The following is a 57,671-nucleotide window of genomic DNA, read 5'->3' on the forward strand; positions in this document are numbered from 1 at the left end:
CGTTTTAGTATCATGTTTGAAGAACGTGTAACCAAGTATTTTTAAAACCACATTTACACAGAATTATTTACACCCTCCCTACAGTTGAATAATGTGCTTATCCCTTAAAACTATAGCAATAAAAAAAGCGCTTCGGCGCTTTTTTTATTTCAACTTTTGCGTTTTCAACACTCAGGCATAAATGCCCTCAGTTTAGTCGCTTAAGCTTCAGGTGCTGGGCTGTATTGCTCAACTAAAGGCTTTAACTCACCTTTTTGGAACATGTCCAACATAATATCGCTACCACCAATCAACTCGCCGTTAATCCACAATTGTGGGAAAGTTGGCCAGTTGGCAATTTTTGGTAAAGTCGTACGAATATCCTGATTTTCTAAAATATTCACATAAGCAAAAGGACGACCAATTTGACTGAGTGCTTCTACTGCGCGCGCAGAAAAACCACATTGTGGAAATTGTGGTGTGCCTTTCATATAAAGAAGAACAGCATGTTTAGCAATTTGTTCACGAATTAATGCTTCGGTATCGCGTACTTGTTCAGTCATTGGTAAATCCTCAACTCATCTGTGTGGCATTATACCCAAAACCGAGCAAAACAGTACGTCTAAAGCAATAAATCCAACTTTATTTACAATTAGGCTTTTCATCTGTGGCAGATTTTGCTTATATAAGTTTTTTCCTCCAACCTAACAGATAAGAGTTAGTCATGAATAACATTACCCTTGCTCCTGTGCAAACTGATCAACCATCACACTTGATGCCTGTATTTGGCCGTCAGCCGATCAGCTTTGTTCGCGGTCGAGGTTCTTATCTTTATACTGAAGATGGCACAGAATATTTAGATGCCCTCACTGGTATTGCTGTATGTGGTTTAGGTCACGCGCATCCTGCTATTACAGAAGCTATTGCAGATCAGGCCGCAACTTTAATTCACACCAGTAACTTATTTGAAGTGCCTTGGCAAACTGCTGCTGCACAAAAATTGGCGCAAGTTGCTGGCATGGAAGAAGTGTTCTTTTCAAACAGTGGTGCAGAGTCTAACGAAGGTGCAATTAAAATTGCACGTAAATTCGGTCACATGCAAGGCGTTGCCAATCCTAAAATTATTGTTGCAGATCACTCTTTCCACGGTCGTACTTTGGCTACCCTGTCTGCAACTGGCAATAAAAAAGTTCAGGAAGGTTTTGCACCTTTGGTGGAAGGCTTTATTCGCGTACCTTTTGGTGATGTTGAAGCCATTGAAGAAGCTGCAATTCAGCATCCAGACATTGTGGCAATTTTGGTTGAACCGATTCAAGGCGAAGGTGGTGTTAATACAGCAACACAAGGCTTTAGCTACCTAGAAGACATCCGCCGTATTTGTAATCAGCACAATTGGTTGATGATGCTTGATGAAGTACAAACAGGTAATGGTCGCACAGGTAAATTCTTTGCCTACCAGCACACCAATATTGTGCCTGATGTATTGACTACAGCGAAAGGTTTGGGCAATGGCTTCCCAATTGGTGCAGTCATGACTCAAGGTCGTGGTGTGGGCGTTCTTACTGCTGGTAATCATGGCTCAACCTACAGTGGTACTGCGCTTGGTTCACGCGTGGTTTACACTGTGATTGACACCATTCAGAAAGAAAACTTGGTAGAAAATGCTGCACAAATGGGTGGCTATATTGTGACGCAATTGCGTCAACAACTTGCAGATCAAAATGTGACTGTGCGTGGCTTTGGTTTGATGATTGGTATTGAATTACCAAAACCATGTGCAGAATTGGTAGATATTGCCCGTGATGAGTACAAAATGATCATTAATGTCACTGCAGGTTCTGTGGTGCGCTTATTGCCAACATTAAATATTACTCAGGCTCAGGCAGATCAATTAATTGAGCGCTTGGTCAGCATGATTAAAAAATTCTTGGCATAAATTCTATGCCCTACCGAAAAAGCCGCAGTTGAAACTGCGGCTTTTTATTTATTATTTATAATTGTGTGAAACTCAAAATACTTAACCGTCATTGCCCCATCAAGATGCTTCTTGATACACACGCCCACCAGGTAATTGAGAAAAATACTGTTTTAATGCCTCTAGGCAACGATGTATTTTCATTGGAAGTTGCTCATGTTTAGAAATAATCGCATACAAGGTAAATGCAGGTAATTTCCACTCAGGCAAAACTTCAACCAAACCACCGTTCAATAATTCTTTTTGAATATCTAAATGTAAAATACGGGCTATACCATGCCCCTGCATACATAACGATTTAGACACCAAAACATTATTGGTCGATAACCGTGATCCCATTTCAATACTGACATTTTCATCACGGGTCACGTGCTGAAAACTTAAATGCTGAAAATTCTTCATAATCGTTAATGGAATTAGATCATGATTTTTTAAATCTTCAGGGCGTGAAATTGGTGCGGTCTGATTTAAATAACTTGGAGATGCCACTAAAACCTGATCTACATGTGCAATTGGAATCACATGCAAGTTTTGATCTTCAATTTTTGGGCTCATACGCAAGGCAATATCAATACGGTTATCAATTAAATCGATGTATTGATTGTCTGTTTCTAGATGGATAGATAAACCACGATGGGCTGACATCCAATGTGAAAGTGCAGGAATCACATGATTCGCGCCTAACTCAGGAGTGGTGGCAATTCGTAAATCACCGACCAGATCATCTCTTAATTCATTAATGCGGATTTTTCCGCGCTCAGCAGCAGCTAGCATTTCTTGACAGCTGTGGAAAAAAGCTTGTCCTGCTTCAGTCAAACTCAGTTTTCTAGTAGAACGATGCAGAAGTGTGACTTCCATTTCTTGTTCTAATGAACGGATTTGTTGACTGACGGCACTTGTGGTGATCCCTAGATCACGCGCTGCACCGCTAAACGAGCTTTTTTCAACAACACAAGCAAATACACCCATTGCTCGAAGTTGATCTAACATAAATTCCCTCTGAAATTATACAGGTGCTCTTATCTTTCGATAAAAGCAACCTATTGTATTATACGGTGAAATTTATGTTTTGTATTTGCAAAATTTAATTTATTGGTAAAACATTAGTCGGATTGATTGGCTTACCATCTAGGCGTACCTGAAACTCTAACATGGTACGTGTTGCACCCGAAGAGCCCATTTCTGCAATTTTTTGACCCGCTGTTACGTTTTGGCCACTATTCACGTTCATTTTACTGTTATGTGCATAAGCCGTGATATAACCATCAATGTGCTTGATTAAAATTAAATTACCATATTCTTTCAAGCCATCGGCTGCATACACCACTTGACCATCGGCAGCGGCATAAATTGGATCGCCTACATTGCCACCATAACGTGTACCCTTAACATTATTTGCTAAATTAAAATGCTCAATTACCGCACCTTGCGATGGTTTTACCCAACGCAGGCTACTACTGCGTACAGGAGTTGCTGGTGATGATGAGCTCGTAGTCGTTGTTGTGGACGAAATCACAGGTGCTGGAGTTGGCGTAGTTGGTAAAGTTACAGTCTGACGCTGAATTGGCGCAGCCTGCGTTACAGGGCGTGTGGTTGTGGTACGTGGTGCATTACCGCTTTTCAGGCGAATAGACTGCCCTACATAAATACGATACGGCGGTGCAATATCATTCATTTCTGCAATGCTGAGGTAGCTCAATCCATAACGTGCCGCAATACCACTTAAAGTATCACCCGAACGTACGGTATAAAAATTCGGTGCCGTTGCATAACGTGCAGAATTATTTACTTGAGGTTTAGAAGCACAGCCACTTAACAATACGGTAGAAACAACAGCAGTGGATAACACAAGGGTTTTCAACACGGCGGTTGGTGTGGCAAATAAACGATATTGAAACACCACGGGCATTCTCTTCCTCTCTACAAATTCTATATATGTTCCATTTCGCTAAGAGTAGCAAAAAAGTCCTTGAAATGAGGCTTAACAGCCACTTTTTCACAAAGTTATAACATTACTTTGTCAATTTTTTGGCAATTGACTGTGCAAGCTTTGTAAAACCTCATAATTGGTCGCATCCATTTGAATTGGTGTGACGCTAACATAGCCATTCGCCACAGCAAAAAAATCGGACTCGATCTCGGTTAAACCTTTTTTCGGTGCAGCAACCGCTTCCCCCGACAAACCAATCCAATATACCTGACGTCCACGCGGATCGACCTGACTGGTGATAGGCTTGGACTGGGTGCGTTGCCCTTGATAGGTGATTTTTGTGCCTTGCAGTACAGGTACATCTGGAATATTCACATTAAAAATATGGCGGGCTGGCAAACTTGGTAAACCTTGGGCAATAAAATCATGTACCCATTGTGCAGCTTGCATATAATCTTGCGGATGCTGATAAGAACGCACATTGTGCCCTGCCAGTGATACAGCAATGGCTGGTTGTTTCATCAAGCGACCTTCAAATGCAGCCCCAACAGTACCTGAATACAGCACATCATCACCAAGATTTGCACCACTATTAATACCACTAACCACCAGATCAAATTCAAAATCGAATAATCCATTCATGGACAAATATACACAATCTGCAGGTGTACCATTAACTGCCCAAACGTCTTCAGCAATTTGCACAGGTCTTAAAGGACGATCCAAAGTCAGTGCGCTTGAAAAACCACTACGTTCACTTTCAGGGGCTACAATGACAACACGACCCAGCGGTTTTAAGGCTTGCGCTAACGCTTGAATACCAGGTGCAAATACGCCATCATCATTGGCTATTAGAATATTCACAAAAAAATCTCAGATAAAACAACAATAAAGAATCAAATAAATTTAGGAAGCGCTACATCAAATTAAGTTCAAAATCACATTGCCCATGCTTCAGCAGATTCGGCACACAACATAAACTAAAATGACTGGTCAGCACATTTCATTGAAATATACACAAGATTATATATATTTAGCGACTAACATCCATCCAAAATATATGTGACTCTCATGATTTTAGCTTTGCCATTTCGTCGTTTATTGGGTTTAGGTTTTGCTGCTGTAATGACTCAAGCTGTTGTTGCCAGTGATCTAACTGCTGAAGAAGCCAATACCATTATTAAGGAAGATGTTGCTGCAGCACAAGTCATGACTGAAATGTGCCCTGCGCTGATTGGCAAAAATGCAAAATTAGACAGTAACATTCAAGCGCTGATTCAAACCTATTTACAAGATTATTCTGATAGCAGCATGACACTTGCAAAATTACAGGCCGATGCAGAATATCAATCTGTTTTAACCGAAGCACGTCAAGCCGCTAAAGACACCAGTGCCGATGAACAAAAAGTAGTATGTCTAGAAGCTTTAGAATTAGCAATTTAAATCAGATGATTTAAATTACGATTGAATCTTTTTCTAATAAGGCAAACTTTGAAAGTTTGCCTTATTTTTTATACTGCGCACATATAACTTACAATACATCCAGACTTTCCTGATTTCAAAGCAAAGCTCCACTTTTCTACATGATTGATGTTTGAATCACACAGCTTTAATACATTTTCACTCTTTCAATTACAAAATAAATGTTTAATCTTATAAACACTTAAATGAATCACATGATTCAGCTCAAACCATATTTAAGGTAATTTATATGCAATTTTCTGCTTCATTTTCTGGCTTTAAAAAATCACGTACAGTTCAAGTTTTGGGTGCAATTGCACTGAGTTTAGGTTTAAGCCAAGCAGCAATGGCACAAGAAGAAAATATTGAAGTCACACCATTACAACAGGTGACTCAGCAAGAATTAGCGGCTATTTATGTATTATCTGAAGTTTGCCCTGCATTGGTAACAGATAAAGCCAAGTTTAATCAAGGTTATGCGCAACTTGCACAAGAATATATGCCTAAAGAAAAAGACGCTGTTACAGCATTAAATAAACTCAGCAAGCAAAAAAGCTTTCAACCTATTTTAAAAGAAGCACGTGCCGATGCCAAAGCGGCTGGAACAGCCAAAAACAAAGCAATTTGCCAAGAATTGACAGCATATAGCCGATAATACAATTTGGTTACAATACTTTTATCAATAAGCCGATATCTCCCATAGAAGTCGGCTGAGCTTTGCCCTAAAATGCTAGCTCTTTGTGCATACATCAAGTATTGGAACCCCTTAGAATGACCCGAAAAAGCGCCCTTGCTGCATTATTACTATTACCAAGCTTTTCTTATGCAGCAACTGTCTTAGCCACACCACCAGAACTCAATAACAAATCATACGTTTTGATGGATTATGAGACGGGACAAATTTTAGCTTCAAAAAATGAAAACGAAAAACTCGCCCCTGCCTCTATGACTAAAATGATGACCAGTTTCATCATTGAACAAAAGTTATTAAAGGGTGAACTCACGGAAGATGAACAAGTCCGCATGAATGAATCTGCATGGTGTCGTGGTAGCAGCACAGAATCATGTATGTACGTTCCTTTAAATGGCACAGCCACTGTACTTGAAATGCTACGCGGTATTATTGTTCAATCAGGCAATGATGCCTCTAAAGCCATGGCTGAGCACATTGCAGGCAACGAAGGTACTTTCGTTCACATGATGAATGAAGAAGCCAAGCGTATTGGCATGAGCAACACCCAGTTTATGAACTCTACAGGTATGCCTGCAGAAGGTCACTTATCTACCGCAAAAGATATGGCGACTTTGGCACAGCACATCATCCACGACAGTTCAAAGTATTATCCAATCTATTCTGAAAAAGAATTTTCTTTTAATGGGATTAAACAAGGCAACCGTAATGCCCTGTTATATACAGACCCAAGTGTAGATGGTTTAAAAACAGGCCACACCAATGAAGCAGGTTATTGTTTAACAACATCGTCTAAACGTGGTCCAATGCGTTTAATTTCGGTGATTTTTGGTGCACCAACCATGCAAGCACGTGCAACACAAACACGTGAATTATTGGCTTGGGGTTATGCAAATTACGAAACTGTACGTGTTCAACCTGCCAACCAAGTCTTGGCAAAAGCCAAAGTTTGGTACGGTAAAAGTAAAGAAGCTCAAATTGGTTTACCAGAAAACTTTAACGTGACCATGCCTAAAGGCAAAGCCAACCAAATCAAAACACAATTGGTGGTTCAGCCTAAATTGACTGCTCCTTTGAAAAAAGGTCAAGTCATTGGTAAATATGTGGCAACTTTAGACGGTAAAGTGATTGCAGAAAAACCATTGGTTGCTTTGCAAGATATTGAACAAGCAGGCTTCTTTGCACGTATGTTAGACCATATCAAACAGTTCTTTAGTAATTTATTCTAAGATTTTCAGCTTAGACTAAAGCGAAGCACACATTGTCCGAATGTGTGCTTTTTTATTTTATACTGTGTTTAATCCTGAATTTATAAGCTATAGATGTGTCAATCATGAAAAAAAATATTCGTGCCTATTTAGACCACACTCCAAAAGTTGACGCAAGTTGTTATGTAGATGAATTATCTATTGTGATAGGTGATGTGCATCTGGCTGCCAATGTATCGGTTTGGCCTTTTGCCGTGATTCGTGGCGATGTCAATCATATCCGCATCGGCAAGAATTCCAATGTACAGGATCATGCCATGCTGCATGTTAGCCATAAAAAAGCCGATAAGCCTGAAGGTTCTCCGCTAATTATTGGCGAAGATGTCACCGTTGGACATGGTGTAACGTTACACGGCTGTACCATTGGTAATCGGGTGTTATTGGGCATCAATACGATTGTTTTAGATGATGTCGTTATTGAAGATGATGTGATGATTGGCGCAGGGTCTTTAGTGCCACCGCGTAAGCGTTTAGAAAGTGGTTATTTGTACATGGGTAGTCCTGTGCAAAAAGTTCGTCCTTTAACTGACAAGGAAAAAGAGTTTTTACCTTATTCTGCACGGCACTATGTGAAGGTTGCAGGGAATTATCAATAAAATACCTTAATTTAGATTGGATCGCCAGAAGTCAATTTTTAAGCATGATGATTCCAAAGTCGTCATGCTTCTGATATGCTTAAAATAATAATAATCAGTATTATAGTAATTTTAATAAAAGACATACTTAATAAAAAATATGAGCAAGTTTTTTAAAACACTATGAATTTATCTCACATATTTTGAATCTATTTTTTAGTAAGTATATTTTTATTCGCCGTACCACAATTCCAATAAGAATTTGAATTATGACTCGTCCTTTTGGCATTCAAGGCTCCACGACCTCACACGGTGGAATAGTTATTGCAACTCAGTACAGCATTACCCAAATGGGAATTGCCTTCTTAAGAGCTGGGGACGGCTTTATCTGTCCAAGATGTAAACTGTGGTCAACTCTAATAAAAAGTCAGGATCACGTCATTCTTGATGGGAAAGCAGTAGCTTACGTAGGGGATCACTTTACCTGTGGAGCAATTTTAACACCCAAACAAGCTCATGTCGTTGGAACACATCCAAAAACTGTTCCCTTCTCTCAGCAACAAAAAAACGATCAATATTCACCTACCCAAAATTTCCTAGAGCCATCCATTCGCATAGAAGAACATGGACTACAGTTCCAACTTATCAATAAAAAATTCAACCTACCCATAAGTGGATGCTTCTATCTATTAACAACAAATGATGGGCAAGAGTATAGCGGCTTTACAGATCATGATGGTTTTACTGAAACTCTGCGTACAGGGATTCAATCCGAACAAGTCAATCTACATATTTTTGACTTTTCAGAACCAATGAATGAATGGGTATGATGATATGGAAACCACAAAGTTAGCATCCGCTTATAGTCGTACCATTTCTGGAAAGTCTAATGCTTGGGTAGCATTTCCAAAGGAAAAGAACGTCTGTGAGTTTTCAGAACCATTATGTAATAACATTATAAAAGTACGCAATTATTACGTTACTCGACCTTACAACTTTATGATGAATTTAGATCAATGGGCGAGCATCACAAATAAAATAGAATTACTTACAGCTATCAGATTTGGAATGGAATGGGATACCAATAATTTTCCCGAAGGATATTTATCTGATCCAGCATTTCACACTCAAATGTATATAAAATTTCACAAGTATCTAATGAAAAATGTGATGCGAGAAGCCCCTAAAATTGTAGCTGAATTTCAAAAGGCTGTATTTAAAGCACGTTTTCTTATGACTTTTACCATTGATGAAGTAAAAGATATTCCTCATTTAAAAACTCACGATCAATTGCAGTCAGCTTTAATGAAAGCTAAAAACCTGCAAAATCAGATTGATAAAATTAATGTGATTGATGCAACTAGAGATATATTTTTAATCCAAAATAACAGAGGGCCGATTACAATTAATAGAAATATGTTTATTGATGTTTTTAAACAGAATTTTAACCCACACATGATTCAAATATTAAAATCTCAAGGTATATATTTAGGCGATCCAGACAATGTTATATATAAAAAAATTAATAATACCCCTTAGTGTATTATGTTGCATATTTTTAACTAGCTGTTCACTCACCTCTCAGACAGACAAAAATAGTGCAGCACTCAAAAATGCCAATCGTGGAATTGTAGGTACATTGTTATCTGATACCAAAGTGTACCAAGTCGCCTCCTCATCCGGACCATCTCCCTTAACGCAGCAGTTATTACTTTCAACACTTGAAAAAGTTGCTGTAATACGGGGCTATGAGCAAACCATTGGCAATGCTTATCATTTTGATACAGATCTAAATATTGCCCAAATCAATCAAATCTGCTGGATGGGGATTTTTCTGCAAAAGCATAGGCCATATTTACCAACCCAAATTGACAAACATGAAAGCTACCTCTGGATTAATGCTTATGTTAAACACTGGCAACATCAACTAAATACTACTTATGGTGATACATTGATTGAAAATGACTGTAGAAAATCAGAATAAATTTATAACGTCCAAGCTATTCTTGGTGAGATATTAATTATATTTTTGTTGATTTATCTCCGAGCATGCAGGTGCAATAACATCTTAAAGAAATCCCCTTTCAACATAGCCACATCCCCCTAAATTTTGTAGAATATGCGTTTTACCCCATGGTGCTTTTCAATGACCGCTTGGACTGCTCACGTTACTGTCGCCACCGTTATCGAAAAAAACGGAAAATTCCTGTTTGTTGAAGAACATACAGAGGGTGTGACACATAGCGTGTTTAATCAGCCTGCAGGGCATGTTGAAGCGGGTGAAAGCTTAATTGAAGCTGCAGTGCGTGAAACCATGGAGGAAACTGGGCATCAGGTCAAAATTAATGCCTTATTGGGTATTTATAGCTATACCCCGCCCATGTTTCCTGACCGTACCTATTACCGTTTCTGCTTTTTAGCCGAATCGCTGCAACATGATGCGCAAACTCAGCTCGATCCAGATATTATCGGTACTGTGTGGATGTCTGCAGACGAACTGGCTGAATCTGCACGTGCCCGTAGTCCACTGGTAATGAAAGCGGTTCAAGATGCGCTCAGTGGTCAGTCTTATCCTTTATCGCTCATTTACGAGCACCAAAATTCTCCCCTAATTTCAAGTTTGGATGCCTAATCCTATGCAACAACGTGTCATCGTCGGTATGTCAGGTGGTGTAGATTCATCTGTTTCTGCTGCACTTCTACTTCAACAAGGTTATCAGGTTGAAGGTCTTTTCATGAAAAACTGGGAAGAAGATGACGGCACCGAATATTGCACGGCAATGGAAGACCTTGCCGATGCCCAAGCAGTGTGCGACAAACTAGGCATTAAGTTACACACCGCTAACTTTGCTATGGAATATTGGGATCGTGTCTTTGAGCATTTTCTTGCCGAATATGCTGCAGGACGTACACCAAACCCAGATATCCTATGCAATAAAGAAATTAAATTCCGTGCCTTTTTAGATCACGCCATGAATTTGGGTGCAGATTTTATTGCCACTGGTCACTACGCTCGTCGTGGTGAAACGCAGTACAACTCTAAAGGCGAAGCCTACGCCCCACTATTACGTGGTTTAGATAAAAATAAAGATCAGACTTATTTTTTGCATGCGGTACATGGTCGTGAAATTAACAAAACCTTATTCCCAGTAGGTGAAATTGAAAAACCACAAGTCCGAAAAATTGCCGAAGAACTAGATTTAGTCACCGCCAAGAAAAAAGACTCGACTGGTATTTGTTTTATTGGTGAACGCCGCTTTAATGATTTCTTAAAACAATATTTACCTGCACAAGCTGGAAAAATTATTTTAGACAACGGCAAAGAGGTTGGTGAACATCACGGCTTAATGTACTATACGCTCGGTCAGCGTGGCGGGATTGGCATTGGCGGCTTAAAAGGTGTTGCTGAAGGCGCGTGGTTTGTGCTGCACAAAGATATTGAAAATAATCGCTTGGTGATTGGTCAAGGCCATGAACATCCACTTATGCAAAGCACCATTTTATGGAGCGAAGCTGTGGATTGGGTTGCTGGTGAACAGCAAATACCTGCAACAGGTTTCCGTTGTACTTGCCGTACCCGTTACCGTCAGGATGATCAAGATTGCGTGATCTTCAATGATGCTGATTTACCTGGTGGCGTACGTGTCGAGTTTGATGAACCACAGCGTGCCGTAACTCCTGGTCAAAGTGTCGTATTCTACTCGGGCGAAGTGTGTTTAGGTGGTGGCGTCATTCATCATACCAACGCACCAAAACCAGATTTTATTTAAGGATTGTTCCGGATGACAGAGTTACCGTTTCAACAGTCTCCAACTCTGAATGTTCGCCAAAATCGTGCTTTGGCGTTAGCGGGTGTGTTCCAAGCCACTCAGCTTACGCACATGACCGCACTAACAGGCAGACAAAGTATTGGCGATAGCGGTAACTTTTATTTTGAGCAATTGATTAAAGCCAGTTTAAACATCCGTCCAAGTCATAACAAAAGCTCACAAACACTGGATTTTTTTAATCATTTGGCCGATATTTCGCTGGGTTTAAAAACACTGGAAAGCAGTATCAACCAACCATTCAATACTGCGCCAAAATCGCGTTTACCTAAGTTATCGAATGCCAAATTGCCCATGTCTTATGCTATGGCATTGCTGCAATTGGAAAAGAAAGTCTATAGCAACCCTAAATACGTTGAAATCATTGAACAATCACAGCAAAAAATTTTAAAACAACTCTCATTTTTTGATAATAACTATTTGCATCCCAGTATTATTGCCAATTTAGCGCAAACCTATGTAGACACAGCAGGACAAATTAACCCGCGCATTATGGTACGTGGCAATGCAGAGGCATTTAAAGATTCTGCACATACCAATCGAATTCGTGCTTCGCTTTTTACAGGCTTACAAATGGCACACCTGTGGCGTCAACTTGGTGGCAGCTCATGGGGCATGATATTTAGCAAACGTAAATTATTACGTGATATTCAAGATCTGGCGCGTTTACAGTATCAGGTGGTTTAAACCATGCTGAACACGCTTTTGTTTTAGGTTTAATTCCAAAGTTTAAGGAATCGATATGAACGCTTTAACCGCACTTTCTCCATTAGATGGGCGCTATGCAAGCAAATGTGATGCACTCCGCCCTTTCCTCTCTGAGTTTGGTTTAATCCATGCTCGTGTGACTGTTGAAGTGCGTTGGTTACAAGCGCTTGCCAATCGTCCAGAAATTACTGAAGTACCTGCGTTCAGTGCTGCAACCAATGCGGCATTAGATGCAATTGTTGCAAACTTCTCTGAAGATGATGCCAACCGCATTAAAGAAATTGAACGCACCACCAACCACGACGTAAAAGCGGTTGAATACTTCTTAAAAGAAAAAATTGCCAACATTGATGAGTTGAAAAATGCGGGGGAATTTATTCACTTTGCTTGTACTTCAGAAGACATTAACAACTTGTCACATGCGTTAATGCTCAAAAATGGCCGTGAAGTATTGATTGAAGCTATGCAGCAAATCATTGACTCAATTGTTTCATTGGCAGAAAAACATGCTGATCAACCAATGTTGTCACGTACTCACGGTCAAACTGCAAGCCCAACTACTTTGGGTAAAGAAATGGCGAACGTGGCGTATCGTCTTGCTCGTCAAATCAAACAGTTCAAACAAGTTGAGCTTTTGGGCAAAATCAATGGTGCCGTAGGTAACTACAACGCTCACCTTTCTGCTTACCCAGAAATCAACTGGCCTGCACATTCTCAAGCATTTGTAGAATCTTTAGGCTTAACATTTAACCCATACACCACACAAATCGAGCCACACGACTACATGGCAGAATTGTTTGATGCATTACGTCGTTTCAACACTATTCTGATCGACTTCAACCGTGACGTTTGGGGTTATATCTCACTTGGTTTCTTCAAGCAAAAACTTAAAGAAGGCGAAGTTGGTTCTTCAACGATGCCACACAAAGTTAACCCAATTGACTTTGAAAACTCTGAAGGTAACTTAGGTATTGCTAACGCAGTCTTGGCACACTTGGGCGAAAAATTACCAATTTCTCGCTGGCAGCGTGACTTAACCGACTCGACTGTTCTACGTAACATGGGTGTTGGTTTTGCTCAAAGCTTGATCGCCTTTGAAGCCTGCTCTAAAGGTATTGGTAAACTTGAATTGAATGCACAGCGTATTCTTGAAGATTTAGACAATGCACAAGAGGTATTGGCTGAACCAATTCAAACCGTTATGCGTCGTTATAACATCGAAAAACCATACGAAAAACTAAAAGCCCTGACTCGTGGTCAAGCCATGACACGTGACATGATGGTCGATTTTGTAAATGGTAACGAGTTAGAAGGCGTTCCTGCAGCAGACCGTGCACGTTTAGCGGAAATGACTCCTGCAACTTATACAGGTAATGCTACTGAACAAGCTAAACAAGTTGCTGATCTTATTTCTAAAATCTAATTTGTAAAGCAATAACCCGAATATAAAAATGCGAAGCTTCGGCTTCGCTTTTTTATTCCCTCTCCATTGAGGAGAAGTTTTAATTTATTCCTCAGGACAATACCTTGCAAAATCTGTCTGCATTTTTTCTAATTCAGCACCCGTTAAAATATCGCTAAAGTAGATGTAATAGGTGATATTTGGATATTGAATTTCGTGGAGATACATCATGCCACGCAGTGAAATAAATAATTCTTCAGGAAAATCACCCAAGTTCAATTCGTCAAATTCATAATTAAAATAACAATTTTGCGTTGCAAGATATGCTTCAGCGACAGCCATATTTCTGCTCTAATCATAAAATATACTTTATTTTATCTGATTCGCTTCAATACTGGTCTGTATTTCGGTGGGTTCAATCCATTTCATCAGCTTAGATTCTGACAAATGTGGGTATTTAAACTTGTCCAAGTACTCAAAGCAGACCTTGTACCCTTTCGGCACTTTCTCTAAGTGCTGGCCAAACAACAAATGCCGTTGACACCGATTGTATTTAGCACCCTCAAATCGAATACTGACACGCTCAAATGCTTCACCACCACGAACCTTATGTAACTGATAAAACTGCACTACGCCACAATGTTGAGATGCAATCACAGGTGGATCATTTGGCTTTAAAACACAATACAATAGAAAAATGCAGACACTGGGTAGAAAGCTCAGCCAAAATAAAACTTTCTTTGCATCATGGTTAATGAGTTTGTTTTCAGCATAGAGCATTGCGAACATCGGAATAAACACGATGCTTAAGAATCCCAGTAACAAAATAAACGTAAGCATATGCGTCCAGGCTAAATCAAACTACTAGCCTTATATCATAATGATTTGATTTGAAAAAATAAAAAAAAGCCCACAGAAGTGAGCTTTCCCTATCATTTGTAGAGGAATAAATTAAAGTTTCGGATCACGTATTTGCAGCAAACTACTATTGGCTTTGCTTAGGCTATCCACCAGTTTATTCATTACAGCTGGAATCAGACTGTCTGCCATTTGTGCTGCTTGTAAACCCAGTTTTTCACCCAATGTTGGTTTTTTACGAGTTTGAATTACATAAATATCATGCTGTGGCAATAAGCTCAGTAAGTACTCATCTGAAGTTTGTAGTTTATCCACCAAATTTAAATCTAAAGCATCATGACCATACCAATGCTCACCTGTTGCGACTTTTTCAACATTCAGTTGTGGGCGGTACTTTTCAACAAAGTGCTTAAACAGAATATGGGTTTGCTGCAACTCTTGTTCAAATTTTGCTTTGCCTTCTGCGGTATTTTCACCAAACATGGTCACGGTGCGTTTATATTCACCTGCGGTGTACATCTCAAAATCTATATTTTTTTCTTTCAGCAAGCGATTAAAGTTCGGTACTTGTGCCACTACCCCAATAGAACCCAAAATGGCAAATGGCGCTGACACAATTTCTGAACCAATGCATGCCATCATATAGCCACCACTTGCCGCAACTTTATCGACACAAATGGTTAAATGAAATCCTGCATCACGTAAACGCACCAATTGAGCAGCAGCAAGTCCATAGCCATGTACCATGCCACCAGGGCTTTCTAGGCGCACCACCACACGGTCACGACCTGCTTTTGCTGTTGCCAAAACCAAAGTGATTTCTTCACGTAATTGCTCTACTGCTGATGCGGCTGTATCGCCTTTAAAGTCAAGTACATAAATTTTTTGATTGTTCTTTTTACGGGCTCGTGCTTCACGTGCCATTTGTTGGCTAAGTTGCAATAACTCAAGTTTAGATGCCGTAGTTTGCGCAATTTTTTTTCGTTGTTCGTTAATTCGTGCATTTAAATGGCTAATACGAATTTCGGCAGGTAATTTAGGTAAATGAAATAACATAGATCCGCAATTCTCAATTTTATTTGTGCTTAGCTTAAGATGAGGGCTGAACTTAAAAATTCAATATCACCTTGTTGATTTGCTTAATTTAATCGATTTTAAATCTCATTACCGTTTAATTTGTGCAAAAGCAAAATCATGCTAGGTACTAAACATTCGTCATAAAAAAACCGCAAATCGGTTTGATTTGCGGTCCTTTTATACAGATTTTGAAAATTAACCAAAACGACCTGTAATATACGCTTCTGTTAATTGATGGTCTGGCTGAGTAAATACTTTTTCAGTTGCATTCACTTCAATCAAATCACCCAAATGGAAGTATGCAGTACGGTCAGATACACGTGCTGCCTGTTGCATAGAGTGCGTTACAATTGCAATTGTATATTGAGTAGAAAGTTCAGAAATTAATTCTTCTACTTTTGCCGTTGCAATTGGGTCAAGTGCCGAACATGGTTCATCCATTAAAATTACTTCTGGACTTACCGCAATGGTACGTGCGATACAAAGACGTTGTTGCTGACCACCCGACAAACCAGTACCTGGTTGATTCAAACGGTCTTTCACTTCATCCCACAAACCAGCTTTACGCAAACTGTTTTCTACAATTTCTTCCAAATCGTATTTATCGCGCGCTAAACCATGCAGTTTAGGGCCATAGGCTACGTTTTCAAAAATTGATTTTGGAAATGGGTTTGGCTTTTGGAACACCATACCAACTTGCGCACGTAATAATACGACGTCAAGGTTAGGATCATAAATGTCTTGGTTATCCAACATCACTTTACCCGTTACACGACAGCTATCAATGGTGTCGTTCATACGGTTTAAAGTACGCAAGAAAGTAGATTTACCGCAACCAGATGGACCAATAAATGCAATCACTTCATTTTCATAGATATTTAAATCAATACCTTTGATTGCTTCAGATTCACCATAGTACACATGCACATCATTGGTACTTAATTTCACATTTGAAGACTTAGCTTCTTTTTTGCTAGACGCTTGTGTATCAAACTGTGAAACAAACGAAGTTGATGATTGCTTCTGTTCTACATCTGGAGATGTAAATTGGCTTTGCTGTGGATTCACTTGTTTATCCTGTTCTAAGGAATTTGGTTTTTCTGTGCTTGCTACAGTATTCATATTCTGCCCTCAATTACCAGCGTACTTCAAACTTCTTACGTAACCAGATTGCAAGGCTGTTCAAGCCAATCATTAACGCAAGCAATACGATAATGGCTGCAGCGGTACGTCCTTCAAAGAAGTTACGCATTTCATTACCCTGCCATAAGAAAATTTGCACAGGTAACGCAGTAGATTGATCAAATGGAGTTGCTGGTACACTGGCAACAAAGGCACTCATACCAATTAATAACAATGGTGCAGTTTCACCTAAAGCTTGTGCGACACCAATAATTGCACCCGTTAAAATACCCGGCAATGCAAGTGGGAGTACATGGTGGAACACAGTTTGTAAACGCGATGCGCCCAAACCTAAAGCTGCCTGACGAATAGACGGTGGCACTGCTTTTAACGATGCACGTGTGGTAATAATTACGGTTGGTAAAGTCATTAAACTTAACACTAAACCACCCACCAACGGTGCAGACAATGGTAAGTGCATCCAACCAATAAAGATGGCAGCACCTAACAAACCGAACACAATAGAAGGTACAGCAGCCAAGTTGTTAATGTTCACTTCAATAATATCAGTAATGGCATTTTTTGGCGCAAATTCTTCTAAGTAAATTGCCGATGCCACACCAATTGGAATCGAAATAAAGATCACAATTAGCATCATGAATAAAGAACCCATGAATGCACCCGCCAAACCAGATGTTGCAGGAGAACTACGTGAGTCTGGGCTAACAAAAATGTTGGTATTGAATGTACTTTCAATAATGCCTTGTGACTCTAACTTGTCTGCCAATTGACGTACTTCAGGGCTTAACTGTTGCTGCTCATCTGGCAGGCTACGGTCAATATTACCTTCTAACCATACATCTACGTTAGCATCTGCAAGTACTTTAACATCTTTGGTTTGACCAATCAGTGATGGATCAGCCAACACCATGTCACGTACACGGTACGCTTCAGAACTGGTATATAAATAGCCAAGATCATCACGCTGTGCTTCTAGCGCTTTATCTTTAGCAATAATGCCGTTCACAATGAGGGCATCCCAATCGACCATGCCCATTTCAGTTTGCCACGCAATCATACGTTCTTCGTATTGGGCTGGTGACTCACCTGCAATTGCTTTCGGTTTTGGACCTACATTCACAACTGCTGGATCGAAATAAATTGGAAGGCTCATGCTGCTTTGCCAAAATGCTGGCAAGCCTTTGGCCAAAATACTGCCAAAAAGCAACACGACAAAGAATAAACCTGCGATAACTGCCGACAGCCCCATAATACGGAAAGTTTTTTCCTTACGATGGCGCTTACCCAATGAACTGGCGATAGTCTTTTTACGTTGTTCACGTAATTCGGCAGCAGCTTGTGGATCTAACTGATCCAAAGACGATGTATTTGAAGTACTCATTAGTCGTATTGCTCACGATATTTACGCACGATGTATAGTGCAACAATGTTCAAACCTAAGGTAATCACGAACAGGGTCAAGCCAAGTGCGAAAGCAACCAATGCTTGCGGACTTGCGAAATCTGTATCACCTGTTAATTGGTTGACAATCGTAATCGTAACCGTAGATACCGCCTCTAATGGGTTTGCGTGTAGTAAAGGACTATTACCTGCAGCTAACACCACAATCATGGTTTCACCAATCGCACGTGACGCAGCAAGTAAGAACGCACCAATCACCCCTGGTAATGCAGCTGGCATAACCACACGGCGAATGGTTTCAGATTTGGTTGCACCCAAGCCTAAAGAACCATCACGTAGCGCACGCGGCACTTGCGTAATAATGTCATCAGACAATGAAGATACAAATGGAATGATCATAATACCCATGACCAGACCTGCAGTTAATGCACTAGTGGCATTAATATCGAGTCCAATTAAGGCACCTGCAGTTTTTAAGAACGGACCAATGATCATCATGGCAAATACACCATATACAATCGTTGGAATACCCGCTAAAACTTCAATGGTTGGTTTTGCCCAAGCACGGAATTTAGGAGATGCATATTCTGCTAGATAAATTGCAATCATTAAGCCAATTGGTACTGCAACAAGTAAGGCAATACCACTGACCATTAAGGTACCCCACAGCAATGGCAATAAACCATAACTGCCGTCTGCACTACCCGATGTACTAAAACCTGGGTTCCAGACAGTACCAAAGAAGAAATCCAGTGGGCTAACGAAACTAAAGAATCGCATTGCTTCACTGAACATAGACATCACAATACCGACTGTAGTCAGAATCGCGACACCAGAACATAATGCCAAAGAAATGTTGATGATTTTTTCAACTTGGTTACGTGCGCGGAATTGTTGTGAAACACGTTTCTTTGCCCACACCAGACCAAATAAAGCCGCACAAATAACAACCGCAAGTTTAGCGTATGAACCAATCGTTGCTACTTTAGACAATTGCTCTGCTGCTGCAATTTCATAAGCAGCTGGTGTATCACTTACACCAAAACCAGAAGCAATCGCTTGTACACGATCAACCAAAACACTGGTACTTGCAGGATCTAGACCAGCAGCAATGTGCGCAGGCACATTATTTAACACCACTTGCTCAAGAATACTTGGTTCAACCAAGTTCCAAACAATCAAAATTAAAAAAGCAGGGATACCACACCATAATGCTACCAACGCACCATAATATCCTGGGCGTGAATGTAACATTGCAGAGTTATTTCCCTTACCTGCTAGGTTACGGCTCTTGCTTAACCCGATTTGATAGGCTATGGCGATAATGGCCAATAACACACCTATGAGTAGCAGATTCATGTATTCTCCACTGTTTTTTCAATTTCGTTTTTGAAAAAACATTTCTTAGCAAAAAGCCGATGGCAGGTCATCCCTGCCATCAGCTGTTTTAACTCAAATTACTTAACCGCTTTACCAGCTTTGAAGTTAGCAAGAACTTGTGCACGCTCTTTGTCAGACATAGAAATTAAGCCTGCTTTGTCTAACTTAGAACCTTTACCAGATACTTTTTTGCTCAAGAAGTATTCAGTAAACTCTGGTAAGCCTTTGATTGATTTAAGATGCTCACCTTTCACGTAGAAGAACAATGGACGTGATACAGGGTAAGAACCATTTAAGATTGTGTTTTCAGACGGTGCTACGTTGTTTACAGTTGCAACACGTAAACGGTCACGGTTTTGGTCATAGAAGCCTAAACCAAATACACCTACTGCGCTTGGAGAAGTTTTCAAGCGAGCCAATGTTTCTGTGTAGTCACCCGCAATTTCAATTACACGACCATCTTTACGGAAAGATGTACATGCTTTTTTCTTCGCATCTTTGTCTAAAGCTTTAATTGCTGAGTAAGCTTCACAGCCTGCATCAACCATTTTTTCTTGGAACACTTCACGTGTACCGTGGTTAGATGCTGGAATAACTAAAGTGATAGGCTCATTTGGAAGTGTTTTGTCAATTTGGTTCCAACGAGTATATGGGTTAGCAACCATTTTACCTTTAGATGGTAATTCAGCTGCAATTGCTGCAAACACGTGGTAAGGTTTTAATTTATAAGCTGCTTTGTTTGCATTTGATGCAAATACGATACCGTCGTAACCAATTTTAATTTCTAAAACTTGGTTAACACCAGCTTTTTTACAAGCTGCTAATTCTGAATCTTTAATTTTACGAGAAGAGTTCGCGATGTCGATTGTGTTATCACCTACACCGTTACAGAACTGCTTCAAACCACCTGAAGAACCGCCTGAACCAACAACTGGAGTTTTGAATTGTGGGAAAGTATTACCAAATTCTTCTGCTACAATACTTGCGTATGGTAGAACGGTTGAAGAACCCGCGATTTGGATGGTGTCACGAGCTGCGTTTGCAGTTGTTGTTACAGCTGCTGCAGATACGGCTAAAGCAATGGCGATGTTTGTAAAGCGCATTCTGTTCTCTCTCAATGTATGCAAGTTCGGAGTACGTCACTTGTTATTAAGTTTTGTACTTATTTCGATAACTGCATTGTGGTTTTATAATATGACAGCCATGTTACAACTTTGTTACGCTTTGGTTATATTTGCCTTTTCTGCATTGATTTATTTTAATTTCCTTAAAAATCAATATGTAATAAAATATTATTGTGCTCATTTTTTTCTTAAATTTATTTTTAAAATGTAATAATTCATGCCAATGTCATCTTTTTTCATGAATTTTTCTGAAATATTTGCTGTTTTATTCATCAATTCTAATTATTTTCTATGACAAATACGCCTAAAACCATTGAAGAATCTACGATGAACTCTTTTATTACACTCAAATTAACAAAACATTTTTAGCCCCGTTCTACGCTCGCTAAACAATAGGCACAAAAAAAGCCACCGTAGTGACTTCTTTTGCTGTATTTGATCAAAATTGCTGTAATTCAGCCATTAGTCAATTGCTGGTGTATATGTACCTGCAGCAATTGCATCTTTAATACGTTCTGCTTCAGTTAAGACCAAACTAAGTAAGTTCTTCACGTTGTCTAATGTTGCAACAGGGCTTAACGTCGTCATTTTCAATGATTGGACATTGCCTACTTTGGTTACACCAATATTAGCTTCACCACGCGCAAATAATTCATCTGCCACGTTTTGGTTCAGGCTATCTAATAACTCTGCAGGATAACCTTCAGGCACAACACGGAACAATACAGAAGCAAACTGAGGCTCAACCAATAACTCTAAACCTGCCGTTGCTTTAATATAGTCAGCAACATCACGAGTTAAGGTCACACCATGGTCAATCATTGAACCGTAGAGCTCTTCACCTAAGGCTTCAATAGTCATCCAAAGTTTCAATGCATCAAAACGACGTGTCGTTTGTAGTGACTTAGACACAAGGTTTGGTACACCGTGTTCTTCATCATACGCAGAGTTCAAATATTCTGCTTCATAGTGCATGAAACGATAGTTCGCTTCATCTTTCAGCAAGAACGCACCGCACGAAATTGTTTGGAAATAATGCTTATGGAAATCAAGTGTTACAGAATCTGACAACTCAATACCATCAAGCATGTCACGATGACTGTTAGAAAGAATTAATGCCCCACCCCAAGCCGCGTCAATGTGCATCCATGCGCCATATTGATTGGTGATGTCACGAATCTTTCTAAGTGGATCAATCGCACCAGCATCGGTTGTACCCGCAGTTGCAACCACACAGGCAACAATCTTACCTTCTGCTTTTAAATGTGCCATGGTTTGCTCAAGTGCAACCACATCCATTTGTGCATTTTCATTCACAGGTACAGTAACAACCGACTGGAAGCCCATACCCATCATCGCCATGTTCTTTTGCACAGAGAAGTGTGCATTTTCAGAACAAATGACTTTTACGTTGCGCATTGCATCGCTTGGTACACCATCACGCTGAACAGACCACGGATTACCGTTTTCATCTTTCCAGTTTTTCGCAATACAAGCGTCACGTGCCAACAACACACCCATTAGGTTGGACTGTGTACCACCTGATGTGAACACACCTGCCTGACCTGCGCCATAGCCAACTTTTTGACGTAACCAGTCAATTAGCTGTACTTCCATCAATGAACCTGCAGGGCTTTGATCCCATGAATCCATAGATTGGTTGGTTGCATTAATTAACACTTCTGCAATTTGGCTTGCCACCATGGTTGGGCAATGCAAATGTGCCAAAGAATGTGGATGATGAACTTTTAAACTTTTGTTTAAGAAAAGCTCTACCATGCGTTCCAATGACTTTTGTACACCTAAACCCTGTTTAGACGGCTGGAAAGCAATCGCTTCACGCAATTCTTTAATGCTGCCGCCTGTGTACATTTTGTCATTTTGCAACCATGCCGCGACTGCTTGAGTCGCTTGTTCCATTGCTGCACTGTAGTCAGCAATGGATTGAGCATCATTGCAGAGTAACGCTTTACGATGTTCTGCAAAATCTACCATAAACTTATGCGCCTCGAACTGCGACTAACGCTTCAGCAATTGCTTTCTTGAAGCGAGCGATAACTTCTACACACTCTTCTTGAGTAATGATTAGTGGGCAAAGTAAACGAATTACCGTACCACCGCGACCACCTTTTTCAAGCAATAGTTTGTTGTCAAAACATGCGGCCTGAACAGCAGCAGCCAATTGAGAATCTGCTGGATAAGCACCTAAACGGTCTTTTTCTTGGCGTTCATCTACAATTTCAATACCAATCATTAAACCGCGACCACGAACATTACCAATACATGGGAATTCAACCGCTAATTTTTTCAATTCAGCTTGAAGGAACTCACCACGCTCTTGTGCGTTTTGTGCCAAGTTTTGTTCTTTAATGGTTTTAAGTACAACAAGACCTGTACCCATTGCCAATTGGTTACCACGGAAAGTACCTGTGTGACCTGCTGGCTGCCATGCGTCAAACTTACGTTTAATAGCAAGTACAGCTAATGGTAAACCACCACCAACAGCTTTAGACATCACAATCACATCTGGCTCAATACCTGCATGTTCAAATGCAAACATTTTGCCTGAACGTGCAAAGCCCGCTTGTACTTCGTCTAAAATTAAAACGATGTTGTGCTTTTCAGTCACTTCACGGATTTTCTTCAACCATTTTACTGGTGCAGTCACAACACCGCCTTCACCTTGAATTGCTTCAAGAATTACAGCTGCAGGCTTAGTGACACCGCTTTCCACATCTTCAATAAAGTTTTCAAAATAATACGTTAATGCATCTACACCCGCTTCGCCACCAATGCCAAGTGGGCAACGGTATTCATGCGGATATGGCATAAATTGAACGCCAGGCATTAAACCATTGACTGCGTTTTTCGCAGACAAGTTACCTGTCATGGCCAATGAGCCATGTGTCATACCATGATAGCCACCTGAGAAGCTAATCACTGAACTACGACCTGTGTAGGTTTTTGCCAGTTTAATTGCAGCTTCAGTGCCATCTGCACCCGTAGGACCACAGAACTGTAAGCAGTACTCTTCTTGACCGCCAGGCATGTGTGAAAGCAACGCTTCAGTAAAAGCATCTTTCAAAGGTGTCGTTAAATCTAGGGTGTGTAATGGCAAACCACTCGCTAAAGTGTCTTGGATGCTTTGAACCACCGCAGGATGGTTATGGCCCAATGCCAAGGTCCCTGCCCCAGCCAAACAATCTAGGTACTCAGTACCTTCAACATCGGTAACCCAACAACCCAGTGCTTTCGCTATCGCTAACGGTAATTTACGAGGATAACTACGCACATTCGATTCCATCTGACTTTGGCGAGTCAAGTAGTATTCGTTTGTGGAATGGTTGGCAGGGTTTACAGAAGTAACGCTCATATCGAATTACCATCTCTGATATGGGTTGAAAGAAATAAGTCTGGTGACTTGCGGTCCTTTGACTCGGTGCTTTTTTGATCTAGCGAGATAGAGTTTTGTTCTTCAAGACTAGGAAGCGGGATAATACCTAATTTTTCTAGAAAATAAACAGGTTTAACCCAAATATTGCCTAATTTCATCGAAAAAACATATCTTGCAGATGATTCGATTGAATTATCATCTTACATTGTGACAAAGGAAAGAAAATTTAACTCTTTCCTATTCCTTTATACTTTCTTTTGAGCAATCTCTCAAGCTGTGCAGCATTTATTTTCAAAATAGTATAGATCATTATTTTTATTGAATTTTATAAATCTGAATTTACTGCAATTTTATAGTGAAATTTTACAAAGCCACCACAATTTCGACTAAAAATCCTCACAAAGCAAAGTTACTATTTAAAGCAGACAAATCATCTCCAAAATTTCCGATAATTTGAACAATAGGTCAGAATATGCGTTTACTTTCTCTCGCTGCTACGCTCTTGGCTGCTGGTGCTGCCAGTACGGTATTTGCTCAGCAAAATGAATCACTGAATTACAATATCGTCAATGTACAAGCTGAAGCTTCACGCGAAGTTTCAAATGATCAAATGCATGCAGTACTGTACATTGAAAAAAGTCACAAACAACCTGCAGAGTTGGCTTCGCAAATCAATCAGTTAATGAGCCAAGCTATTGCAACTGCACGTAAATATCCACAAGTGAAGGTAGAAACAGGTTCACAAACCACTTATCCAATTTACGACAATGACAGCCGTAAGTTAAAAGAATGGCGTGGTCGTGCCGAAGTGCGCGTGCAAAGCACCGACTTTAAAGCCGCAAGCCAATTGGTGAGTGAGCTACAACAAAACTTCCAAACCCAATCAATTAATTTTAGCGTGTCGGATGCGCAGCGTAAAAAAGTTGAAAATGAGTTGATGGTCGAAGCTTCTAAAAACTTCCAGCAACGTGCGCAAATGCTGAGTCAGGCTTGGAATAAATCGGGCTATAACTTAGTAAATTTAAACCTGAATACCAATTCTTATTTCCCGCAGCCTGTTATGCGCGCGAGTATGGCTAAATTTGCAGTCGCGGAATCGGCAGTAGCTGATCAAGATATGGCGGCGGGTGAATCTAAAATTACCGTTAATGCAAATGGAACGATTCAGTTTAAATAAAAATCTGAATTTACCTAAAACAGCTCTTCAAGATTCATTCACTTGAATCATCTGAGCATATAAAAAATCCCGCACGGCGAACCAAGCGGGATTTTTTATAATTTAAACTTAATTCAAAGCTTAAAACGTGAGCAAAATTTAGTAGATTGCCATGTGATTGCGGTGAATCATCTCCAGTGAACGTGCTTCACCTAAAACTTGATGCACTTTGTCGGATGCCAAACCTTTGACTAAGTCTGCAGAGCGTGAACTGAAGTTTACACGTCCAACTGCCACACGATGGCCTTGCGTATCTACACATTCCACCACATCACCACGGTCAAAATGCCCTTCTACGGCTTTTACACCCACAGGCAATAAACTGCGATGATTTTCTTTAATGGCTTTGACTGCACCATTATCAATGACCAAACGTCCTGCTGTTTGTAAATGTGCTGCCAACCATTGTTGATGTGCGGCAATACGGTCATTATCGGTAATAAATAAAGTACCCAACAATTCGCCCGCCATTAAACGCGCAAGTACGTTGTCACTTTCACCACTGGCAATCAACGTCGGACAGCCCGATTTAGCCGCTAAACGTGCCGCACGAACTTTAGTCAGCATACCGCCACGCCCAAACTTACCGCCACCACCTGCCATATCGAACAAGCTTTCATCCAAAGCACGTACGGTATGGAATAGTTTTGCATTTGGGTTAGAACGTGGGTCAGAGTCAAACATGCCTTGCTGATCAGTCAAAATGATCAGTAAGTCTGCATGCACTTGCCCTGCTACCATTGCAGCTAAGGTGTCGTTATCACCAAAACGAATTTCATCGGTAGAGACTGTGTCATTTTCATTAATGACAGGAATCACACGCCATTCAATCAGGTTCTGCAAAGCATCACATGAGTTTAAATAACGACGACGATCTGCCAGATCATCATGCGTTAAAAGTACTTGTGCCGTTTGAATTTGGTGTTTTTCCAACACACTTGACCAAGTCTGAATTAACCCCATTTGACCAATGGCAGCACATGCCTGAAGACTGGGTAGATCAGTGGGTCGATGTTCTAGTTTCATTCGCACCATACCTTCAGCCACAGCTCCCGATGACACCAAAATAATTTCGTGTCCTGCATTGTGTAGATCTGCAATTTGTCCCGCCCAATGCGAGATTGCATCTAAATCTAAACCTTGCCCATTGGCTGTGAGTAAAGATGATCCGATTTTAACAACGATTCGTTTACAACCCTTGAGCTGACGTTGCCCATCTACCACTTCTATCATCTTGTCCTCAGTCACTTTTTGTAGCGCTTAGCGTACGTAGTACACTTCTACATCGCCATCTTCACCATCATCGTCTTCGTCGTCATCGCCCAACATACCTGCAAGACGTTGCTGACGGCGCATCTCACGATACGCTTCTTTCGCGGCAATGGTTTGTTCTCGTGTTTCAGCTTCTAGCTGATCACGGAATGCTTTCATTTCTGCAGCATAGTCAGGATCTTCAACTTCACGTTCGCGTTGTTGCTCAATTTGATCCATCAGGTAATAAACCACTTGCTGAGTACCTTCAGACATTAAGCCTGAAGTTTTAAATACAGGGCCGTCCCACTGCAATTCTTCCAGAATGTGTTTACACCACTCTTCGCGTGAATCTTCAGGAATTTGATCCAGTTTATTTAACACCAACACCATTGGCAGTTTAGCCAAAGTTGGAGAGAATTTTTTCAATTCTTCCATAATGGCTTTGGCATTATACGCTGGGTCAGAGCCATCAATAGGCTGAACATCAACAATGTGTAGCAAAATACGGGTACGTGCCAAGTGTTTCAAGAAACGAATACCAAGACCTGCACCTTCAGCCGCACCTTCAATTAGCCCCGGAATATCGGCCATCACAAAAGAACGATGACGGTCTGCATCCACCACACCCAGATTTGGCACCATGGTGGTAAATGGATAGTCGGCTACTTTTGGTTTTGCCGCAGAAACAGCACGAATGAACGTTGACTTACCCGCATTTGGCATACCCAATAAGCCAACATCCGCAAGTACTTTCAACTCCAGACGAATTTCACGGAACTCGCCTTTGGTACCATGCGTAAATTTACGCGGGGTACGGTTGGTCGATGATTTAAAGTGCGTATTCCCTAAACCACCATCTCCACCTTGTGCAACCAATACTTTCTGACCACTTTCGACTAAGTCTGAAATGATGTCGCCAGAGTCGGTATCTACAATGGTCGTTCCCACTGGTACTGTCAATACAACAGATTCACCGCCACGACCAGCACAGTTTGCGCCAGAACCATTTTTACCACGTTCAGCGCGAAATTTACGGGTATAACGATAATCTACAAGGGTGCTTGCGTTGTCGTCGGCTTGCACATAAATACTGCCGCCACGTCCACCATCACCACCATCTGGTCCACCAAATGGTACGAATTTTTCTCGGCGAAAACTGGCTACGCCATTGCCACCGTCGCCAGCCTCTACGGTAATGACTGCCTCATCAACAAAGCGCATCTTGCCAATCCTCTAAAACTTTAAAAGCCGTATATTCTGCCATATTTTAGAAAATTTCTCGAATTATATTTATGCAATCGTATCAACTCAGGCTTTTTATATCAGGAACGTCAAAATCACTGATTTATTTTAACAATCATGTGATCGTTTTTTCTTATTTCTCCTTCTTAGGTTAAATTCTTATAGTGCATCCGCCCTTTTTGTTTTACTTGCATTTATGTCTGACTCTGCAACCACAACAACTGCTTTATCTCCTCAATTTATTTTACTGATGGCAACAGCATGTGGTTTATGTGCAGGCTCTGCTTATTTTAACCAACCGCTGATTTATTCAATTGAAAAAAGTTTAGGCATCAGCACCAGCCAAGCAGGTTTTGCAGTAGTACTTGCACAAATCGGCTATGGTTTAGGATTAATGTTACTTGTGCCTTTGGGCGATTTACTCAATAAAAGAAAATTGATTGTGAGTTTGATGGTCTTTGCAGCACTCTCACAAATTTTACTGTCCTTTAGCAGCAATTTAACCATGCTGTATTTTTTTACGGTATGTGCCACATTTGGTGCGATTTCCGCACAGGTTTTAATTCCTTTTGCATCAAGCATTAGTCCACCCGAATCCAGTGCTGCCATTGTAGGCAAACTGATGAGTGGCTTGGTGATGGGTATTATTTTATCGCGTACCTTTGCTGGTTTTGTTTCGACCTTTTGGTCTTGGGAAGGTGTTTATTTCAGTAGCGGCATAATCACCCTACTGTTTGCAGGGCTAATGTGGAAAAAGCTACCTTCTACAACTGCCAATAAAAATTTGACCGTGGTAGCTATTTATCGTTCTCTAATACAATTGGCCACCACCCAGCCACATTTAATTCGCAGAGCATGCGCAGGTGCTTTAGGCTTTGCGATTTTATCTTTGGTTTTCACTTCCATGACTTTTGTCTTGGCCAATCCACCTTATCATTTTAATGATTTCCAAATCGGGCTTTTTGGCTTGTTGGGTGTGATTGGTATTTTTTCTTCGAGCTGGTCAGGTAAAACGGTAGGCAAAGGACATGAAAATTTTGTCGCTATGCTCTGTATCAGTTTGATGTTGTTTTCTTGCATTCCACTCTTTTTTGCGCAGCAGAATATTGTGGCTTATGCAGTGGGCGTATTGATGAGTTATTTTGGCCTCACTGCATTTCACGTACTGAATCAGAACTTGGTGTATCGAATTGATGCCACCGCACGCTCACGTATTAATGCCGTATATATGACCATTTATTTTTCTGGTGCAGCACTTGGTTCTCTGACGGCGGTCTACGCATGGCAGCACTGGGGTTGGATGGGCTGTGTAGCGAGTATTTTAATATTTGCCGTAGGTATTTTATTGATTGATCGTTATGATTTTAGACAGCAAGAAAGATAATTATTCTGACAGAGTCTGATTGATATTTTTTTCTAAATAATCAATCAACTGATTAACTTTTTCTGCAATTTGTGAACCTTCAAACGTAAGTTGATACTCCACTTTAGGTGGTACGGTTGGATAGACAGTGCGTAAAATCAAACCATCTTGTTCTAAAATTTTCAGGGTTTGTGCCAACATTTTTTCACTCACCCCTTCAATGCGCTGTCTTAATTCACTAAAGCGATGTAAACCCTCACTCAAACAATGCAGCACCAACATCGACCATTTATTGGCAAGGTGTTCTAACAAAATACGAGATGGACAATCTTTGGCAAGGACTTGTCCGAGTACATGACTGCTGGCATATTGCATAACGTGATCCTTGTGTAGATTGACCTTAAAAGTTGAATTAAAAATCAAGCTTACTTTTAAACATAGACTTTATTTTTGTAAGTTTAGAATAACTTATTTTGCTAAAACTTCAAATATCTATCATACGCTTTAAGCATAGAAAAAATGTATAAAAAAAGAGCCTTAAAAAGGCTCTTTTTCAAATTCTGATGTTACAAATTATGCATTTGTTTCAGCAGGAATTTTTGGATAACTTACGCCGCCCATTTGCTCAGCGATACGTAATACTTGACAGCTATAACCCACTTCGTTGTCATACCAAACGTAAGCAGTTAAACGGTTGCCAGAAGTAATGGTTGCTTGCGCGTCAAATACACCCGCAGTACGTGAACCAATGAAGTCGCTTGAAACCACTTCAGTCGAGTTGGTATAACCAATCTGACCTTGAAGGTTAGAGTGAATTGAAATTTGACGAATATATTCGTTCACTTCTTCACGATCTACTTCTTTCTCAAGCGTTAAGTTCAAGATAGCAAGTGATACGTTTGGCGTTGGAACACGTACAGAGTTACCTGTTAATTTACCTTGCAATGCAGGCAATGCTTTCGCAACTGCTTTTGCTGCACCAGTTTCAGTAATAACCATGTTCAAAGTTGCCGCACGACCACGACGATCTGCCTTGTGGTAGTTATCAATCAAGTTTTGGTCATTGGTAAATGAGTGCACAGTTTCAACGTGACCATTCACAACAGTGTATTTGTCATGCAACACTTTTAAAGTTGGTGTGATTGCATTCGTTGTACAGCTTGCTGCAGAAATAATGGTATCTTCATCAAGAATGTCAGCTTGGTTTACGCCGTAAACCACGTTCTTCATGTCGCCTTTACCTGGTGCAGTTAAAATTACGCGTGCAGCACCTGGGCATTGAAGGTGTTGAGCAAGACCTTCTGCATCACGCCATTTACCTGTGTTGTCAATGACTAAAGCATTGTTGATGCCGTAAGCTGTGTAATCTACTTCAGATGGGTTAGATGCATAGATCACTTTGATGAAGTTACCATTTGCGATAATGGCTTCATTTTCTTCATCTACAGAAATAGTGCCTGCAAACGGACCGTGAATAGAGTCACGACGTAGCAAAGATGCACGTTTTTCTAAATCACCGTCAGATGATTTACGTACCACAATAGCTTTAAGGTTTAAGCCACGACCAAGACCTGATTGACCAATGATTAAACGTGCAAGAATACGACCGATACGACCAAAACCGTAAAGAACAACATCTTTGCTTTCTACTGTTGTTGGGTTACCTGCTAAAGATTTCACAGCGTCTGCAACAAATGCATCTACATCGCCGCCTTTTTCTTTATATTCAACAGCAAGTTTACCCAAGTCAACTTCTGCTGAACCAATGTTCTCTACTTTGGTTAAAGCTTCAAGAATTGGGAATGTGTGAACAACTGAAAGTTCTACATCCATCATACGAGTACGACGGTGTGCTTTCAAAATTTGGATCACAGAACGGTTAACTAAAGAACGACCAAATACTGAAACCATGATATTTTTTTCACGGTACAACTGACCGAGTAAAGCAATCATACGTTCCGCGATTTCTTCACGGTTTTTCCAGCGACCTTGGTGCTCTGCGTGTAGGGCGATGATAGTCTCTTTGCTCACAGATACGTCCTCTAATTAATTGTATATCTAGGCATGAATTTCAAAACCCGATAATTGTAATGGAATTGTCGTCAAGATTGAATCAAAAGCTGGCATTGACCCGACTATTTTCTTATATATTCACTATAAATTCATAAAATAGTTGTAATTATTTTTGTGATTTTACTTTTTTCATTCAATGTTCAATTTTTCAGGCCAAAAACTTGGCAGGTATATTTAAGCTTCATCTGCTTTTTCTATACCTTAAATTCAAAAAAGATCATTTTTTCAAACTAAGATGTATCGGCAAACCTTTAAACTATCTTCTTTGTATTTCTACAGAAGTATGCCAATAGATTTTTAAGATATTTATCGCTCTGATTGCTGCTCTATCTTCTGCTGTAAATCTTGCTGATTCTGTTTTTGCTTTCTTAAATGCAAACAACCTTCCATTACCAGCAACGCCACCGCCAACCAAATTGGAATATAGGTCAGCCATTCCCCTGCTTCTATTCGCTCACCCAATAACATTGAGGCAAAAGCCAACAGCACAGGTTCTAAATAACTCAATAAGCCAAAAATCACAAAAGGCAAATAACGACTGGCCAAAATATAACTACCCAGCCCTAATGCACTTAAAAAACCCAGTCCCAATACCGCCCAAATTAAATGGGTAAAATTTGCAATGACTTGCAAACTGTCACTATAGACAAAGGCCAAATACAGCGAAATAGGAATCACGAGCAGCAAATCCCACCAAAAACCACCCAAGTGATCGGTTTGAAAGACACGACGTAAAAAGAAATATAAAGGATAGGCAAAAGCGACATATAAGGTTTCCCACGCCACACTGCCAATCCGCCAAATTTCGTGACTGACACCCAACACCGCCAAGGCAACTGCTGCCATTTGCCAAGTTGATAATTTTTCTTTATAGAGCACGCAACCGACCAAGACCATCACCAAGGGTAATAAGAAATACCCGAGAGATACTTGTAGACCTCGCCCGTTAATAGGTCCCCATAGAAATAGCCATAATTGCGTGGTGCATAAAAAAGAACTGGCAAGCAACCACAACAGTAAAAGTGGTTGTTGTTTAATGCGTGAAAAAATAGCGAAAATATGCTTAAAATCTCCCGACCACCACATAAATACGGTCAGGAATGGCAAGGTTGCCAACATACGCCACGCAAACGTTTCTTCGCTGTCTAAAGGCTTTAAGAGTTGGGTATAAAAGTACAACAGTCCAAAAGTGACCGATGCCAAAACCGATAATGCTACGCCTTTATACATCTACCCACTCCTGCCCAAGTGTGCATTATACCGATATTGTAATGACAGCATATTGACTGCTTAAAATTTTGCAAAGAAGTGCATCATTTTTCTACATTTTTAATAGAATTATTTTACTACATGTTCAAATCTAAGATTTTTTTCACACATAAAAAACCACGCAGTCTGTGCGTGGTCCATCCATCTTTAAATTATTAAGCTCGCTATTTAACTGAGCAGGTTATCATGCTTTTAGCTATGGCTTAGCTCTTCTATTTCACTTTATTCTTCAGCTGACTTTTTCTTTGGTGTATGTTGGGTATAAATCACATCCCCCAAATCATAGCCCAATGATTTAGCATAATTCAGATATTCCTTAACCACAGCCTGATCGGGCTGCGTGGTGCGCGACAGTACCCATAAATATTTACGGCGTGGCTCACCTACCAATACCGTTTGGTAATCTTCATCAAGTTTTAATACCCAATAATCACCGCGTCCTACAGGTAACCAGCGTACAACTTCAGGTAAAAAGCTGACTTTAAGTTTGCTGTTAAAAGGCGCATTTTGCACAAAAGCTTCACCCAATGCGCGCATTTGTTTGCCATCTTTTCCAGTACAACGGTTATCGACCTGCACATTGCCATTTTCATTTAAGGTATAGGCTGCGGTTACATTGGAAGCACATTTATTCTGAAAATAGAGAGGTTTTCTCGCCACTTCATACCAAACGCCCAAATACTTATCTAACTCAACTTTTTCAACCGTTTTCATCGGCTCATTGGTTTTGGAATAGGCCAAAGTGGCTGCACCTAAACCTATTAGTACCGCTCCACCTAGGGCAATTTTGGCGAGTCGTGCACCTGCAAACGGGAGTTTTTTAGCAGTCATACAATACCTCTAAGCTCTAATTTTAAAGTCAATTTCATTTATCTTCTTCAAAATAACCGCAAGCTTTTCAATTTACTGTATGGATATGTAAATATTGAAACTCAAATTTACATGCACGTAGTTGGACGCATAAAGCATTTACAATAATAAGGTAAAGCTGAAGATTTAGCCCGATTGCAGCATTTGTGCTTTTAAACGCAGAATTTCATCTCTTAAACGTGCCGCCTGTTCAAATTGCAATTCTTTAGAGGCTTTTAGCATCTCTTTTTCAAGCTTAGCAATGTGTTTTGCATACAGTTTAGGATCGGCCAAAATATGCTGTTCATCGGCACTCAAAGCACGGGTTTGTGCATTGATTTTTTCATCGACCTGTTCATCATTCAGCACTTCGCCCGTATCAATTTCTTTAATGACCTGACGCACGGCACTGCGAGGTGTAATACCGTGTAAGGTATTAAATTCAATCTGTCTAGCACGACGACGGTCTGTTTCATCTATGGCTTTTTGCATAGAGTCCGTAATGCGGTCTGCATATAAAATTGCTTTGCCTTTTAAGTTACGTGCTGCACGTCCAATAGTTTGAATCAATGAACGTTCCGAGCGTAAAAAACCTTCTTTATCGGCATCTAAAATAGCCACTAAAGAGACTTCTGGCATATCCAGACCTTCACGCAACAAGTTAATGCCAACCAGTACATCATGCACACCTGTACGCAATTCGTGAATAATTTTAACCCGCTCCACGGTATCAATATCTGAGTGTAAATAAGCCACTTGAATACCGTATTCTTTTAAATATGAGGTTAAATCTTCAGCCATGCGTTTGGTTAAAGTCGTGACCAACACCCGCTCATTCAGTTCTTTGCGTATATTAATTTCTGAAAGCACATCATCCACTTGCGTCAGCACAGGACGAATTTCTATTTCAGGGTCAATCAACCCTGTTGGACGCACCACTTGCTCTACAATTTGCTGTGATTTTTCCAATTCATATTGTGCAGGTGTGGCACTCACATAAATTGTGGATGGCACGATGCGCTCCCATTCTTCAAATTTCATGGGACGGTTGTCCAACGCACTTGGCAAACGGAAACCATAATTCACCAAGTTTTCTTTACGGGAGCGGTCACCTTTATACATTGCGCCTATTTGCGGCACAGTCACGTGTGACTCATCAATAATTAGCAAAGCATCATCAGGTACATAATCAAACAAAGTTGGTGGAGCTTCGCCTGCGGGACGGCCAGACAAATGTCGTGAATAGTTTTCAATGCCATTGGTATAACCCAATTGTTGCATCATCTCTAAATCATAACGGGTACGCTGTTCTATACGCTGCGCTTCCAGCAATTTGTCGTGTTCGCGGAAAAACACCAAACGCTCTTTCAACTCTTCTTTAATGGTACCAATCGCGCGTTCCAAATTATCTTTAGGCGTTACATAGTGACTTTTAGGATATATCGTCACCCGTGGTACTTTGCGTACCAATTTGCCTGTGAGTGGATCAAACCAGCGAATCGAATCAACTTCATCATCAAACAATTCTATGCGAATAGCATGCTGATCAGATTCAGCTGGGAAAATATCTAAAATTTCACCCCGAATACGGTAAGTACCACGCAAAAACTCCAGCTCATTGCGCGTGTATTGCATTTCGACCAAACGACGAATCAAATCATCCCGATTCACCCGATCTCCCTGCACCACATGCAGTAACATACTCATATAGGCATTCGGATCGCCCAAACCATAAATAGCAGAAACAGACGCCACAATAATCGCATCACGACGTTCTAATAATGCACGTGTCGCAGAGAGTCGCATTTGGTCAATGTGATCGTTAATCGCGGAATCTTTTTCAATAAAAGTATCTGAAGATGGCACATACGCTTCAGGCTGATAATAGTCATAATAACTGACAAAATATTCAACCGCATTGTTCGGGAAAAATGCTTTAAATTCGCCATATAACTGCGCTGCCAAGGTTTTGTTATGCGCCATCACAATGGTTGGGCGCTGTGTTCTGGCAATCACATTGGCCATGGTATAGGTCTTACCTGAACCAGTCACCCCCAGTAATAGCTGATCGTGATAGCCCTGTTCTATCCCTTGAACCAATTTTTCAATGGCTTGTGGTTGGTCACCCGCAGGTTGATAGTTGGTGACTAAATCGAAAGGTTGCTTATCACTCACAAATGCAGCTCTTTTGTTTGATGCGAACCTGACATTTTAGCAGACTTGCCTGCTGTCGGGGCAGCCGAATATGTAGGCAGGATGTTGCGCATCTGCATGCAAAGCTCCAATTGCTGTTTCCGCTCTGAGATGTGCTACGACTAATTTAGCGCTAAGCGCTGCTTTAAGGCTTGACCCATAGGCTATTCAAAGGCAACATGAAATTTCAGGACGACAACCATAAAAGCACACACTCATGACTTACCAATATCACGACGAATCAATTATCAAAAGCCTCCCTGAAGATACTGTTTTCGTATTTGGCAGTAACATGGCAGGACAACATGCGGGTGGGGCAGCACGAACTGCCAAAGAATTTTTTGGTGCGGTAGATGGTGTGGGACGCGGTTGGGCAGGACAAAGTTTTGCCATTCCTACCATGAATGAACATTTACAACAAATGCCACTTTCACAGATTCAGCACTATGTAGATGACTTTAAAACCTATGCCAAAAATCATCCTAAAATGAAGTATTTTTTAACTTCAATTGGCTGTGGTATTGCAGGTTATACCGTTGAAGAAATTGCTCCTATGTTTAAAGGCATTGCGCACAATGTGATTTTCCCTGCGTCATTTCGTCCTTTTGTTGAAAAAGCACTACCTAGACTGACACAAAAACTGTTACATACCATTTACCGTGATTCTGTGATTTTCACCCCTGCCACCGATGAATTAATTGAAGTCTTGGCTTTGAGTGAAAATGAAAAAGCCTTAGCCAAAATTATACTGAATACACAAATGTACCCAACCGACAGCAATGGTCGTGATCGGGTCTTTGAAATTCAGGATATTTTGCACAACTTAAATGGTAAGGTATTTGAATTCCAGAGCAATTCTGAAGGGCCTATGCTATTTGGTGCCGCCATTTTAGCCTTATTGGAGCTGTATAATATCAATGAGCAAGACTTTAGCGATGTTTGGCATGGCGTACGTGAAATTGCACCACCGAAGCCTGCCAACAAAGCCCGTAAACATGTACGTTAATCTGATAATTTAAAATTTTAAGACCATAAAAAAATGCCACAACAATGTGGCATTTTTTTTAGCGCTTACCCATAGAACGACGGGTTCCACGTGGTGGTGGCCACGTTTTATCGGCATATTGCTCAGGTTTAGGACGCACCGAATTATGCACTGCTTCATCATTATCTTGTGCTTTGTTCGGCATTGGGAATGGGAGATTCACCAATGGTTTTTTTGAAGTAGGCTGCTGCTTACTCATGACCATCACTCTAATAAAATTTGGCTTATTTTAAAGTTTTTTGCCGCATGATGCGAGAAACTTCCACATCACTTTCAATTTGAGCCAGTTTTTATAAGAAATTGGTCTAATTTGGTGATTTTTTATTAATTTGATGCAATTTTAAACGACGTAGCCATCGAATTTAGGCTAAGATAATATGCTTTTTATTTTTTTATCCCTATAAGAAGGAATATGCCGTGGACGTACGTCTCTCTGATCGTGTCAATGCCATCAAACCGTCCCCAACACTTGCTGTAACCAACAAAGCTGCTGAACTTAAAGCTGCGGGTCATAACGTGATTGGTTTAGGTGCAGGTGAGCCGGATTTCGATACACCACAACACATCAAAGATGCTGCAATTGCCGCAATTAATAACGGTTTTACAAAATATACCGCTGTTGACGGTACGCCAGGTCTTAAAAAAGCGATTATCGCAAAATTAAAACGTGACAATAATCTTGACTACCAAGCTAACCAAATTTTGGTGTCTTGTGGCGGTAAACAATCATTCTTTAACTTGGCTTTAGCTTTGTTAAACAAAGGTGATGAAGTCATCATCCCTGCTCCATTCTGGGTAAGCTATCCAGACATGGTGATCATTGCTGAAGGCGTGCCAGTGATTGTGAAATGTGGTGAAGAACAACGTTTCAAAATCACACCTGAACAATTAGAAGCAGCAATCACAGACAAAACTCGTTTAGTGGTGTTGAACAGCCCATCTAACCCTACAGGTATGATCTATACCAAAGCAGAATTAGAAGCTTTGGCTGCAGTATTACGTAAATATCCTGAAGTATTTATTGCTTCTGACGATATGTATGAGCCAATCCGTTGGGAAGATGAGTTCTACAACATTGCGACTGTTGCACCAGACCTTTATGACCGCACAATCGTATTAAACGGTGTGTCTAAAGCCTATGCAATGACTGGCTGGCGTATAGGCTATGCAGCGGGTCCTGCTAAATTGATTGGTGCAATGAAAAAAATCCAATCACAATCTACTTCTAACCCAACTTCTATTTCACAAGTTGCTGCAGAAGCTGCGTTGAATGGCCCACAAGACGTACTTGAGCCAATGGTTGAAGCATTCAAACGCCGTCACGACCTTGTGGTAAATGGCTTGAATGACATCAAAGGTATTTCTTGCCTACCTGCAGATGGCGCATTCTATGCATACGCAAACATCAAACCATTAATTCGTGCAAAAGGCTTAAAATCTTGCACAGAATTTTCTGCATGGTTATTGGAAGAAACTGGTGTTGCTGTTGTTCCAGGTGATGCGTTCGGTTTAGGCGGTTTCATGCGTATTTCTTATGCAACTGCAGACGAAGTGCTTGTAGATGCGCTTGCACGCATCAAAAAAGCTGCTGAATCAATTGAAGGCGTAGATGCAGCGATTGCTTCTATCGAAGCTGAAAAAGCTGCACAATAATCTAAACTTGTTTAGATGAACAAAACCCACGATTGAATCGTGGGTTTTTTATTTCTAATTTCATTTTGCGACGATCATTTTTAAACGCATGGCATATATAGCCCCAGAAAGAGAATACTTTTATACACGCGGTTTGGCTAAAATCACCATCAAAATGCCGCAGAGCACAATCAAGCTGGCAAATAGCATCAACCATGTTAATTGTTCACCCAGAAAAATTACCCCACCTAGAATCGCCAAACTGGGCACAGAAAGTTGCACGGTACTGGCAGTAATACCATCTATTTTTTTAACAATGCTGTACCACAGCACATAGGCCCCACCTGATGCAAGCGCGCCTGACAGCACAGCTAAAACTACACCATTCAAACTAATAAAACTGTCTGGTAAGTGCCACAGAAACAACATAGCCACTAACGGTAGTCCAAAAAGGAAATTGGACAAGGTAGCAGTCAAAGCATGCTGCATATTCTTGGCCAAGATGCTATAAAAACCCCATGCAATACCTGCAACAAGCATCATCAGTGCATATTTAAACGTCGGTGCATCAACTTCAGGCAGTAATAATAAACACATACCAAACAAGGCACAGCCTAACCCTGTCCAGCGTGGCCAAGTCATGCGTTCACCCTGCCAAACGGCATAACTAATCATGGTGATTTGCACCGCACCAAACAGCAGCAATGCACCTACACCTGCATCGATATACAAATAGGCCAAAGAAAAACCGAGAATATAAATAGTCAGACTCAGCGCAGATTTCCATTGGAATTGTAAAGGATGTTGTACCTGAAAAAGGACATACAACAAGCCTAAAGCGACTGCCCCACTGCCCACACGCAGCAGACTAAAACTCATAGGATCAATTTTCTGCTCTGCCAAAGCCAAGCGACAAAGCACAGAGTTTGCAGCAAAAGCCAACATGGCAATACTTATTTTAAACCACACGGCTGAATATCCTTATCAAGCTGCACTACATGATTTTATCGTATGTTTAGTTTTCAATTACTACTATCTGCAGTTCGTAGTAAAAAGAATTTCAAAACTGCCAACTCAATTTCAATGATTGAATTGGCAAAATTGAACGCACTAATGTGTTTATCTATACAAAGTTAAACACCCTTTTTTAATGCGGTAATCAGTTCAGATTTTGAAACTTCAGGTCGAGATGTACCTTTAAATTCGCATAAATAGCGAAAAGCAGAGTTTAACTCGACACGTAAGATTTTTTGCTCAGACAGCGACCACACCCGTGAACGGTTACTGCCAGAAAGTGCACTGCCTGCCAATTGATATAAATATAGGTCATTGTCACGTTGCAATGGTTTTTTCGTGCCATTGTCAGGATGGTCTGACAATAACTGACAAGACGATTGTATCAGCCATTTTTCACTGAACCACAATTGCAATAAATCACCCAAATATAAATCTTGATGCGCCAAAGGCCAAACTTGAATATAGGCACCTTGAACAGGTGTTGCGTACTGTTCAAGGTTGGAAAGAATAGAAAGATAATGTTCTTGATAATAAGAAAAATTTGAAAAAATATCAGAAATGCTGAGCGTATTCATGCGCTTACTCCTATTTAGCCATTTTAGTGCTGGCAAGTTGGGTTAAATCCACACTGTTTAAGTTTGTGCTTAAACACTTTGTTATGCCATTCAGACTAACAATCGTTTTTTCATGATGCAAGTTTTGTCAGGCATTTTTTGGAAAATATTATTTTTTTGCTCAAATAAAAAGCATATAAAATAAAAATGAAAGGAACATGACAGTTTTTGCTTGACCCTTGCTTAAATCTGCTTATAATCGCATGCAGATTCTCCCATAGCTCAGTCGGTAGAGCGACGGACTGTTAATCCGCAGGTCCCTGGTTCGAGCCCAGGTGGGAGAGCCAAATTCTAAAAAGCCCAAGCATGATGACTTGGGCTTTTTATTGCCTGAAATTTATTGGTTGGGCTTCTTTTTAAATACCCAAAGCTTGAGAGATAGCCGCATTTATCAACACGTCTATAAGCATCAAAATATAAAAAGCGAAACCGAAGTTCCGCTTTTATCTGCATGCAAAGTTATCTATACAGTTTAAGCAGCTTGTGCAGGCACACCACTATGAAAACGGAACAGATCATCTGGGCTGAGAATTAAGTTCTTTTCAACTTCACGAATATGCTGAATTCGCCCCTGAATATCTTCTTCTGGGTTTTTCAGTTTTGCTGTTTTAGCCACGTCCAAAGCCAGTGCCAAATAATCTTCATAATGACGTGATTCAGATTTAAGTAAATAACGATAATACTTACCTAGTTCTTCATCAACCAAAGGAGCAAGCGCATAAAAACGCTCACATGAACGTGCTTCTACAAATGCACCAATCACCAATACATCAATTAATGCTTCAGGCTCATAGGTTCGGATTTCTTTACGCAATCCCCCCGCATAACGCCCCGCACTTAAACCCTGCCACACCTGCCCACGCTTTGCCATGAACTCCAATACTTGTTCATAGTGCAGCATTTCTTCACGTACCAATTGCGCCAATTTGACCTGTAAATCGGTAAAAAAGCTGTAACGGAACATCAGGTTCATGGCTGTACCCGCTGCTTTCTTTTCACAGTTAGCATGATCCTGCATCAAAATATCTAAATTTTTTAATGCTTCATCTAGCCAAGCTTGCGGCGTTTCACAACCTAAAAATGCAATCACAGGCTGCATTAATTCATCATAATTTATGCTAGACATAACTTTTCAAATTTTATCTTTCAATCTTAAATATACAGATTCAAATTAACGCGCTGCATCAATCGCGGCTTTCATGCGTTTTACGGCTTGTTCCAAACCGACAAATACTGCATCACCAATTAAAGCATGACCAATATTTAACTCATGGATGTGCGGGATCGTAGCAATTGGGCCTACATTCTCTAAATTCAGTCCATGTCCTGCATTAATCACCAAACCACGACTGGCTGCATATTCAACACCTTGCAAAATGCGGGTTAGCTCAGCCTGTTGTGCGGCTTCACTTGCTGCATTGGCATAGGCACCTGTATGAATTTCAATCGTTGGTGCACCACATGCCACTGCTGCATCAATTTGCGCAATATCAGCATCAATAAACAATGAAACGTCACAACCCATTGCTGTTAATTCTTGCGTCGCTGCCTTGACAGCTTCAAAATTCCCCACGACATCTAGACCGCCTTCTGTGGTTACTTCTTCACGACGTTCTGGTACCAAACAAACATGCTGAGGACGAATTTCTTTGGCAAATGCGATCATTTCTTCAGTCACGGCCATTTCCAAATTCATACGGGTTTTTAGCAATGGGCGCATGCGACGTACATCATCATCCTGAATATGACGACGATCTTCACGCAAATGCAAAGTAATCCCCTCTGCACCCGCTTGTTCACAAATCAACGCGGCCTTTACAGGGTCTGGATAGTTCGTGCCACGCGCTTGTCTTAAAGTTGCTACATGGTCAATATTGACACCGAGTAAAGCCATAATAGATTCCTACATTACGCTTGAGTTTGAGAATTCTGAATCCACAATTGGCGACTTTTTAAAGGTCGATCACCCAACAGTGAACTAATCATTTGCCGATACAGCCTAGACAGTAATTGTAACTGCTCTGGGTTAAAATCCCTACCCTTTTCATAGTCACACATACTCAGAATCTGCGCACCGAGTAAGTTTGACCGTGAAGCTTGAGCGTTGGGAATAAAACCATCATTGAGCTGAAAATGATAATGCAGATTAGGTTGAATTGCTTCCTGATTGGCATCGACTGAGAAATCGATGGCATAACCTAATTCTTCCAATAAAGCATGTTCAAACTGACGCAAAATCTGTCTTAAAAACTGATTTGGATTTTCTTGGCTAGATAAGTGCTGCAAATACGCTAAGGTCTGATGGTATTGCACAAAAGTTTCAGGCATTTCGACTTCAACCGAACAAAGTCGCAACACAATTTCATTTAAATAAAAACCTGAAAAAAATGCATCACCAAAGAAAAAAACAGGCTGATTGACAATTTCCAGTTTAGTGAAGTTTTTAAGCTCTGATTTTCCCGATGCCTGAATACGAATCGGTTGATATTGCGGTGGTGGCATTTGTCTTAAAATACCATCAACCCGCCCATGTTCACGAGTAAACAAATGCACAATATGGCTTCGTTCACGGTATTTACGATGATGGATGAGATAACCATGCAAGATTTCATTGCGCATAATTGCGTCAATTAATCCTGTTCTTTGGCTTTTTCTGGCTGAGATTCTTCTTCGTCATCACCATCTGGGATGACAGCACCGACAACAGCAGCAGTGCCTTTGACCACACCCTTCGTAGTTTTATAGGCAACTTTAACGGGAACTGTCACAACTTTATGAATACAACCTTGCAAGACAAACATACATGCCACAATTGCCAACACTTTCATCATCACAGTTCCCTTTTATTCAAACTTAGATATCGCTATATCCTAAGCTTTTTAATGCACGCTCATCGTCAGACCAACCGCCTTTAACTTTTACCCAAAGCGTCAGCATGATTTTTTGCTCGAACATTTTTTCCATATCGACTCGTGCATCCATACCAATTTTTTTCAGTTTCGCACCTTTTTCACCAATCACAATGGCTTTTTGCCCTGGGCGATCTACAAAAATAGTGGCATCAATATAAGTACATGGTGCTTTCATACGACCTGTTTTTTCATTCAAAACAGCATCTTCTGTTTTAAATGATTCGATTTGTACAGTTAAATCGTAAGGCAGCTCTTCACCCAATTGACGCATGATTTTTTCACGAATAATTTCAGACGCCAAGAAGCGCTCAGAACGGTCTGTGATTTGATCCAACGAATACAGTGGTGGTTGGAATGGCAAATAGCGCTCAATCGTGTCACGCAAATGATCTAGGTTCGCACCACGCAGTGCCGATACAGGTACAATTTCGGCAAAGTTCATTAACTTGGCACGTTCCTGAATAATCGGCAATGCCTGATTTTTATTTTCAAAAGTATCAAGTTTGTTGATGACTAGAATCACTGGCATTTCTGCATTTTTCAGCTTTTCCAAAACCAGTTCATCATTTTGGGTCCACTTTTGTGCATCCACCACAAACAGAACTAAATTTACATCGCGCAAAGCAGAAGATGCAGCACGGTTCATCATTTTGTTGATGGCACGTACTTCTTTTTTATGCATCCCTGGTGTGTCTACAAACACAGCCTGAGATTTTTCACGGGTATCAATACCCACAATTTTATGGCGAGTGGTTTGTGGCTTACGTGAAGTAATTGAAAGCTTTTGCCCCAATAAGTGATTCATGAGGGTCGATTTACCCACATTCGGGCGACCAACAATCGCAACAAAACCACTGCGGAAATCAGATGGAATTTCAGTTCCCTGACCGCTAAAGAACTGGTTGATTAAGTCATTGGCGTCGTTATTCGACTCGTGATCAGCATCTACGTGATCGGAATGGATGGTCATTCAGACTTTTGCTCCAAGAATTTTAAAATATCTGCCGCTACTGCCTGCTCGGCAAAGCGACGGCTTGAACCTTCACCCTTCATTACGGGTAAACTATCGACTCGGCATTCCACAATAAAATGCTGATTCGGTGCATCACCCTGAATATCTACAACCTCGTAAACCGGGAGAGGTTTTTTACGTGCTTGTAAATACTCTTGTAAGCGGGATTTTGGATCTTTGAGTTGATCGGTTGGCTCAATGTGATCTAAATACGGGCTATACCATTTTAGCACAATGGATTGCAGCAAGTTTAAATCGTTACTATCGACATAAATAGCACCAATAATCGCCTCTACGGTATCTGCCAGTATAGACTCACGATGATGACCGCCAGATTTCAATTCACCAGTACTGAGAATTAAATTTTGGCTCAGTTTTAAATCATTGGCGATTTTACCCAAGGCTTCTTGGCGTACCAAGGTTGCCCGCATACGGGTTAAACGCCCTTCATTTTCGTGAGGATAGGCCTCATATAAATAATTGGCGATAATCATGCCCAATAATGAATCGCCTAGAAATTCCAGGCGTTCGTAATTGTGTTTATGGCTGACCGAGCGATGGGTTAAAGCCAGTTTAAGCAATTCAGTTTGCTTAAACTGATAACCAATACGGCTGGCTAGGCGGGTCTCATTTAGCTTGGACTGAGCTTTGATCAAAACTTTTCTCGAATTTCATTACAATATCAATATTCAATAAGAATGGTTTTCTTATTTCATATTCTTTTTTCACTTGCAGACCATCGACATTCGTGACTTGAGCAACATCTGCAAACTTCATATCACGAATGTTGTTCATGTTTAAACGCTTATCCATTTCACCAATAAATTTTTGTGGTGAGAGGTTTTTTGGCCCGTTCAATAACTGTTCTTCAATTTGGTTATCCAACATTCGATCATCGAAATATGGCCCCCAAACTGCGATTGCGACTTTTGCCATAAATGCAAAGCCAATAATTGCAATTAAAATTGCAATATAAGATGCCCCTTGTTGATGACGCATTTTTTATTTTCCTAATCTGCTGTATTAATCAATTTTGCCGTTACGACTAAATGACGGCAAATTAAACCCAGGCTCTTTATGCATCCACACATAGAATGCACGACCTGTTAGGTTTTCCTCTGGTACAAAGCCCCAAAAACGACTGTCAGCACTTTGATCGCGGTTATCCCCCATCGCGAAGTAATGACCTTCTGGAACTTTGACTTCCCAATATAAACCATTTTCTGCTGAATATTTACCATTGTCTACATAGTTCAGGAATGGCGCCTGACGTGCCACATTCACCCCTTCTAGCTCACGCATAGTAAAAGTGTGCTCACCCAAAGTTTCCTGATGGTAAATTGAAGTTGGTGTATCCAAACTGTCTTTGTCACGGCTAAACTGAATTGGTGTTTTACTCACTTTTTCACCATTAATACTCAGCTGACCATGATCATAGACAATGTGATCGCCCGGTAGACCTACAATACGCTTTATGTAGCTGATACTTGGTTGTGGTGGATAACGGAAAACTGCTACCTCGCCACGTTCTGGTGAACCGACATCAATAATTTTACTGTTGATGATTGGCAGGCGCACACCATATTCAAACTTATTCACCAGAATAAAATCGCCTGTTTCCAAGGTTGGCACCATCGAGTCAGACGGAATATTGAATGGCTCATATAAGAATGAACGCAATACCATCACTACCGCCAAAACAGGCCAAAAGTCATAGGCCCATGTAATAATGAAATTTTCATTGCCTCGGCCTTTGTTGGCTCTTTGCTTAAATACAAATTTATCCAACAACCACACTGCAATAAAAAACAGCGTGGCAGGAACGAGAATCAAATTAAAATCAAAATCCATGGGCTTGTTATCCTTATAATTTTAGCGATCGACTTTTAATACTGCCAAGAATGCTTCTTGTGGAATTTCAACACTTCCCACTTGCTTCATACGTTTCTTACCTTCTTTCTGTTTGGCAAGTAGTTTCTTCTTACGTGAAACGTCACCACCATAACATTTCGCAAGTACGTTTTTACGCATTGCTTTTACAGTTGAACGTGCAATGATCTGTGCGCCAATCGCAGCCTGAATAGCCACATCAAACATTTGACGTGGAATCAAGTCTTTCATTTTTTCAACCAAGGCAATGCCACGGTGACGTGCATCTTGACGGTGACAAATCATCGCCAAAGCATCTACCTTTTCACCATTAATCAGTACATCCACCTTAACCAGTGATGAACTTTCAAAACGGACAAAGTTATAATCTAAAGATGCAAAACCACGTGAACATGACTTCAATTTATCAAAGAAGTCCATCACCACTTCTGCCATTGGAATTTCAAAAGTAACAGACACTTGGTTACCCAAGAATTTCATATCTTTTTGCACACCACGACGCTCAATACATAAGGTCATGACGTTACCTAAGTATTCCTGTGGCACTAAAATATGACATTCGGCAATGGGTTCACGTAAATCTTCAACTGTTGAACCATCAGGCATTTTTGATGGGCTGTCTATATAAACCGTTTCGCCATTTTTCATTACCGCTTCATAAATTACAGTCGGTGCAGATGAAATGAGGTCTAAGTCGTACTCACGCTCTAAACGCTCTTGTACGATTTCCATGTGTAGCATACCCAAGAAGCCACAACGGAAACCAAAACCTAAGGCATCGGAACTTTCTGGTTCAAAGAACAATGCTGAGTCGTTAATTTGTAGCTTGTGCAATGCCTCACGGAAAGGTTCAAAATCGCTGGCATCAATCGGGAATAAACCTGCATAGACCTGCGGTTTCACCTTTTTAAAGCCTGGTAATGTTTCAACTTCTGGTGTGGTTGCAAGCGTGATGGTATCACCCACTGGCGCACCAAAAATGTCTTTAATCCCTGCAATTACGAAGCCCACTTCACCTGCTTCTAAAACACCTGTTTCAGTATGTTTTGGATTAAAAATACCCACAGATGTGATGATGTGTGTTTGACCTGTCGATTTCATCAACATCTTGTCACCTTTACGCACACAACCTTGCTTGATACGCACCAAAGACACAACGCCCAAGTAGTTATCAAACCATGAGTCAATAATTAAGGCTTGTAGCGGTGCTTCGCGGTCACCTTGTGGCGCAGGAATTACATTCACCAAAGTTTCTAAAACATTGTCGATGCCTAAACCTGTTTTTGCAGAACAAGTTGGTGCTTCTTGTGCTTCAATACCAATAATTTCTTCAATTTCATGAATCACACGCTCAGGCTCTGCCTGCGGTAAATCAATTTTATTGAGTACAGGTAAAACTTCTAAGCCTTGCTCAATTGCGGTATAGCAGTTTGCAACCGACTGTGCTTCTACACCTTGAGCAGCATCAACCACCAATAGTGCACCTTCACAAGCGGCTAAAGAACGTGATACTTCATAAGAAAAGTCGACGTGTCCTGGGGTATCAATGAAGTTTAACTGGTATTCCTGACCATTTGGATGGTTATAGTATAAAGTCACTGATGTGGCTTTAATGGTAATCCCACGCTCACGCTCAAGCTCCATAGAATCCAACACCTGCGCTTGCATCTCACGATCTTGTAGACCGCCACAGGTTTGAATGAAACGATCTGCCAGAGTCGATTTACCATGATCGATGTGCGCAATGATCGAAAAGTTACGGATGTTTTTAATATCAACAGATTTTTTAGCTTGCGCCATGGGTTACCTTAAAAAATAACACGCCCTGCACCTTAAAATTCATGCAGAGCAAAAGCCGAATAGAAATTGCGAAGGATTATAGCAGATGGATTTTTCAATGTATCCATAATAATGAGTTCCTTTTGCTGCCCTTTAGTTTTTTCTTTTTATACAGCAGACTTAGACATTTTATGTGTAGATTTAAATACTTTATGAATCTTAAAAACCTCAAGATATAACGAATCGTAATACCCAACTAGAGCACACTCGGTACTTAACTTATCTCTCGACTAATCATAAGCACTAAAATCTAAAGGATTAACATCCGTAGCCAGTGGCTGATAAGCTTGCGTAAAGGTAGGTGACATACGCTTTGGACGGCCTGTGGCAATTTCTACACATGCCCATTGTGTGCTACCCATGAATACCAGGCTTTTATCTTGCGGGCGATAAAATGCATACTGACGAAATGAATACAGTGCATTCAAATCACTGAGCCACGTTCGTAAAATTAGCTCCTCACCTTCGAGAGCTGCTTTACGATATTGCGCATGGTGTTCTACAGCAACCATGGCATGTTTCAGTTTCAAATACTCTTGTACACCCAAACCTAGCTGTTCTATATGCGCCGATGCCACATCTTGCATCCATTGCACATAAACCACGTTATTTACATGGCCCAAAATATCTATATGTTCGGGTTGAACCGTGATTTTTAAATCAAATATGCTGCTCATTGCATCCTTTTACTAGAAACTGCCGTGTCTGCTTAGTTTATCAAAAATATTCAATTTGCATAAAAAAGTCGCTCTGTTTGAAGAGCGACTATTATACGACTGATCATTTATATTGAAATCAAATCAATCCTGGCAGATGCTTTAACTTATTGAATACGCATCCCAATAATGGCACGTTGCCCTTGACGAATAATCACGACCCGAGCGACTGAACCTTTTTTCAGGGTAGATACCGTTTCAACAAACTGGTTGGCATTTTGAATTGGAGTATTATTCAGTTGTACCACCACATCTCCCGGCATAATACGCGCCTGAGCTGCTGAACCACCACGACGCACTTCCTGAATGAGCACACCACCTTTAATATCTAACTGGCGTTGTTCTGCAACAGTTAAGTCACGAATAGACACACCTAAAACAGGGCCTTTAGCAGCAGTTTCAGGGTTGTTTTTTGCAGGCGTATCATCAGGTGCTGTACTGACTGTAGCGGTAATATTACGGCGTTTGTCATCACGTAATACTTCAAGCTGAATACTCTGATTTGGCACTGAACGGTTTAAATAGTTCAACAATTCTGAAGTTCGGGAAATTGGCGTACCGTTATATTTAAGAATAACATCACCCGCACGTAAGCCCGCACGTGCAGCAGGAGAATTTGGCGCAACTTGAGTAATCAATGAACCTTCTGGTTTGCTCAGTTTATAGGATTCAGCCAAATTACGGTCAATATCCTGCAAACTCACCCCTAAATAAGAGCGGGTCACTTTACCATTTCGTTTTAACTGATCGGCCACGTCCATTGCTACATCAATAGGAATAGAGAATGACAACCCCATATAACCACCCGTACCACTAAAAATACGGGAGTTCACGCCCACAACCTCACCACGCTGGTTGAACAGTGGCCCACCTGAGTTACCTGGGTTTAAAGCTACATCAGTCTGAATAAAGGGTACTGAGGTTTCACCCATCATATTCCGCATTTTTGCACTGACAATCCCTGCCGATGCAGAATAGTCAAATCCAAATGGAGAACCAATTGCAAGTACAGGCTCACCTACACGCAATTGATCGACATTGCCTGTACGCAACTCTGGGAAACTCACACCTTGCACTTTTAATAAAGCGACATCGGTACGTTCATCACTACCCACAACAGTTGCATCTAACTCACGGCGGTCATTCAGTACAATTGTGACTTTTGAAGCATCTTCAACCACGTGGTGGTTCGTTAAAAGGTATCCATCTTTACTAATAAAAAATGCACTGCCATAACCTGTTTTTTCTTGTGGCAATTGTTGTTGTGGAATAATGACTTGATTGCCAAAAAAACGGCGTAAAATTTCTGGAACTTGTTGTTGTAAGAGTTCTTCCTGACTCATTTTTTTGACAACATTGACACTCACGACAGCAGGACTCACCTGCTCAACCAAATTAGAAAAGTCTACTGGTGGTGCTGCTTGAGTCTGCACAGTTGCCATAGTAAAAACAGCCGCATATAAACCTTTTTTTAAATTGCGATTTTTCATAAATAGCATTCACTCAATAATAATTATGACTTCGAACCCATCTTATTTATCACAAAATTACTAGGTTTTGCGTAATAAAATGTTGAATCTTTTCAGTTTCGGCTTTTAGTTTATTGCAATTAAATCAGTTTGATGAGATTGAATATTTAACCTCTCTGAATCTGACTTAAAGCTCAACATCTGAAATAGATTGGACAAAATTGTGATAAAAGTTGGAATATTCCATAAAAGTTTCCCGTTTATTCTTTTTTTTCATTATTCATGCCCACTTCGCACTTGCGTTTTTCTGCAAAAAGGGGTGTCATTATCCAACTTTTTTCAAATTAGCTGATGGACATGTCTAATTTAAACACAACACATCAATTTGATGTGATTATTGTGGGAAGTGGTGGTGCAGGTTTGAGTTTAGCGCTCTCATTACCCCAGCATTTCAAAATCGCCGTTTTGGCAAAATCTACCCTCACTGAAGCCAGCACCTTTTATGCGCAAGGTGGTGTTGCTGCAGTCCTTGATGAAACCGACTCGATCGAACAACATATAGATGACACCATGATTGCAGGTGCGCATTTATGTGAAATTGACGCCGTAAAACAAACGGTGGAAGGCGGCAAACCTTCGGTAGATTTTCTGCTCAAACATGGCGTGCAGTTTACCTTAGACGAACAAGAGCAATTGCATTTAACCCGTGAAGGCGGCCATTCTCAGCGCCGTATTATTCACGCTGCCGATGCTACAGGCCGTGCAATTTCCACGACTTTGGTGCAACGTGCTCAAGAACAGCAAAACATCACTATATTTGAAAACTATATCGCCATTGACCTGATTACCTCACAAAAGCTTGGTTTAAACGAAGCTAATCGTTCATTAGGCTTATATGCACTAGATGAAAGTACTCAAAAAGTACATACCTTCCTTGCTCCATTTACCGCTCTTGCCTGCGGCGGTGCAATGAAAGCCTACCTTTACACTTCAAACCCAGACATTGCGACGGGCGATGGTATGGCCATGGCTTTCCGTGCGGGTTGCCGTGTAGCCAATATGGAATTTAACCAATTCCATCCAACCTGTTTGTATCATCCTCAGGCGCGTTCTTTTTTAATTACTGAAGCCATGCGTGGTGAAGGTGCATATTTACGTTTACCTGATGGCGAACGCTTTATGCTGCGTTTTGATGAACGAGCAGAACTCGCTCCGCGTGATATTGTGGCACGTGCAATTGACTATGAAATCAAGCGTTTGGGTATTCGTCATGTATGGCTAGATATTACCCACAAGCCTGCAGAATTTGTCAAGGAACACTTCCCTACACTGTATGCACGTTTGCTGGAATTAGGCATTGATATCACTACAGATATGATTCCGGTTGTACCTGCTGCCCACTACACTTGTGGCGGGGTGATGGTCAATGAACATAGCCAAACCGATATTTCTGGTTTATACGCGATTGGTGAAACGTCTTATACAGGTTTGCATGGCGCTAACCGCATGGCAAGTAACTCTCTTTTAGAATGTTTTGTATATGGAATGGCAGCGGCCAAACATATTGAAGCACATCACACTACAGATTATTGCTCACCTGAAGTTCCTGCTTGGGATGATTCTCAAGTGACCAACCCTGATGAAGATGTTGTAATTTTACAAAACTGGGATGAACTTCGTGCAACCATGTGGAACTACGTCGGTATTGTACGCACCACTAAGCGTTTAGAACGTGCTTTGCACCGTATTGAAATGCTGAAACGTGAAATTACCGAGTATTATCAGGACTACCAAGTTAGTAAAAACCTGATTGAGCTGCGTAATTTGGTTCTGGTTTCTGAAATGATTGTACGCTGTGCCATGCAACGCAAAGAATCACGTGGTTTACACTTCACGCTGGATTATCCTGAGCTTGCGCCTGAATTGCGTAAAACTGTGCTCATTCCACCTAATTTCCAAGTGGAAACTCCATTGGTGAATGAGTGATCTGATTGCTTGTTACGCAACAGCATTTGCATAAAAGTATCTGTGAATAAAGTGCATTCGAATTCTAATGCAAGAAAGCACCGAATCGTATTCCATAACACGATTCGGTATTTTATCATTTTGAATATGATGACGTTAACTTACTAAACCTCCTCCTAAGAATTCATCAAGTTGAGTTTTATATTACGGCTGCAACTTGAGTATCATCTTGAATAAATGCTTCTAAGCGAACTTGACCAGCCAATAGTTGCTGTAATTGGTGGCTAATTGTGTACTGCAATTGCTGCCGTGTCTGTTCGCATATAGGCGCATTTTGCAATTGTTTTGACAAATGCTGTAATGCTGCTTGAGTCCCCAACTGCTGCATTTTAATTGCATACAGATAGCCCAACACCACTCCTTTCTTCACATAATTTGCAGCTAAATCATGCTGCAGATGATAAATCAAAGCACCCATCACCCGTTCATTGGCTGAGAGTTTACGCAAAGGGTCACGTGCCACACGCTGACACGGGTCTTTATAGGCATGTTCACATGAGTCCAGAAAGCTCTGTGCCAGATGCTTTAAGTTTTGCTGACGATGCGGCAACTGTGCAGCTAATCCCAACGCTACTTGTGCCGAAACAGCGCGGGTAAAATCTGCAACCAATGGGTCTGCCATTGCGACACCAATACTGTTATGCCCTATTAAACTGGATAACCAAGCCATCATGGCATGTACACCATTCCATAAACGATTTTTAATGAGTTGGATTTCGGCAATATCATCTACCAAAATCATTTGACGCATGTGTTGCAATAATGGACTGGCATTTTCCACATAAATAGGCATGTCACTTTCAGCATGAAATAAAATTAAATCCATACTTTGCAAAATGTGACTGGGCTGAAAATTGCGTCTTAAATCTTCTACATATAAGGTGGCTTGACGCTCTTGCTCAGGCTGCAATCGAGTATTGTCTTCAATTTCAATTGGCTCTGCTTCGTCATCCAACTGAAATTGCTTAAAAATATTATACTTGATGCGTAATTGGCGATATAAGTTTTGATCGCTTAATTTAGAGACCATTCTATTTACGACAGTATCGCAAAAATAATGCTGCGCCATAATTTTGGCTGCCGTATCGGGATCCAACAACGTCTCTAACGCCTGATGAATATGCGTCATCAAGAGCTGTTTTGCCCCAACTTTATTTAAAATTACCAAAATAGTTAAAGGCTGATGGAGTTCAACTTGCGCTATAAAACGGGCATATAAGCCCTGCGCAATTACTTTAGCCTCTTGCTGTAAAGCATGTTCAGGCAAACATAATGCAATTAGGCTCGACTCCACATACATTTGCTGCATCTGCTGCAAGTTCTCCGCATCAATGATGTGCATATTTTCAATTCGTTCATCATAAGAACATTGTCCATAACGAATTGAATACGTTCCAAAGGCGTTTACTGCAGAACGATATAAGGTATTCCGTGTAGAAGCATAAATACGTTTAGGACGGGTATAGCCATCCCAGTGCGATAAAATTTGGGCCAAATAGCCCCCACCTATTGCACCAAAACCATGAATCCCCACACTCAACTGATTTAAAGTTTGCGGGAAGGCCTCTTGTAAACTCGGCATTTCCAATACAGGAATAACTTGATTTAAGTCATCTAAATAAGCTTGCATACTTGCGTAATAATGCTGCGTGAGTGACAACATATTAGCATTAGGTTTTTTGATATCCCGAAATAGTATGGTTATGCCACCCGCTGCATGTGCAGATTTGATTCCATTTTCAGAATCTTCCAGCATGAAACATTCGCTGGGTTCTAGATTAATTTTTTGTGCGGCTGTTATAAAAATTTCAGGATGTGGCTTGCCCTGTTGCACCTCATCGCCACAAACTAATACATCAAAAAACTTATAGACATTGGCATTAATCAAATATTCTTCGGCAATGGCACGACGACTAGACGTAGCAACCGCCATTCTCAAGCCAGACTTTCGTAACCGCTCTAATACCTGCAACAAACCTTTTTTAATGGGCACACCAAAATTGCGCACACTTTCTAGTTCTAGTTCATCAGCACGCTGACGGATCTCACGGTAAGGAATGTCTGCACTATATTCTGCTTGCGCCAGTTGTTCAGCGCTCTTTGCACTCAAACCCAAACATTGCATGAGGTATACGTCTGAAAATTCAACGCCAATGAGCTCCTGAGATGCCTGCTTCAATGTTTGAAACCGTAATCGTTCAGTATCAAACATTGTTCCATCCATATCAAAGATTGCTCCATGAACAATATTGTTCTTAAATTTAAGCATTTAGCTCCCTTGTTTTATCACTTACGGGTTGCTAGCTTAGACAAAAGCAGATTTGATCTATATGAAAAACATAAAATGAAATATTTGTGATTATTTTTTAACCAATCAAACCCTGACTTTCATGTGGTATGTGTACATATGTAACCACATGGTAAATATAAGTAACTAAAATTAAGATAAAGCTGACTTTATTCTCAGCCAATCTGTGGAATCGAATACGTCCCTGTGACATGCGCCACGGCATCATCTACACCTTCGGAATATACCCAAACCTCACCGACCACGAGGTTTTTCCCTACTTTCATTAAGCGACATTCACCACGTAAATTACGCCCTGCTGCGGGCTTGCGTAAAAAGTTGATGTTTAAATTACTGGTCACCGCCAAAGCCACCAAACCCAACTCCCCTAAAATGGCGATATAAAGTGCATAGTCTGCAACAGTCATCATAGTCGGCCCTGATACCGTACCACCGGGGCGTAAATCACGTTCATCGATGTGATAATTCACCAATGCCCCACGTGGCGTGATGGACACAATTTCACATTTTTCCAGACTTTGCGGAAACTCTACTTTTAAAAATTCAATAATTTCTTCTTTGGTCATGCTCATGTTGTTCGATTCACTATTTTTCTAAATGATAAAAAATCTTCTAAAGCACAATCACTATAGAAGATTTTTTAATGCAATCAAATGCGCAAGAATGACTGATTCGCTTGTTAAGTATTTGGCTGTAAATATTGCATTGCCTGTGCAAAGACTTGATCTGGGTTTTGAGTCGCATCCAAGCGTTTTACTCGTTCAGGTTGTTGTTCCCATAAAGTTTGATAACCGCCTCTGACTTTCTCAAAGAAAGTAGCTTTCTCTTGTTCAAAGCGGTCTAACTCACCCCGAGCACGTGCACGGGTCATACCCAGCTCAATTGGGGCATCCAACCAGAAAGTTAAGTCAGGCATACGTGCCACAAAATGGCTATTCAGCATGTTCAACTTCGCTACGCTTAAACCACGGCCAGCACATTGGTAGGCAAAACTTGCATCACTAAAACGGTCGCATAACACAGTTTTACCTGCAGCCATTGCTGGTAAAATCACCTGATCTAAATGCTGAGCACGCGCTGCATACATCAACAATAACTCAGTGTCTGAACACATTTTTTCTTCATGGTTGACCGCGAGTAACAAAGCACGAATTTGCTCTGCCATAGGGGTTCCACCTGGCTCACGGGTTAAAACCACCTCTTGACCTTGTGCAGTAAAATAATCATGAATACGGCGAATGAGTGTCGTTTTGCCTACCCCTTCGGTGCCTTCAAAACTGATAAACATGCTTATTCCCCTGATTTTTTCGCGCGCAGTACATTTAAATATTCCTGCACGGCACGGTTATGATCTTGCAAATTGGTGCTAAATTTATGTCCACCATTACCTGTCGCGACAAAATAAATGTTGTCAGATTGGTCTGGATGCATCGCCGCTTCAATGGCTTTTTGACTTGGCAAGGCAATTGGTGTTGGCGTTAAGCCACTCATGGTATAGGTGTTGTATGGCGTTGGAGTGCGTAAATCCTGACGGGTGATATTACCCTGATATTTATCGCCCATTCCATAAATAACAGTTGGGTCGGTTTGCAAGCGCATGCCCAGTTTTAAACGGCGTACAAACACCCCAGACACTTGCTGTAATTCAGCATCGACATTGGTTTCTTTTTCAATAATTGAGGCCATAATCAAGGCTTCATATTTATTTTTATAAGGTAAATCTGCTGCTCGATTATTCCAAGCATCATCTAATGCTTTCATTTGACGCTGATATAAATCGGTTAAAACTTTACGATCAGTTTCACCTTTAGCGAAAAAATACGTATTCGGTGCAAACAACCCTTCTGGATGTGCATAAGGAATATTTAAAGCTTTCAGCAATTCTGCATAAGGTAAATGCACTACTTCTTTACTGACCAAATCATCTTTCTTTAATGCCTCAATCAATTGCTTAAAGGTCGTGCCTTCAATAACCAAAATACGGTTCATTTGCGCATTTTCAGCATTGGCGATCATTTCCATAACCTGACGTACGCTCATGCCCTGACGCACTTCATATACACCTTTCTTCATGCTGTCATGGATCATCACCCGTTGGTACAACTTTAAAACAATTGGAAAGTTCACATGATCATCTTCAGCCAAACGATCAATAAAGCGTGAATACGTGTCGCCTTCATTAATTGCCAATAATTGTTTTTGACCTTCAACAGGATAATCTCTAAACAGACTTGACCATAAAATCACGCCAAGCACCAGTAATAGCCCCAGTATAAAAATGATGCCACCTTTCAAGGCACGCATAGACTGTACTGTATTAGTTTTCTTTTTAGATTTTGACGGGCGTTTAGGTTTAGACATAAGAATGTATCTGATTCAGTTGAAGTTGCTTAAATAATTGAATACACGATTGCACATCCAAAAGCTGTGACTGTAAATGGCTGGCAATTTTCATTGGACTAAGCGCATTGCAAAAAAATAAACTTTGAATGTCCGCAATTTCTGCAGCATCTATATCACGTTGTTCACACGCAATATTGTGCTGTTGCATCCGCGACAAAATTTCTGCCCGCATCACGCCGTGCACGCCATTATAACCAAGTTGCGGGGTAATCCATGTATTGTTTATAAGAATGAAACAATTACTACTCACACCTTCAACCACACGCCCCTGCACATCGGTTACCAAAGCCTCAAGCCACCCCGCTTGATCTGCCTCTTGTTTTAATAAAACCTGTTCAAGACGGTTCAAACTTTTCACACCGACCAACTGTGGCATCGTCAAGCCAATGGTCTGTTCTAAGACACCGCTTTGAATGATTTCGTAGTGGTATTCTGCCCCTAAAGTTTCTTGCGCCTGAGGATAAAAGAATACCCATACATCGGCAGGATGTTCGGGCAAGCTATAGCCACGTTGACCCTCACCACGACTCAGCACAATCTTTAATGTGCCATTTAACTTGCCCTGTTTTTGTTTTAAATCGGCCAGTGTTTTATTAATAAGTTCAAGATTTACAGTTAAATGCATGTGTTCTTTGGCATGCGCTAAACGCGCTAAATGCCGATGCCACAACTCAACTTGATTGTTGCGAATCCGTGCAGTACTAAAACAGCCATCGCCATAATGAAATGCCCGATCTAACAGGTGGATGTGCTCAATAGGCTCAGCATTTTTATAACACTGCATAGACAACTTACTCATGATTTATCACAAAATATAAAAAAGAATGAAGAAATTTATATTTATCATTTGCTGATATTCACCGCATTTTAAATTATTTTTTAAGAAAATGAACTGACTATATGCTTGCCTCATTCAACTCAGCACACAACAAAGCATAAACCAATGAGGTCAATCATGCGCTTTTCAAAATTTAAAATTGGGGTACTGGCAGCCATACTTTCTAGCACAGCACTGAGTGTATCTGCAAAAGACTTTCTCAATGTTTCTTACGACCCTACCCGTGAATTATACGAAGATGTCAATCAACACTTTGGCAACTACTGGAAAAAACGCACTGGACAAACTATTAATTTCAA

General features: G+C 40.7%; 57 protein-coding genes and 1 tRNA gene (1 of these 58 running past the window's edge). 19 read left to right on the forward strand and 39 right to left on the reverse strand.

The genetic code is table 11. The annotated features are described in order from the left end of the window. Window positions 1–200 precede the first annotated feature (200 nt). A complete protein-coding gene (gene grxD / locus HHA41_RS00790; protein ID WP_019837647.1) occupies window positions 201–542 on the reverse strand; it encodes a Grx4 family monothiol glutaredoxin in 342 nt (113 codons plus the stop codon). 161 nt (window positions 543–703) lie between these two features. Here grxD and HHA41_RS00795 point away from each other — a divergent pair, with 161 nt between their 5' ends. Then, window positions 704–1,915 carry an aspartate aminotransferase family protein gene (locus HHA41_RS00795; protein WP_168418193.1) on the forward strand — a complete coding sequence of 404 codons (1,212 nt, stop codon included), beginning with the start codon at window positions 704–706 and terminating at the stop codon, window positions 1,913–1,915. A gap of 99 nt (window positions 1,916–2,014) precedes the next feature. On the opposite strand, the gene HHA41_RS00800 is transcribed toward HHA41_RS00795, so the two are convergent. From HHA41_RS00800 to surE, 3 genes are all read right to left on the reverse strand, one after another. Then, window positions 2,015–2,944: a LysR family transcriptional regulator gene (locus HHA41_RS00800; protein WP_168460049.1), complete on the reverse strand. Its 930-nt coding sequence runs from the start codon at window positions 2,942–2,944 to the stop codon at window positions 2,015–2,017. 94 nt (window positions 2,945–3,038) lie between these two features. Next, a complete protein-coding gene (locus HHA41_RS00805) occupies window positions 3,039–3,863 on the reverse strand; it encodes a peptidoglycan DD-metalloendopeptidase family protein (protein ID WP_168460050.1) in 825 nt (274 codons plus the stop codon). Between the two features lie 111 nt (window positions 3,864–3,974). Next, window positions 3,975–4,748, reverse strand: coding sequence for a 5'/3'-nucleotidase SurE (gene surE, locus HHA41_RS00810; protein ID WP_168460051.1), 774 nt, complete (start codon window positions 4,746–4,748; stop codon window positions 3,975–3,977). 207 nt (window positions 4,749–4,955) lie between these two features. Here surE and HHA41_RS00815 point away from each other — a divergent pair, with 207 nt between their 5' ends. The 11 genes from HHA41_RS00815 (at window position 4,956) to purB (ending at window position 13,837) form a co-directional block, all read left to right on the forward strand. Beyond that, complete coding sequence (locus HHA41_RS00815; RefSeq protein WP_168460052.1) at window positions 4,956–5,327, forward strand: hypothetical protein; 372 nt, start codon at window positions 4,956–4,958, stop codon at window positions 5,325–5,327. Window positions 5,328–5,595: 268 nt separating this feature from the next. After that, window positions 5,596–6,000: a hypothetical protein gene (locus HHA41_RS00820; RefSeq protein WP_168418188.1), complete on the forward strand. Its 405-nt coding sequence runs from the start codon at window positions 5,596–5,598 to the stop codon at window positions 5,998–6,000. Window positions 6,001–6,116: 116 nt separating this feature from the next. Next, a complete protein-coding gene (gene dacC, locus HHA41_RS00825; RefSeq protein WP_168460053.1) occupies window positions 6,117–7,265 on the forward strand; it encodes a D-alanyl-D-alanine carboxypeptidase PBP5/6 in 1,149 nt (382 codons plus the stop codon). A gap of 104 nt (window positions 7,266–7,369) precedes the next feature. After that, window positions 7,370–7,900 carry a gamma carbonic anhydrase family protein gene (locus HHA41_RS00830; protein WP_168460055.1) on the forward strand — a complete coding sequence of 177 codons (531 nt, stop codon included), beginning with the start codon at window positions 7,370–7,372 and terminating at the stop codon, window positions 7,898–7,900. A gap of 248 nt (window positions 7,901–8,148) precedes the next feature. Continuing rightward, window positions 8,149–8,709, forward strand: a complete 561-nt coding sequence (locus HHA41_RS00835; RefSeq protein ID WP_168460056.1) for a PAAR domain-containing protein — start codon at window positions 8,149–8,151, stop codon at window positions 8,707–8,709. Window positions 8,710–8,713: 4 nt separating this feature from the next. Continuing rightward, a complete protein-coding gene (locus HHA41_RS00840; protein ID WP_168460058.1) occupies window positions 8,714–9,418 on the forward strand; it encodes a hypothetical protein in 705 nt (234 codons plus the stop codon). Continuing rightward, complete coding sequence (locus HHA41_RS00845) at window positions 9,384–9,863, forward strand: hypothetical protein (protein WP_168460059.1); 480 nt, start codon at window positions 9,384–9,386, stop codon at window positions 9,861–9,863. Before HHA41_RS00840 ends, HHA41_RS00845 begins: the two co-directional genes overlap by 35 nt. 162 nt (window positions 9,864–10,025) lie before the next feature. Next, complete coding sequence (locus HHA41_RS00850) at window positions 10,026–10,511, forward strand: NUDIX hydrolase (protein ID WP_168460060.1); 486 nt, start codon at window positions 10,026–10,028, stop codon at window positions 10,509–10,511. A 4-nt stretch (window positions 10,512–10,515) separates the two neighbouring features. Then, complete coding sequence (gene mnmA / locus HHA41_RS00855; RefSeq protein ID WP_168460062.1) at window positions 10,516–11,649, forward strand: tRNA 2-thiouridine(34) synthase MnmA; 1,134 nt, start codon at window positions 10,516–10,518, stop codon at window positions 11,647–11,649. A gap of 12 nt (window positions 11,650–11,661) precedes the next feature. Beyond that, the gene (gene hflD, locus HHA41_RS00860) at window positions 11,662–12,393 is read left to right on the forward strand and encodes a high frequency lysogenization protein HflD (protein ID WP_168418184.1); all 732 of its coding nucleotides are present in this window, start codon (window positions 11,662–11,664) and stop codon (window positions 12,391–12,393) included. 55 nt (window positions 12,394–12,448) lie between these two features. Next, window positions 12,449–13,837: an adenylosuccinate lyase gene (gene purB / locus HHA41_RS00865; RefSeq protein ID WP_168460064.1), complete on the forward strand. Its 1,389-nt coding sequence runs from the start codon at window positions 12,449–12,451 to the stop codon at window positions 13,835–13,837. Window positions 13,838–13,921: 84 nt separating this feature from the next. Here the strand turns inward: purB and HHA41_RS00870 are convergent, their stop codons facing one another. From HHA41_RS00870 to HHA41_RS00910, 9 genes are all read right to left on the reverse strand, one after another. Continuing rightward, entirely contained in the window at window positions 13,922–14,158 is a 237-nt protein-coding gene (locus tag HHA41_RS00870) for a hypothetical protein (RefSeq protein WP_168460067.1), read from the reverse strand. Between the two features lie 27 nt (window positions 14,159–14,185). After that, on the reverse strand, window positions 14,186–14,656 hold the full coding sequence (locus HHA41_RS00875) for a hypothetical protein (RefSeq protein ID WP_168460069.1): 471 nt from the start codon (window positions 14,654–14,656) through the stop codon (window positions 14,186–14,188). Between the two features lie 111 nt (window positions 14,657–14,767). Continuing rightward, the gene (sohB, locus tag HHA41_RS00880) at window positions 14,768–15,730 is read right to left on the reverse strand and encodes a protease SohB (RefSeq protein ID WP_168460071.1); all 963 of its coding nucleotides are present in this window, start codon (window positions 15,728–15,730) and stop codon (window positions 14,768–14,770) included. Between the two features lie 216 nt (window positions 15,731–15,946). Next, a complete protein-coding gene (pstB, locus tag HHA41_RS00885; protein WP_096901086.1) occupies window positions 15,947–16,873 on the reverse strand; it encodes a phosphate ABC transporter ATP-binding protein PstB in 927 nt (308 codons plus the stop codon). A gap of 13 nt (window positions 16,874–16,886) precedes the next feature. Then, the gene (gene pstA, locus HHA41_RS00890; protein WP_168460072.1) at window positions 16,887–18,275 is read right to left on the reverse strand and encodes a phosphate ABC transporter permease PstA; all 1,389 of its coding nucleotides are present in this window, start codon (window positions 18,273–18,275) and stop codon (window positions 16,887–16,889) included. Continuing rightward, window positions 18,275–19,654 carry a phosphate ABC transporter permease subunit PstC gene (pstC, locus tag HHA41_RS00895; RefSeq protein WP_019837665.1) on the reverse strand — a complete coding sequence of 460 codons (1,380 nt, stop codon included), beginning with the start codon at window positions 19,652–19,654 and terminating at the stop codon, window positions 18,275–18,277. The genes pstA and pstC overlap by 1 nt, the downstream gene beginning before the upstream one ends. A gap of 98 nt (window positions 19,655–19,752) precedes the next feature. Next, window positions 19,753–20,778 carry a substrate-binding domain-containing protein gene (locus tag HHA41_RS00900; RefSeq protein WP_168418178.1) on the reverse strand — a complete coding sequence of 342 codons (1,026 nt, stop codon included), beginning with the start codon at window positions 20,776–20,778 and terminating at the stop codon, window positions 19,753–19,755. A 483-nt stretch (window positions 20,779–21,261) separates the two neighbouring features. Next, on the reverse strand, window positions 21,262–22,794 hold the full coding sequence (locus HHA41_RS00905; RefSeq protein WP_168460073.1) for an aspartate aminotransferase family protein: 1,533 nt from the start codon (window positions 22,792–22,794) through the stop codon (window positions 21,262–21,264). A gap of 4 nt (window positions 22,795–22,798) precedes the next feature. Beyond that, window positions 22,799–24,172: a diaminobutyrate--2-oxoglutarate transaminase gene (locus HHA41_RS00910; protein WP_070153093.1), complete on the reverse strand. Its 1,374-nt coding sequence runs from the start codon at window positions 24,170–24,172 to the stop codon at window positions 22,799–22,801. Window positions 24,173–24,665: 493 nt separating this feature from the next. On the opposite strand from HHA41_RS00910, the gene HHA41_RS00915 reads away from it, so the two are divergent. Next, window positions 24,666–25,370, forward strand: a complete 705-nt coding sequence (locus HHA41_RS00915) for an SIMPL domain-containing protein (protein WP_168460074.1) — start codon at window positions 24,666–24,668, stop codon at window positions 25,368–25,370. Window positions 25,371–25,508: 138 nt separating this feature from the next. Here the strand turns inward: HHA41_RS00915 and proB are convergent, their stop codons facing one another. Both proB and cgtA read right to left on the reverse strand, forming a co-directional pair. Then, window positions 25,509–26,642, reverse strand: a complete 1,134-nt coding sequence (gene proB, locus HHA41_RS00920; RefSeq protein WP_168460076.1) for a glutamate 5-kinase — start codon at window positions 26,640–26,642, stop codon at window positions 25,509–25,511. Window positions 26,643–26,669: 27 nt separating this feature from the next. Beyond that, window positions 26,670–27,884 carry an Obg family GTPase CgtA gene (cgtA, locus tag HHA41_RS00925; protein ID WP_168460077.1) on the reverse strand — a complete coding sequence of 405 codons (1,215 nt, stop codon included), beginning with the start codon at window positions 27,882–27,884 and terminating at the stop codon, window positions 26,670–26,672. A 217-nt stretch (window positions 27,885–28,101) separates the two neighbouring features. Between cgtA and HHA41_RS00930 the strand changes: the two genes are divergently transcribed. Beyond that, window positions 28,102–29,289, forward strand: a complete 1,188-nt coding sequence (locus HHA41_RS00930; RefSeq protein ID WP_168460078.1) for an MFS transporter — start codon at window positions 28,102–28,104, stop codon at window positions 29,287–29,289. Here the strand turns inward: HHA41_RS00930 and HHA41_RS00935 are convergent, their stop codons facing one another. The 5 genes from HHA41_RS00935 to uvrB all read right to left on the reverse strand — a co-directional run bounded on the left by HHA41_RS00935 (window position 29,290) and on the right by uvrB (window position 35,634). Then, window positions 29,290–29,643: a helix-turn-helix domain-containing protein gene (locus HHA41_RS00935; protein WP_168418171.1), complete on the reverse strand. Its 354-nt coding sequence runs from the start codon at window positions 29,641–29,643 to the stop codon at window positions 29,290–29,292. A 198-nt stretch (window positions 29,644–29,841) separates the two neighbouring features. Continuing rightward, the gene (locus HHA41_RS00940; protein WP_168418170.1) at window positions 29,842–31,299 is read right to left on the reverse strand and encodes a glyceraldehyde-3-phosphate dehydrogenase; all 1,458 of its coding nucleotides are present in this window, start codon (window positions 31,297–31,299) and stop codon (window positions 29,842–29,844) included. 348 nt (window positions 31,300–31,647) lie between these two features. After that, window positions 31,648–32,571, reverse strand: coding sequence for an EamA family transporter RarD (gene rarD / locus HHA41_RS00945; RefSeq protein ID WP_019837675.1), 924 nt, complete (start codon window positions 32,569–32,571; stop codon window positions 31,648–31,650). Between the two features lie 261 nt (window positions 32,572–32,832). Next, window positions 32,833–33,441: a lipocalin family protein gene (locus HHA41_RS00950; protein WP_168460080.1), complete on the reverse strand. Its 609-nt coding sequence runs from the start codon at window positions 33,439–33,441 to the stop codon at window positions 32,833–32,835. Between the two features lie 165 nt (window positions 33,442–33,606). Further along, window positions 33,607–35,634: an excinuclease ABC subunit UvrB gene (gene uvrB / locus HHA41_RS00955; RefSeq protein ID WP_168460081.1), complete on the reverse strand. Its 2,028-nt coding sequence runs from the start codon at window positions 35,632–35,634 to the stop codon at window positions 33,607–33,609. 235 nt (window positions 35,635–35,869) lie between these two features. Here uvrB and HHA41_RS00960 point away from each other — a divergent pair, with 235 nt between their 5' ends. Beyond that, on the forward strand, window positions 35,870–36,658 hold the full coding sequence (locus tag HHA41_RS00960; protein ID WP_168460082.1) for a hypothetical protein: 789 nt from the start codon (window positions 35,870–35,872) through the stop codon (window positions 36,656–36,658). Between the two features lie 58 nt (window positions 36,659–36,716). Here the strand turns inward: HHA41_RS00960 and HHA41_RS00965 are convergent, their stop codons facing one another. After that, window positions 36,717–36,896: a hypothetical protein gene (locus HHA41_RS00965; protein WP_168460083.1), complete on the reverse strand. Its 180-nt coding sequence runs from the start codon at window positions 36,894–36,896 to the stop codon at window positions 36,717–36,719. Between the two features lie 218 nt (window positions 36,897–37,114). Here HHA41_RS00965 and HHA41_RS00970 point away from each other — a divergent pair, with 218 nt between their 5' ends. Next, on the forward strand, window positions 37,115–38,350 hold the full coding sequence (locus tag HHA41_RS00970; RefSeq protein ID WP_168460084.1) for a pyridoxal phosphate-dependent aminotransferase: 1,236 nt from the start codon (window positions 37,115–37,117) through the stop codon (window positions 38,348–38,350). A 120-nt stretch (window positions 38,351–38,470) separates the two neighbouring features. Here HHA41_RS00970 and HHA41_RS00975 read toward each other — a convergent pair whose 3' ends face one another. Next, the gene (locus HHA41_RS00975; protein ID WP_168460085.1) at window positions 38,471–39,298 is read right to left on the reverse strand and encodes a DMT family transporter; all 828 of its coding nucleotides are present in this window, start codon (window positions 39,296–39,298) and stop codon (window positions 38,471–38,473) included. A gap of 164 nt (window positions 39,299–39,462) precedes the next feature. Then, complete coding sequence (locus HHA41_RS00980) at window positions 39,463–39,921, reverse strand: hypothetical protein (protein WP_168460086.1); 459 nt, start codon at window positions 39,919–39,921, stop codon at window positions 39,463–39,465. A gap of 250 nt (window positions 39,922–40,171) precedes the next feature. On the opposite strand from HHA41_RS00980, the gene HHA41_RS00985 reads away from it, so the two are divergent. Beyond that, window positions 40,172–40,247, forward strand: a tRNA-Asn gene (locus HHA41_RS00985). A 185-nt stretch (window positions 40,248–40,432) separates the two neighbouring features. Here the strand turns inward: HHA41_RS00985 and HHA41_RS00990 are convergent. From HHA41_RS00990 to HHA41_RS01040, 11 genes are all read right to left on the reverse strand, one after another. Further along, window positions 40,433–41,086 carry a tRNA-(ms[2]io[6]A)-hydroxylase gene (locus tag HHA41_RS00990; RefSeq protein WP_168460087.1) on the reverse strand — a complete coding sequence of 218 codons (654 nt, stop codon included), beginning with the start codon at window positions 41,084–41,086 and terminating at the stop codon, window positions 40,433–40,435. A gap of 45 nt (window positions 41,087–41,131) precedes the next feature. Next, window positions 41,132–41,857 carry a pyridoxine 5'-phosphate synthase gene (pdxJ, locus tag HHA41_RS00995; RefSeq protein ID WP_168460209.1) on the reverse strand — a complete coding sequence of 242 codons (726 nt, stop codon included), beginning with the start codon at window positions 41,855–41,857 and terminating at the stop codon, window positions 41,132–41,134. A gap of 11 nt (window positions 41,858–41,868) precedes the next feature. After that, window positions 41,869–42,582, reverse strand: coding sequence for a DNA repair protein RecO C-terminal domain-containing protein (locus HHA41_RS01000; protein WP_286428258.1), 714 nt, complete (start codon window positions 42,580–42,582; stop codon window positions 41,869–41,871). Between the two features lie 8 nt (window positions 42,583–42,590). Further along, window positions 42,591–42,791: an NF038104 family lipoprotein gene (locus HHA41_RS01005; RefSeq protein ID WP_168418161.1), complete on the reverse strand. Its 201-nt coding sequence runs from the start codon at window positions 42,789–42,791 to the stop codon at window positions 42,591–42,593. 22 nt (window positions 42,792–42,813) lie between these two features. Further along, window positions 42,814–43,836 carry a GTPase Era gene (gene era, locus HHA41_RS01010; protein ID WP_171525572.1) on the reverse strand — a complete coding sequence of 341 codons (1,023 nt, stop codon included), beginning with the start codon at window positions 43,834–43,836 and terminating at the stop codon, window positions 42,814–42,816. Between the two features lie 2 nt (window positions 43,837–43,838). Continuing rightward, a complete protein-coding gene (rnc, locus tag HHA41_RS01015) occupies window positions 43,839–44,540 on the reverse strand; it encodes a ribonuclease III (RefSeq protein WP_168460089.1) in 702 nt (233 codons plus the stop codon). Further along, window positions 44,512–44,883, reverse strand: a complete 372-nt coding sequence (locus HHA41_RS01020) for a DUF4845 domain-containing protein (RefSeq protein ID WP_168460091.1) — start codon at window positions 44,881–44,883, stop codon at window positions 44,512–44,514. The genes rnc and HHA41_RS01020 overlap by 29 nt, the downstream gene beginning before the upstream one ends. A gap of 24 nt (window positions 44,884–44,907) precedes the next feature. Continuing rightward, on the reverse strand, window positions 44,908–45,735 hold the full coding sequence (gene lepB / locus HHA41_RS01025) for a signal peptidase I (RefSeq protein WP_168460092.1): 828 nt from the start codon (window positions 45,733–45,735) through the stop codon (window positions 44,908–44,910). 21 nt (window positions 45,736–45,756) lie between these two features. Then, entirely contained in the window at window positions 45,757–47,574 is a 1,818-nt protein-coding gene (lepA, locus tag HHA41_RS01030; protein ID WP_168460093.1) for a translation elongation factor 4, read from the reverse strand. Between the two features lie 269 nt (window positions 47,575–47,843). After that, window positions 47,844–48,290, reverse strand: a complete 447-nt coding sequence (locus HHA41_RS01035; protein WP_168460095.1) for a thioesterase family protein — start codon at window positions 48,288–48,290, stop codon at window positions 47,844–47,846. A 146-nt stretch (window positions 48,291–48,436) separates the two neighbouring features. Next, complete coding sequence (locus HHA41_RS01040) at window positions 48,437–49,819, reverse strand: Do family serine endopeptidase (RefSeq protein ID WP_168460096.1); 1,383 nt, start codon at window positions 49,817–49,819, stop codon at window positions 48,437–48,439. A gap of 330 nt (window positions 49,820–50,149) precedes the next feature. Between HHA41_RS01040 and nadB the strand changes: the two genes are divergently transcribed. Then, window positions 50,150–51,784 carry an L-aspartate oxidase gene (gene nadB / locus HHA41_RS01045; RefSeq protein WP_168460098.1) on the forward strand — a complete coding sequence of 545 codons (1,635 nt, stop codon included), beginning with the start codon at window positions 50,150–50,152 and terminating at the stop codon, window positions 51,782–51,784. Between the two features lie 178 nt (window positions 51,785–51,962). Here the strand turns inward: nadB and mtlD are convergent, their stop codons facing one another. The 5 genes from mtlD to pabC all read right to left on the reverse strand — a co-directional run bounded on the left by mtlD (window position 51,963) and on the right by pabC (window position 57,318). After that, window positions 51,963–54,092, reverse strand: a complete 2,130-nt coding sequence (gene mtlD, locus HHA41_RS01050) for a bifunctional mannitol-1-phosphate dehydrogenase/phosphatase (RefSeq protein WP_168460099.1) — start codon at window positions 54,090–54,092, stop codon at window positions 51,963–51,965. Between the two features lie 194 nt (window positions 54,093–54,286). Further along, window positions 54,287–54,703 (reverse strand): PaaI family thioesterase, encoded by a 417-nt coding sequence (locus HHA41_RS01055; RefSeq protein WP_168460100.1) that lies wholly within the window; start codon window positions 54,701–54,703, stop codon window positions 54,287–54,289. Window positions 54,704–54,810: 107 nt separating this feature from the next. After that, window positions 54,811–55,419, reverse strand: a complete 609-nt coding sequence (gene tmk / locus HHA41_RS01060; RefSeq protein ID WP_168460102.1) for a dTMP kinase — start codon at window positions 55,417–55,419, stop codon at window positions 54,811–54,813. A 2-nt stretch (window positions 55,420–55,421) separates the two neighbouring features. After that, window positions 55,422–56,492: an endolytic transglycosylase MltG gene (mltG, locus tag HHA41_RS01065; RefSeq protein WP_168460103.1), complete on the reverse strand. Its 1,071-nt coding sequence runs from the start codon at window positions 56,490–56,492 to the stop codon at window positions 55,422–55,424. Further along, the gene (pabC, locus tag HHA41_RS01070; RefSeq protein ID WP_168460211.1) at window positions 56,485–57,318 is read right to left on the reverse strand and encodes an aminodeoxychorismate lyase; all 834 of its coding nucleotides are present in this window, start codon (window positions 57,316–57,318) and stop codon (window positions 56,485–56,487) included. The genes mltG and pabC overlap by 8 nt, the downstream gene beginning before the upstream one ends. A 171-nt stretch (window positions 57,319–57,489) precedes the next feature. Here pabC and HHA41_RS01075 point away from each other — a divergent pair, with 171 nt between their 5' ends. Then, window positions 57,490–57,671, forward strand: partial view of a sulfate ABC transporter substrate-binding protein gene (locus tag HHA41_RS01075; RefSeq protein ID WP_168460105.1) — the start only. The gene runs 829 nt beyond the window's last position; 182 of the gene's 1,011 nt are visible here — the first part of the coding sequence; it begins with the start codon at window positions 57,490–57,492; the stop codon falls past the right edge of the window.

It is taken from the genome of Acinetobacter sp. A1, assembly GCF_012371315.1.
In the GTDB taxonomy this organism is placed as follows: Bacteria; Pseudomonadota; Gammaproteobacteria; order Pseudomonadales; family Moraxellaceae; genus Acinetobacter.

Excerpts from the sequence above, each read along its gene's own strand:
- dacC (WP_168460053.1), top strand. The coding sequence starts at position 6,117 with ATGACCCGAAAAAGCGCCCTTGCTGCATTATTACTATTACCAAGCTTT.
- grxD (WP_019837647.1), bottom strand. The coding sequence starts at position 542 with ATGACTGAACAAGTACGCGATACCGAAGCATTAATTCGTGAACAAATT.
- mltG (WP_168460103.1), bottom strand. The coding sequence starts at position 56,492 with ATGTCTAAACCTAAACGCCCGTCAAAATCTAAAAAGAAAACTAATACA.
- HHA41_RS00910 (WP_070153093.1), bottom strand. The coding sequence starts at position 24,172 with ATGAGCGTTACTTCTGTAAACCCTGCCAACCATTCCACAAACGAATAC.
- tmk (WP_168460102.1), bottom strand. The coding sequence starts at position 55,419 with ATGTTTATCAGTTTTGAAGGCACCGAAGGGGTAGGCAAAACGACACTC.
- HHA41_RS00980 (WP_168460086.1), bottom strand. The coding sequence starts at position 39,921 with ATGAATACGCTCAGCATTTCTGATATTTTTTCAAATTTTTCTTATTAT.
- HHA41_RS00930 (WP_168460078.1), top strand. The coding sequence starts at position 28,102 with ATGTCTGACTCTGCAACCACAACAACTGCTTTATCTCCTCAATTTATT.
- HHA41_RS00800 (WP_168460049.1), bottom strand. The coding sequence starts at position 2,944 with ATGTTAGATCAACTTCGAGCAATGGGTGTATTTGCTTGTGTTGTTGAA.
- rarD (WP_019837675.1), bottom strand. The coding sequence starts at position 32,571 with ATGTATAAAGGCGTAGCATTATCGGTTTTGGCATCGGTCACTTTTGGA.
- sohB (WP_168460071.1), bottom strand. The coding sequence starts at position 15,730 with ATGTTATTTCATTTACCTAAATTACCTGCCGAAATTCGTATTAGCCAT.
- HHA41_RS00820 (WP_168418188.1), top strand. The coding sequence starts at position 5,596 with ATGCAATTTTCTGCTTCATTTTCTGGCTTTAAAAAATCACGTACAGTT.
- HHA41_RS00900 (WP_168418178.1), bottom strand. The coding sequence starts at position 20,778 with ATGCGCTTTACAAACATCGCCATTGCTTTAGCCGTATCTGCAGCAGCT.
- purB (WP_168460064.1), top strand. The coding sequence starts at position 12,449 with ATGAACGCTTTAACCGCACTTTCTCCATTAGATGGGCGCTATGCAAGC.
- cgtA (WP_168460077.1), bottom strand. The coding sequence starts at position 27,884 with ATGCGCTTTGTTGATGAGGCAGTCATTACCGTAGAGGCTGGCGACGGT.
- HHA41_RS00830 (WP_168460055.1), top strand. The coding sequence starts at position 7,370 with ATGAAAAAAAATATTCGTGCCTATTTAGACCACACTCCAAAAGTTGAC.
- HHA41_RS00915 (WP_168460074.1), top strand. The coding sequence starts at position 24,666 with ATGCGTTTACTTTCTCTCGCTGCTACGCTCTTGGCTGCTGGTGCTGCC.
- pstA (WP_168460072.1), bottom strand. The coding sequence starts at position 18,275 with ATGAGTACTTCAAATACATCGTCTTTGGATCAGTTAGATCCACAAGCT.
- mtlD (WP_168460099.1), bottom strand. The coding sequence starts at position 54,092 with ATGCTTAAATTTAAGAACAATATTGTTCATGGAGCAATCTTTGATATG.
- hflD (WP_168418184.1), top strand. The coding sequence starts at position 11,662 with ATGACAGAGTTACCGTTTCAACAGTCTCCAACTCTGAATGTTCGCCAA.
- HHA41_RS01055 (WP_168460100.1), bottom strand. The coding sequence starts at position 54,703 with ATGAGCATGACCAAAGAAGAAATTATTGAATTTTTAAAAGTAGAGTTT.
- HHA41_RS01005 (WP_168418161.1), bottom strand. The coding sequence starts at position 42,791 with ATGATGAAAGTGTTGGCAATTGTGGCATGTATGTTTGTCTTGCAAGGT.
- HHA41_RS01020 (WP_168460091.1), bottom strand. The coding sequence starts at position 44,883 with ATGCGTCATCAACAAGGGGCATCTTATATTGCAATTTTAATTGCAATT.
- HHA41_RS00870 (WP_168460067.1), bottom strand. The coding sequence starts at position 14,158 with ATGGCTGTCGCTGAAGCATATCTTGCAACGCAAAATTGTTATTTTAAT.
- HHA41_RS00845 (WP_168460059.1), top strand. The coding sequence starts at position 9,384 with ATGTTATATATAAAAAAATTAATAATACCCCTTAGTGTATTATGTTGC.
- HHA41_RS00950 (WP_168460080.1), bottom strand. The coding sequence starts at position 33,441 with ATGACTGCTAAAAAACTCCCGTTTGCAGGTGCACGACTCGCCAAAATT.
- lepA (WP_168460093.1), bottom strand. The coding sequence starts at position 47,574 with ATGGCGCAAGCTAAAAAATCTGTTGATATTAAAAACATCCGTAACTTT.
- HHA41_RS00835 (WP_168460056.1), top strand. The coding sequence starts at position 8,149 with ATGACTCGTCCTTTTGGCATTCAAGGCTCCACGACCTCACACGGTGGA.
- pstB (WP_096901086.1), bottom strand. The coding sequence starts at position 16,873 with ATGAATACTGTAGCAAGCACAGAAAAACCAAATTCCTTAGAACAGGAT.
- HHA41_RS00815 (WP_168460052.1), top strand. The coding sequence starts at position 4,956 with ATGATTTTAGCTTTGCCATTTCGTCGTTTATTGGGTTTAGGTTTTGCT.
- mnmA (WP_168460062.1), top strand. The coding sequence starts at position 10,516 with ATGCAACAACGTGTCATCGTCGGTATGTCAGGTGGTGTAGATTCATCT.
- HHA41_RS00905 (WP_168460073.1), bottom strand. The coding sequence starts at position 22,794 with ATGGTAGATTTTGCAGAACATCGTAAAGCGTTACTCTGCAATGATGCT.
- HHA41_RS00850 (WP_168460060.1), top strand. The coding sequence starts at position 10,026 with ATGACCGCTTGGACTGCTCACGTTACTGTCGCCACCGTTATCGAAAAA.
- HHA41_RS00875 (WP_168460069.1), bottom strand. The coding sequence starts at position 14,656 with ATGCTTACGTTTATTTTGTTACTGGGATTCTTAAGCATCGTGTTTATT.
- proB (WP_168460076.1), bottom strand. The coding sequence starts at position 26,642 with ATGATAGAAGTGGTAGATGGGCAACGTCAGCTCAAGGGTTGTAAACGA.
- HHA41_RS01035 (WP_168460095.1), bottom strand. The coding sequence starts at position 48,290 with ATGAGCAGCATATTTGATTTAAAAATCACGGTTCAACCCGAACATATA.
- HHA41_RS00805 (WP_168460050.1), bottom strand. The coding sequence starts at position 3,863 with ATGCCCGTGGTGTTTCAATATCGTTTATTTGCCACACCAACCGCCGTG.
- HHA41_RS00935 (WP_168418171.1), bottom strand. The coding sequence starts at position 29,643 with ATGCAATATGCCAGCAGTCATGTACTCGGACAAGTCCTTGCCAAAGAT.
- HHA41_RS00795 (WP_168418193.1), top strand. The coding sequence starts at position 704 with ATGAATAACATTACCCTTGCTCCTGTGCAAACTGATCAACCATCACAC.
- nadB (WP_168460098.1), top strand. The coding sequence starts at position 50,150 with ATGGACATGTCTAATTTAAACACAACACATCAATTTGATGTGATTATT.
- lepB (WP_168460092.1), bottom strand. The coding sequence starts at position 45,735 with ATGGATTTTGATTTTAATTTGATTCTCGTTCCTGCCACGCTGTTTTTT.
- HHA41_RS00965 (WP_168460083.1), bottom strand. The coding sequence starts at position 36,896 with ATGAGTAAGCAGCAGCCTACTTCAAAAAAACCATTGGTGAATCTCCCA.
- HHA41_RS00840 (WP_168460058.1), top strand. The coding sequence starts at position 8,714 with ATGGAAACCACAAAGTTAGCATCCGCTTATAGTCGTACCATTTCTGGA.
- HHA41_RS00960 (WP_168460082.1), top strand. The coding sequence starts at position 35,870 with ATGACTTACCAATATCACGACGAATCAATTATCAAAAGCCTCCCTGAA.
- pabC (WP_168460211.1), bottom strand. The coding sequence starts at position 57,318 with ATGCAGTGTTATAAAAATGCTGAGCCTATTGAGCACATCCACCTGTTA.
- HHA41_RS00990 (WP_168460087.1), bottom strand. The coding sequence starts at position 41,086 with ATGTCTAGCATAAATTATGATGAATTAATGCAGCCTGTGATTGCATTT.
- HHA41_RS01040 (WP_168460096.1), bottom strand. The coding sequence starts at position 49,819 with ATGAAAAATCGCAATTTAAAAAAAGGTTTATATGCGGCTGTTTTTACT.
- pstC (WP_019837665.1), bottom strand. The coding sequence starts at position 19,654 with ATGAATCTGCTACTCATAGGTGTGTTATTGGCCATTATCGCCATAGCC.